A 57,671-nucleotide genomic window follows, 5' to 3' on the forward strand; every position below is an offset into this window, starting at 1 on the left:
AGTTCTTCTTTCTTGATAATGGAGTGATTAAAAAAGGCAAAAAACGCCACAAGGTTTATCAAGATGATGATTGTACTATACTTTTTCATTGGTCGGGGCTTTTTTGATTAGAAATAGATAAAACAGTACAAAGATTACCCCAGATGAAAAAAGGAGAATGGATTTGACCAAGAGGGTCAAATTAAGATCATAGTAATATTGTATGACAAAGTACACCAAGGCCACAATGCCAATACCCAAACCCGTTTTGTGATTCACCCTGAAACTGAGCAGGACAATCAATAGTGCCCCCGAAATTGATGGGGCAAAAAGTGTGGGCAAAAGGGTTAGACAGGTCAGAGTATATATCCAGATTTTTGTGTTTTTGGAATCTACCCCCAAGGTTTTTGTAATAGGCCCCACGAGATACAATATGATTGAAATATGGACAAGGGAAGAAATCCAGTTTAAGTTTTGGGACATTGGGGCAAGACGGTAGTTGCCAACGGCAACAAGACCAAACAATAAAGAAAAAATTAGCCCAATGCGAAGTGGACCGTATATTTTGGACACCTTAAGGCCAGAAGTAAAAAATTGAGGCTCATTAAAAGAACAATACGCCAAGGCCAAGGCGTAAAAGGCGGTGTAAAAATGGAGCAATTCAAATAGATCTTTGGAAAAAATAAACACCAAGAAGCCAGAGGCAATGATCAATATGGATATAAAGGATAAAATATAGTTCTGAACAACAAACAGTGAACACAAGGCTATAGTGATGATCAAAAAGGTTGTGAGATCTTCATGTAGTTCAAAAGAAATTAAACCGAAGGACACCAGCGCAATACCAAGCACATAAATGGAAGCACCGAAGGTATCAACAATGAGCGTATCAAATTTTATATTCAAAAGCAAAGACAGTACAATAAGGATGCTTCCCAAAAGTAACATACCCAATTCAGACTCATAAATGCCCAAAATGGCCAGGAACCCAAAAAAAGCAAATGTGGCAAACAGGATTCCAAAAATAGAAAGCACCTTAATGACTAGATTGGACCTTCTTTTATGTTGTTTGGCATATTCGGCTTTTATCGCATTTTCATCAAAGGAGAAAGCGGACCCTTCAACAGCGCCAATGGTATCCAAAAAGGGTTCTATGTCTTTTATGTTGTCCATTTTCGTTGAAGCTCCATTAAGATTTTGATCAATACAGTGACACTGCCAATAATAAATAGGCCAATTATAAAAAACATTCCAGCTCCATCCGAAGCGCGGAGAAGTAAGGCACAGATAATTAGAATGATGCTAAAGCATATAATGGCCAAATAAAATGTGTTATGGGCTCTTAGTGCAAACCAAATACCAAACCCATAAGTAACCCCTGTTAGGATAAGAAGCGCCCAAAATAAGGGTTCTGGGTCTTCAAAAATACCCATTGAGACACCCAAGGTTCCTAGTACGGAAATTGCCAATGCAAGCAAATGGGTGGACCAGGTCGGAAATCTTCTTTCAGGATTAAACTTGGAAATCAACAAGAAACCAACCAAGAAAAAAAGGTTGATAATAAACAGCAAGTTGATTACAAAGAGTTCGGACCAATCATTTGCAACTTGGTCTGCATAAAGAAAGACCGTGGTATTGATCAGTGCAATATAGATAACCCACAGAGGAGCGAAGCGGGCTATGCAGACCCAGATGGTAACGAACAAGACCCAAGCCAAAAAGAAATCATAAGCATTGGCTCCTGTCTGGTATATCTGCCCAAATACCGCTAACGAAGCTCCAACAAGTACTGCGGCGGCCGTAAGCAGTATTTTTCTGATTAAAGGGTTTGCTCTGAAAAAGACAGCACCCAAAGAAACCAGGAGTACCAAGCCCTCCATTAACCCAAGCTTTACAAATTTGTTGAGATCGGCCCAATTATAGGCGAAGAAAAAAATGATACCTGCAACGGTAAATGAAACCCCAATACCGAGGAAGAGTAGTCTTAAGAATGCCAGCCATGAAGGCTTATTGGCATAAACGGCATCTCCCAGAGTTTTGGACACACCCTTTTCGGACCAATTGCTGCAACGGCTAATGATTTGGATATCTTCCCGATTGATTTTCGACATATCTACAATTGAGACGTTACAAAGTACTAAAAATGAAAAACAAATGAGAAAGGATTCAACAAACTACTGTCCATTTGGAACATATCTTGGTAAAACAGCAATAGTATAAGAATAGAAAGGACAAAGATTACCACTTGAATAAGCAGCCGGATAATTTTCGGAATCTCCTTGTTTTCCAAATTTTCTACCAATCGTGAAATCCCAGGCTTATGGGCAATGTACATGATTTCCACTTCGCCTATGTCGGCTAGGGCTCCCATTTCCTTTTTATGGATGGTCTTTACATCCGTACCTTGAATACCCCGCCCAATAAGGTCCAAGAAAGTATACGTGAACTCTATTTTCGGGTTTTTTTGGATTCGAACACCGGTATCTTTATAGTCTTGAATAATAGCCTTGGCCCCCAAACCACTATAAAGGAGGTCCCAGTTCATCTTTTTTGTGGATTTTTTGGTAAGTAATTCGTTTTGCAATAAGTACCACCTCAAAAAGAGATAAATGATCACAAAAACTAAGCTAAGTTGCCACACGGCGGAAGAAGCAAAGATTCGCTCATATCTTTCAGGAAAAATGTTAATCCTATATATGGTTATGGCCATAAGATAAAAGTATCCAATGACGTAGGCGACCATAAAGAAACAGCAGAATAAAACCAGCACAAAAGATATACGGTGGTTGGTTGGAATAAACAGGATGGGATCATTGGGTCTTTTGGAGGGATCCAGACCAATATGTAGCACGTTTCCCGGAAGGAAGCGGTTCAAATGTGGTTGGCGATCTTTAAGACGAATTGTTCTTTGTATGGGATGACCACAAAAATTTTCAAATACAATCAAGGCCTCTACCCAAACAAACTTTCTCATTCTTAATGTTTTTGTAGAGAGAATGGTTGCTTGCATCACAGGCACTAGATTCTCTTTTAGCGCCGACCAAACCGAAAGTTGGGAGTGAAAACAGGTAGAAAACAACACATACAACCAATAGAACAGGACCAAACTCACGGTGGCCAGAGTAATAACGGTGTAGGTCATGCGGCAAGATTTTAGGGAAAAGTACGGAAAGTAGCGTGGGATTTACCCGCGATCTGATGGTTGTGGCTTTTGGGTTGATGAACGGGATACTTTACTTTGTAAATGAAGAAAGTATTTCCAAGAAACGATCTAATAGGGCCACTTGATCATTAAATGATGTGTTGGCCAAAAAACTTTTGCGGGAAAAAGCCCGTGCGAATAAATCGTATTTTAGCCGGTATACCATTCGCTGCACCTGTACGTCTTCATTTTTTCCTAAAGCCGTGAGTTTTTTAAGATTTTCTTTCCACCAATTGAAGTCGGGCTTATCCGAGCCTTCAAAATCTTTAGAAAACTGACTGCGAAATTCTTTACCCAATCTTTGCTCCATAAGAAGCGCTTTTTTCAGTTTTCTACTCTGTTTCTTGTAAGTTGTTGATTCTTGTAATGCAGCATATCCTTGTCGGAGGCTGTCCACTTGGATTGATTCCCCGTAATCGGTCAACATACGAACATATTGTTCGGCGAGGAGAATGGGCTCATTTTGAGCTTCTATTTTTTTCAGCCATTGGTAGTCCAAAGAATATTGTTTCATGAACAGTGCTGTGTCTTCGGAATTGTTTGCCTTCAATTTTTGAAGATACAGCCAATCAAACGCTCTGGATATGTGGGAAGAATGGGGCCAGCGATGTTCATCATCGAAGGTAATAAGGGTGTTGCTAAAATGAATTTGGTCCAGATAATCACGGTTTTGCATCATTTCACTATAGTTCATATCCCGATAGCCGCAAAGGCCAACATAGGAATACGTCTGTGTAGTGGGCATATGCTCTTTCTGACCTGAAAACCCTGCACCACAACCAATAACCCCAGCAAATTGATTGGTCAAAGAGGCAATGGCACTCGCCAATCGTGAACCTCCTGAAAACCCCGCGGCATAGATACCGTCTTTCTGGATGTTAAAGTTTGAGAAAACATGATTAAAAAGATGATCGGCTATTTTGAAGTTGCGCTCGTATGGGGCATTTCTGGAATTATTGGAACAGACCAAAACAAGACCATGCTTTTCAGAAGCCTCAATAAAAGGTTGAATACCGGCACGTCCCCGGGCCGCAGGATCAAATATGAATACAATTGGGCTCAATACAGCATCTGAATAGGAATCGGGAAGATAGAGGGCAAAAGACTCTCCTTGGGCTCCTGAGACCTGGATGGTATCATGGACAATGCCTTTTTTAAAGGAGGTTTGGGAATATAGGAACAGCTTGGGACAAAGAAAAATTAACCATATAAGGAATATTGTCCGCATGATTTATCGTAAAAGCTCTGTATATTTAGAACGATCTGACAAAAGCACTTTTGCAGCCAAAATGGCATCGTCGTGGCCCAAATAGTAGGTGTAAAGCCCGTCCCTGTAGAAAAACCGCGTGATGATTTCATCTTCCAAATTCTTCTGTATCTCATTCTTATAGGTATCCAGTGCGGAAATTTTACCACGATTTACCGCTAGGAGTAGATCCTTATATTTTTCTTGAACATCTGGCCCCAACAATGATTCATCTGCGTTAATGGATTCTTCCAACAAGGTTTCGGTTTTGGTCTGGAACGAAAAATTCTGCTCTTGCACATATTTTTTAAACGCAACGTAATCTGCTTCAGAAAGAGCAAAATCGTCTACCGAATCAAAGGAATGGTCGTAATAATAGTCGGTGGCAAAATCAAAAACAAGGTTGTTTTGCTCAAGGGCATCAATTAAGGTATTGGTACGCAAAGAGTTGATGACCACATCGGGCATTACCCCGCCTCCATCTTGAACCTTGCGACCGTTTTTGGTGGAAAACTCCTTAAAGTCAGTGTTTCTGACCGCATTTCCTACCTCGTCACGGTGCCAATAATCCAAAGATTGAATACACCTTCCGGAAGGCGTATAATATCGGGATATGGTGACTTTCAATTGTGTGCCATAGGTAAGTTTCAAAGGTCTTTGAACCAGCCCTTTCCCGAAACTTCGTGCCCCCATGATAACGGCCCTGTCCAAATCCTGTAATCCCCCAGAAACAATTTCGCTTGCAGAGGCGCTTCTACCATCAACCAAGACCACTAAAGGAATATCAACATCTTCAGGTTGGTTTCTGGTCCTATATTCTTGGTTGAATTTCTTTACCTTGGATTTTGTGGTAACGATCAATTCGCCCTTGGGAACAAAAAGATTGGTCACATTAATGGCTTCGGACAAAAGCCCTCCCGGGTTTCCCCTTAAATCGAGGACCAGTTGTTCAGCACCTCGGCCCATTAGGTCTTGCATGGCCGATTTGGTCTGACTTGAAGCCTTTCTATTAAAACGGGAAAGGACAATATATCCGGTTTTATCGTCGATCATGTCATAAAAGGGAACAGCGTCTACCTCAACCCCTTCGCGGGTAATTGTGGCAGTTTTGGTTTCTCCTTGCCTTACATAGGTGACATTCACACTTGTGTTTGAAGCTCCTTTTAGAAGCTCTCCGGCATCATCGTCAAAATCGGAAACCTTGGTCTCTCCAATCTGTATGATTTCATCACCGGCCTTAAGGCCGGCCTTATCGGCAGCATAGCCTTTGTAGGGTTCTACAATGAGCAGCTTACTTTCATAGGAACGAACAACCGCCCCGATCCCTGAATATTCTCCAGCGTTGTTGATTTTGTAGGCCTCCACATCCTGTTCGTTCAAAAACTGTGTGTAGGGATCCAATTCTCCCAACATATTTTTAATGGCCGAATCCATGAGTTCTGCGGGATTGGTATCGTCCACATAGTTCATGTTCAACTCCTTGAAGAGCGTGGTAAAGATTTCAATTTGTTTAGCGATTTCAAAAAAATCGCTTTTTACGGCAAAACCACTGGCCCCAACCAAAATGATTACTGCTAAAACCGGAACAAGGAGTTTTTTCTTAGTTGTTGCTTTCATGGGATTCTTTTTTTAGAAAGGCCTCAAAAAGATTTTTCATGGCCACATCTACCTCATTAAAGGTGGGCAGTCTATTGCCAAGGTATAAAAATAAGAACGCAAAGTTTCCCTCAATGTTGTTAAAAATGAGGGGCTTGTTCAAGCGATAAGCCTCTCGCAAGAGCCGTTTGATTCGATTACGGTCTACAGCGTCCTTAAACTTTTTCTTTGGCGCCACGACCCCTACCTTGATGGGTGTTGCATCCTCAAAGTGGACTTTTCTATAAATAAGTTTTATAGGAAACTCATTGATGTTTTTGCCATCAACAAAGAGGTCTTCAAAAACCTTTTTGCTTTTTAGTTTCTCTTTTCTTTGGAAAGTGTGCATCAGTATATCTAGAGTTTTACCTCAAGGGATATGTACAATTTACTCAAATTTGATGTAAATATGTAATGGACTCCCCCACAGATAATACAAGCCAAGAAAATCTAAGGGTTGGATTGATATATGTTATTCTCTGAATTTATATCTGCCATAAGCTGCGATGGGTCTATCACCATTGCCTTGACACTTTCCAAAGGCATATCCAATATAAACTCATAGGTTGGATAAGCCCAGGGCCAATCTTCCAAAGTTGTCCTTTTTAGGGTTTGATAAGGATTTTCCTTTTCACCGTACATCATTCGCAAGGGAATATAATAGGTGGTCTGTGAGCCATCTGCCCCAACGACCAAGATATCCAAAGGCATTGGCATTTCACCAATTCGCTCCAAAGTAACCTTGGTTTTATTGCCCGCTGCTTCAACGCTCTTAATGCCATAGTCGATGGTATTGGTGGTTTGGGTCCAATCAGTAAGGTACCAACCCAATTGCATACCAGAAACTTTTTCTGCAGTTCTGATCACATCATTGGGCACAGGGTGTTTAAACTTGAAATCATCAAAATACTTTCGGATGGTCTCCATCAATTTATCCTGTCCAATAATGTATCCCAATTGCGAAAGAAAAACAGCGCCTTTGCTATAGGCGGAAATGCCATAGGCAAAATTGGTGGTATATCGGTCTGCATGGGTAGATTGAGGCTTTTCCAAACCTGAATTTACCAAGGCATAATATCCTTTGTAAGAACCTTCAAAAGGGTTTTCCTTGTTCTGGTCCATGATTTCGCTCTTGCACAAGCTACTGATAAAGGTAGTGAAGCCTTCATCCATCCATTCGTGTTTGGATTCGTTGTTGGCCAACACGTGTTGAAACCAAGAATGTGCCATTTCGTGGACCATGACACTGACCAAGCTTCCAAAATCCCTGCCCCCTGTAATCAAGGTGCTCATGGCGTATTCCATACCACCATCGCCACCCTGTACCACAGAATATTGTTCGTAGGGATATTGACCTATGTTCTTGCTGAAAAAACGCATGGCGTCTTCGGTTTTAGGTTGTAGTTTTTTCCAGTTTTCAATGATTTCAGGGTCGTTTTTGTAAAAGAAATGAAGCACTGGCCCGTCTTCCATTTTTAGGGTATCATGAAGATATTCTGGATCGGCCGCCCACATAAAATCATGTACGTTTGGTGCCACAAAATGCCAAGTAAGTGTTTTGCCCTTGGTTTTTATCTTGGTTCCGGGTGTCTCGTATCCATGTCCTACTTCATTGGGGTTCTGCAAATAGCCGGAGCCACCTACAGTATAGGTTTTGTCCAAGGTCAGTTTTACGTCAAAATTTCCCCACACCCCATGAAATTCGCGAGCAATGTATGGAGTGGGGTGCCAGCCTTCAAAATCGTATTCTGAAATTTTTGGGTACCACTGGCTCATGGAAAGAGCAACACCTTCCCTGCTATTTCTTCCAGCTCTCCTAATCTGAAGGGGAACCTGACCTTTAAAGGTCATTTCCAAGGTTGTTTTTCCGCCAGAAGCAATCGGAGTGGCCAAATCTACCACCAAAATAGTGCCTTCCTCAACAAAGGAAACCGCTTGCCCATCTTGGGTAAGGCTTTCCACATGCAGATAGCCTATTTCACTTTCAGAGAGGGAAGCGATTCTACTTTTCCCGTTTTCCATCATTCGGTTATCGGGATCTTTTATGCTCTGTAGTCTCATGTCCATCTCGCTTCCGGGCTGGAAGGCGTTATAGTATAGATGGTAAAACACGCGACTTAACTCATCTGGGGAATTATTGGTGTAGACCAATTTTTGTGTTCCTGTATATTGATATGTCTTGACATCCATGGCTACATCCATGGTATAATCCACATGTTGCTGCCAATAGTCTCTGTTCTGGGCGGCTAAACTTAAAACAGAGGTTAAAGTAACCAGAAGTAAAAGGGATAGTTGTTTCATTTTATTTTGAATTGCTTTGCAAGGTCATTTTACCTGTTGAAATATTATCTGCCAAAATAAGGGCATTATAGGCATTGACCATTTTTCCTGATTTTGAAATAGTATTGAATGCATCTGATTTGGTTGTATCGCCAGATAACACGACGGATGCTTTTGAGCGCAGACCAGATTGCATAATGATTTGTTTTACCTGGGTAGCTGAAAGATCAGGGTAATACGACCGAATCAACGCAGCAACACCGGAAACAGCTGGAGCAGCCATAGACGTGCCTCCTTGAAATTCATAATCGTTGTTTGGCATGGTAGAGTAGATGGCATCTCCTGGAGCAAAAACATCCACGTTTTGTGCGCCATAGTTTGAGAAGGAAGCCACCATTTCTGAACCATAGCTACTGGTAAGTGCCCCTACGGTTATTACATTGTCAATAAATTCAGTAGTGCCAAATTTATGATCATTGGGGTAATTTGGGTTTTCGGGATTGTCCAGATTGTGGCCGTCGTTACCAGCAGCGTGAACAATTAAGACGTCTCTTGAGGCAGCGTATTGAATGGCATCGTATACCCATTCTGCCTTTGGAGAAAACGATTTCCCGAAACTACAATTAATGATTTTTGCACCATTATCAACGGCGTACCGGATGGCAAGAGCAATGTCTTTGTCATATTCATCCCCATTGGGAACGGCACGAATGCTCATAATCTCAACATTTTGGGCCACACCGTTGATTCCTTTGCCATTGTTGCGCTCAGCTGCAATGATTCCGGCTACGTGTGTTCCATGACTTTCTGAATCTACTTGATTTTTTGGGTTTCCATTCCCATAGCGAGCATCGTCCATATCGTATGGGTCATCACCAACCGGGGTTCTACCATTAAAATCCTTGTTGAGGTTATAATTCACTTGATCGGTAAAATAGGTGATGCCCTCTTCTAGTTCTTCCAAGACATCGGGAATACTTTCACCATAGGTGAACATTTGGGTTAAAATGGCAACGTTTTGCTGCATTTGCTCACTTTTTGGCTCAATGGCCAACAGCTCTTTTTTGGTATACGTATCTTTACCCAGTGCCTCTTTAACCGAATTGTCGGCATTTTTTACCACTTGGAAAATCTGTTCATATTGCTGTTTGTTCTGTAAGGCCTCGGGATATTCGCTATCTAAAAGAATACGGGCTTTTGCTCTTTCGGAAGCATCACCAACATTCACACGTAGCATCCGAACATATTCCAATTGTTCATTGTAGGAATTCCCCAAAAAATTGTATCCATGAATATCGTCCACATATCCATTGCCATCGTCATCTTTACCATTATTGGGGCGCTCACCTTTGTTGGTCCATAGTACTCCGTTCAGGTCCTCGTGCTCCAAGTCGATTCCGGAGTCCACTACCGCAACAATAACGGTTTTGCCTTTTTTGTTTTTGATGACTTCATTGTAGGCTTTATCAACACTCATTCCAGGAATGGTATCTGCAATCAGGTCGGCATGGCCCCAATGCTTTTTCTCGGTATCCGTGAGTTCAGAGATTTTTAACGGAACGGTATCTATGTTCTCCACAGGTGTGGAAACCAAAGAGGTTGTTGCGCCACAACCCATCAAAAACAATGATGCGGACAGGGAAGCAAAGGAAAGATTAAGATATGTGCGGTTCATATGAATAAAGTGTTATTGTATTTTGAATATTTCGTTGAAAGAAAATATTTCGTCCAATCGAATACCTTTTTCGGTTTGTTTTAAGGAGCACAGCTGGTTGTGGGCATCGTGCTCAAAGAATAAAAGCCAATTGTTTTCCGCAGCAGCAGTTAAAAATTCGGCTTTTTCCTGAAGGGTTAATAATGGGCGGGTATCGTATCCCATTACGTATGGTAATGGAATATGGCCAACGGTTGGGACCAAATCGGCCACAAAGACAATGGTCTTTCCCTTATAATTGATTTGGGGGAGCATTTGTTTTTCGGTATGACCGTCCACAAAGTGGATGCCAAACCCCAATTCCGATTTTTCCTGAAAGGAATGGGCTTCTCCAAGGTACTTAAGCTGACCGCTTTCTTGCATGGGAATCAGGTTTTCCTTTAAAAAGGAAGCTTTTTCCCTTGCGTTGGGTTCGGTGGCCCATTGCCAATGGGCTTTGTTGGTCCAGAAATGGGCATTTTTAAATGCCGGTTCGTAGCCTGTGCGGTCTTTGTTCCACTGAACACTGCCTCCACAATGGTCAAAATGAAGGTGGGTCATAAAAACATCGGTGATATCATCCCTGTGAAACCCTAAATCTTTCAAGGAACCGTCCAAAGAATGATTTCCCCATAGATAGTAATAGCTAAAAAACTTTTCGGATTGTTTGTTGCCAAGGCCTGTATCAATGAGGATAAGTCTATCACCATCTTCAATTAAAAGGCACCGGGCACCAAGGTCGATCATGTTATTGGCATCGGCAGGATTGGTCCTGTTCCAGATAGATTTTGGGACCACACCAAACATGGCGCCGCCGTCCAATTTAAAATTGCCAGTCTCTATGGGATATATCGTCATTCAGAAAACAAATGGCATGCAAAATAAGAAAAGCCCAATGTATATACTTAAAAAATAAGCTTTTATTGGCCCTATTTTAACAAATTTATTTGATTCTTGGAGTGTATGAATGGGGTGCAAAGGCCAAAATTTTTATCCTATTAATCATATGGGATGAATTCTAAAAGAAAAGCAGTAAATTTCAAAAAAACTAAAACCAATGCTTGAACTTGCGGGAATCATCATCCTTGGCATTATAGCACAGTGGGTGGCGTGGCGTTTTAAATTACCGGCAATTTTACCTTTGATACTTATAGGATTACTGGTAGGTCCAGTATCCACATTATATACTGAAGATGGGTCAAAACTGATTGAACCCATATGGAATGGTGAAAAGGGACTTTTTCCGGGCGAAGGGCTCTACTATTTTGTCTCTTTGGCCATCAGTGTGATTCTTTTTGAAGGAGGACTTACCTTAAAACGCGCAGAAATATCCAATGTTGGCCCAGTAATTACCAAACTGATTACCATTGGCACTGTAGTCACCTTTTTTGGGGCTGGAGTGGCCACCCATTATATTTTTGGGCTTACATGGCAGATTTCATTCCTTTTTTCCGCATTGATCATTGTGACGGGTCCAACCGTGATTACCCCAATTCTCAGGAACATACCTTTAAAAAAGGATGTCTCCGCCGTGTTGAAATGGGAAGGCATTCTAATTGATCCCATAGGAGCTTTGGTGGCAGTATTGGTTTTTGAGTTTATAAGCGTTGGTGAAGGGTCTACGTTTACACAAACAGCATTGATCGAGTTTGGAAAAATACTATTGTTCGGAACCACCTTTGGTTTTACGTTTGCGCATGCATTGGCCTTTGCCATAAAAAGGGATTTTATACCACACTATTTGTTGAATGTGGTATCGCTTTCCGCTGTATTGCTCGTTTATGTGGAATCTGATGTTTTTGCCCACGAATCAGGCTTGTTGGCCGTGGTGGTTATGGGAATGGTCATGGGGAACATGAATCTACCCAACCTAAAGGAACTGCTCTACTTTAAGGAATCATTGAGTGTGCTGCTTATATCTATACTTTTTATCCTCTTATCTGCAAATATCAACATTGCCGATTTGGAGTTGATTTTGAATTGGAACACCGTTGCACTTTTTGCCGTGGTGGTTTTCATCATACGACCGCTGGGAGTTTTCTTGAGTGCGCAGGGGTCTAATTTAAAACTGAATGAAAAGCTTTTTATTGGCTGGGTAGGCCCAAGGGGTATTGTTGCCGCAGGTATTGCGTCATTATTTGGTTCAAAGTTGTTGGCCAAAGGAGAACCCGGAGCGGAATACATCACCCCATTGGTATTTATGATTGTTTTGGGAACGGTCTTGCTCAATGCTACCACGGCAAGACTTTTTGCCAAATTGGTGGGAGTGTTCCTAAAAAAATCGGAAGGTATTTTGATTATTGGCGCCTCTAGACTATCAAGGATCATTGGAAATTATTTGCGGAAAAATAATAGACATGTAGTGTTGATAGACAATAACCAAACCAATGTGGACAAGGCCAAAAAACTAGGATTGGAAGCAATTACCGCCAATATTTTTTCTGATACCCTTACCGACAACATTGAGTTGAACGATATGGGATATCTTATGGCACTTACAGGAAACTCGGACATCAATAAGTTTGCCATAGACAAGTTCCAAAAACAGTTTGGTGAAAATGGTGCCTTCCGGTTGGTGAACACAGAAGAAGTGAATAACCCAGATGTGAACCCCAAGGAAGGGTTGTTTTCCCACACCGATGACTTCATCAAACTAATGGATACGGTAAGGAAATACCCAGCCATACATGAAATTGATCTAAAGGATAAAGCACATTACGACAGTCTGATAGACATTACCCAACAGGAGAATGACATCATTCCCGTGTTTACCAAATCGCCCAATGGGAGCATCGAAATCATACCAGCCAACAGCAAAGATTTTGAGCCCAAGGGAGACGGGTACAAACTGGTCTATTTGGGGAAACGTTTTTCCTCGGAAGAAGAGCCGGCCTAAAGCGCCTTTGTTTAGTTAAAAGCAAGGATAACCCCCTGATTTTTACCCATCCGTCAATTCAAAAGGGCCATTCGTCAATCGCAACCCTTAATTAGGCGTTTGTCCAAGTATTTTTATCTCATTGAATAACATAAAATCATATTCTATGAGAAAAATTATTTTATTCCTTACTGCATCATGCTTTTATATTATTGGCTGCTCTAAAGATGACGATGGCCCCGAATGCGACTCATGTACCGTAGCAGGAGAAAAAGTAGAAATGTGTGATAATGAAGACGGGACATATACACTTTCCTATGCTGGAGAAACAGAAAAAGTAACACAAGAAGCGTTGGATCTATTGGAAGTTACCGCCGAAGATTACTTGGACTTAATTTGTGCTTTGGGAGCAGGAAGCTAAACTTCAATGTGACGTTCGACCCTAAAATGAATATGGTTTCTACCATAATGGGTTTTAATGAGTAATGGATAATCATTCTAATCGTTTTTAGAATTTTTTGCCCATCCGTCAATCCAAAAGGGCCATCCGTCAATTCGCGGACATGTTTATGTCCATGATGAATATCTTTCCTTTTGATTATTAAACGTAAAATCAAAAAAATGAAAGTGGTAGTATTTTCTGGGATAATCTTATGGGTTTTTGCGTCCTGCTCTTTTGATGCGGAACGATTTATTGAAGAAAATTCAATTTTGGAAGAAGCCCCGGAAGTAAGTAAAAACCTGGAATGTTTTTCTTGTATGGCCAAAGATGGTATTGAATTGGAAATATGTGACCATTTGGACGGCACGTACACCCTATACCATGGCGATATTGAAAAATCCCTTACCAAGGACGATTTGGAAGGACATTCCGCCAAAGACTTTGTGGGTATCGGATGCCAATTGGAAAACTTGGAATTGTAAAGAACCTCCAGGTTATCAATCTAAGATATTGCCTGAGCTTGCTTTGACTTTAATAGACAGGAAATGAAAATAAACGAAGCTTTAAAGGAGAAGAACAATCTTGTGAAAAAGCTCTTGGAGCTACAAAACAGGATTATTACCTATAATTGTATTATTGAAGGGAATCCCAGGGCCTACGACCCAAAAGAGGTCATGGAAGAGCATAACAAAACCTTGGAAGCGTTGGTGGGCCTTAAAACAGGCATCACCCGGGCAAACCAACCCGTTCAAGATAAAATTTACCGCTTGTCCGAGCTTAAAAGCAAAATACGGTTTCTGAAAACCATTCCCACCACTGAAGGCAAGGCCCCCATGGGCAAAAACTATTATTCCAATTCTGAAATGTATATGTGGGAATCGGCAATCAAAGCAAAAGAGCGGGACCAGGACATTTTGGAATTGGAAAAAGAAACAGAAACGCTCCAAAAAGAACTGGACGCCCATAATTATAACACTACCATATAGTAAAGTGTAGCACAGAAATGTAATTAATTGTATTTATCCCCGAAGATAATCATCTGGAAGAGATAACGATTTACAAGACAACCCTGATTTTGTTTTAAAAGTCAACTTTCAAGAACGTCTTATTCAAGATTCAAAAAATAGGATTTAAAGTTCAAGAGAAGCTTGGTTACTCGGTTTAAAAATAGGATTGATTCAGAGTACGTGCTACATCCTTTTAAGGCATACTCCCCCTTAATCATTCAACTTTAAAACGGCCATAAACGCCTGCTGTGGAATTTCCACATTCCCTACTTGTCGCATACGTTTTTTCCCTTTTTTCTGCTTTTCCAGAAGTTTTCGCTTTCGGGAAATATCTCCACCATAACACTTGGCGGTAACATCTTTTCGCAACGCCTTGATGGTTTCCCGGGAAATGATTTTGGAGCCAATGGCTGCCTGTATCGGAATATCAAACTGCTGCCTTGGGATAAGCTCCTTTAGTTTTTCGCACATTTTCTTGCCAATGGTGTGGGCATTGTCAAAATGCACCAAAGCCGACAGGGCATCAACAGGCTGTGCATTTAATAAAATATCTACCCGTACCAGCTTGGATACGCGCATTCCAATGGGTGAATAATCAAAAGAGGCATACCCTTTTGAAACGGTTTTCAAACGGTCGTAAAAGTCAAAAACGATTTCGGCGAGGGGCATATCAAAAATAAGCTCTACCCGTTCCGTAGTCAAATAGGTCTGGTTAACAATCTGTCCACGCTTTTCGATACAGAGTGACATGACGTTCCCCACAAAATCGGATTTGGTAATGATCGTGGCCTTGATGTAGGGCTCTTCCACACGATCTACTGTGGAAGGGTCGGGCAAGTCAGAGGGATTGTTGACAATTACAGCGGTTTCCCTGTCCTTGGTGGTAAAGGCATGGTAGCTTACGTTGGGTACCGTGGTGATCACGGTCATATCAAACTCACGCTCCAGACGCTCCTGGATGATTTCCATATGCAACATGCCCAAGAACCCACATCGGAAGCCAAAGCCCAAAGCGGCACTGCTTTCCGGGGTAAAGACCAAGGAAGCATCATTAAGCTGCAATTTCTCCATTGAGGAGCGCAGTTCTTCAAAATCTTCGGTGTCCACAGGATAAATCCCGGCAAAAACCATAGGTTTTACATCCTCAAAACCTTCAATGGCATTTTTGGTGGGATTTGCAGAATCTGTAATTGTATCTCCCACTTTTACTTCGCGGGCATCCTTGATACCGGTGATCAAATAGCCTACATCACCCGCAGATATTTTTGGTTTTGGTAACTGCTTTAGCTTCAATGTACCAATCTCATCGGCTTCATAAGATTTTCCAGTGGCCACGAACTTAATTTTCTGACCCTTTCTAATTTCTCCATTGATGACCCTAAAATAGGTCTCAACCCCTCGGAAGGGATTATAAACAGAATCAAAGACCAAGGCCTGCAATGGTTCATCTATATTGCCTTTTGGAGGAGGGATACGTTCAATAATGGCATTTAGAATCTCCTCGATACCTATCCCTGTCTTGGCACTGGCCGGAATTACTTCCTCGGGCCTACAACCCAAAAGATCAACAATATCGTCGGTAACTTCCTCGGGGTTGGCGCTGGGCAAATCCACTTTGTTAAGAACAGGAATGATTTCCAAGTCATTTTCCAAGGCCAAATAAAGGTTGGAAATGGTCTGTGCCTGTATGCTCTGTGCTGCATCGACTACCAAAAGCGCCCCTTCACAGGCTGCAATGGAACGGGAGACCTCGTAGGAGAAATCCACGTGGCCAGGAGTGTCTATCAAATTAAGGACATATGTTTCTCCATTGTGCACATACTCCATTTGTATGGCATGACTTTTAATGGTAATACCACGCTCGCGCTCCAAGTCCATACTGTCCAATAATTGGTCCTGCTTCTCGCGTTCGGTAACAGACCCAGTAAAGTCCAATAAGCGGTCGGCCAAGGTACTCTTACCATGGTCTATATGTGCAATGATGCAAAAATTCCTAATCTTCTCCATATCCATCGGTTGTCAATCCAAAAGCAGATTGATAGCAACTGCAAATATAGCTGTTTTAGCTACCTGCAAATGCTTTTTTACAAATAAGAAAAAGAGCGCTGTATATCGCTCTGAAATTATTTCTTAGATTTGAGGTTCAACCCAATCTGTAAATGAAGCACATCACCTATATTTTGTTATTGGTGTTTTTGGTGTCCAACAATCTCGTTGCGCAGACCTATCAGATAACGGGAAAGGTAGTGGACGAACAGAACCAAATCATTCCCTTTGCCAACATTTTGCTATTACAGGCCACCGATACCACTTTTGTGAAGGGAACTTCAGCAGATGACAATGGTGTTTTTGTCCTTGTTGGGGTTGAACCGGACCTGTATTTGTTGCAAGCCAGTTATGTGGGTAGGGGGTCGGAACCTCGGGCTTTGGACATAGCCAAAGATGTTTCCCTTGGGGCACTCATCATACCCTTGGAGACCAATGCACTTGATGAAGTGGTTGTTACGGCACAACGGCCAAAACTCCAAAAACTCCCAGACAGACTGGTCTTTTCAGTAGAGAATACGGTTATTTCGCAGGGAACCTCTTGGGATATCCTGAAAAGCACTCCAGGAGTCATTGTGAACCAAGATGAGTTATTGATTCGTGGACAAAATGCAACAGTTTACCTGAACGACAGAAAGGTACAATTGTCCGGACAGGAGGTTCAGGATTTGTTACAGGGCCTTTCCGGGACCAATATAAAATCGGTGGAGGTCATTGCCAATCCCCCGGCACGTTACGATGCGGAAGGAGGTCCTATTTTGAACATTGTCACCAACAAGAACATAGTCCCCGGGTACAAGGGGAGCCTCAACGGAACCTACACCCAAGCCATATTCCCAAAATTCAGTTTGGGAACCAGCCATTATTATAAGACGGACAAGCTTCATTTGTTCGCCAACTACAGTATCAATCCGCAGAAAGAAGTACGAAAAACGGATAAGGACATCCATTTTATGGATGCCACCAACACCGTTTTTTCACAATGGGATACCAAATACAACCAGACCAAAAAGACGCAGTCGCATAACGCCAACATTATCTTGGATTATGATTTGGATGACCGCAATAGTTTAAACCTGACCTCCAACTTGGTGTTCAACCCAGACCAAGACCAACAGACCCGATTGGTCAATGATATGCGCAATGGAATGGGACAACTGGATTCCACGTTTACCACGCACAATAATGCTATGTTGGACAACACCAACTTGGCCTTTGACCTGACCTACGTGCATAACCTGAAGAAAGAAGGGGCCCGACTGAGTGCCAATGGCCACTACACCAATTATAATGGGACATATTTTCAAAATCTGGCTTCAGACTATTATGATGCCAGTGGGGGTTTTTTGCGCAGTTTTGGGTTTGATTCCGATTCGCGGCAGGACATAGAAATCTTTACTGGGCAACTGGATTATTCCACACCCATTGGTAATGCCTCGTTGGAGACCGGGGCTAAAATTTCCTCCATTGCGTCCGAGAGCCAAGTGGACTTTTTCAACTTTACGGGGAGCAGCAGTACGGTGGACGCCACCTTGTCCGACCGATATCTGTATGACGAAAATGTATATGCTGCCTATTTGAGCTTTGTGAAGAACTGGGAAAAATGGTCCATGAAACTAGGGTTGCGCGGTGAGCTTACCGAAGCAGAAGGAAGATCCCTGACCTTGAATCAGACCAACACCCAGGATTTCTTTGAGCCGTTTCCGTCCTTGTACGTGTTGTATAGTCCTTCGGTAAACCATAGTTTTTCTTTTGATTATGGTAGAAATGTAAACCGGCCCAAATACAACGACCTAAATCCTTTCCGGTTTTTCTTCAATGAAAATGACTATGAAGAGGGGAACCCAAGGCTCACCCCGAACTTCAGCAACAATTTTAATCTCAACTATACCCTCAACAGCGAATATTTCTTCGACATCTATTATAGGGACAACGGAAGTAATATTGCTGATTTGGTCTTTCAGGACAACGACAACCAGACATTGGTGGAATTAAAGCAAAATGTGTTGGAAAGTACCTCCTACGGATTGGACTTTACGCTGAGCAAGACCATTTTGCCATCGTGGTTCGTCTATGCCTACACCTCTTTTTTTCATGAAGAGGAGACTTTTTTGGCCGTGGAGAGCAACAATGTTGAATACACCAACGAAGTGGACGGCGTTTATGGCTATTTGGCCAACTACCTTACCCTTTCCAAGGATGGAACCTTCACGGGTGAGGTGACTTTTACCTATATCTCACAATTTTTGTTCGGGTCCTATATTTCCGATGAGCAGATGAACTTGACGTTAGGGCTTCGCAAGTCACTTTTCAACAACAGGGCCACCATTTCCATAGCGGCAGAGGATATTTTGGAGCAGTATGTGCCCACCTATCGATCACAGTATCTAAATCAGGACAATTTCTACCGAAGAAGACCCGAAACCCAGTTCATCCGTGTGGGCTTTACCTATAATTTTGGGAACTTCAGGTTAGAGGACAACCAGCGTGGAATCGATAAAAAGGAGCGTGATAGGCTCCAAGCCACGGAATAATACCTTGATTTTCGGGTATTTTGTACTTTTGCAGTCCAAAAAAGATAGGATTTGCCAAAAATTGGAAACATAGAACTACCTGATTTTCCGTTGCTTCTTGCCCCCATGGAAGATGTGAGCGACCCTCCATTTCGTGCTTTATGCAAGGAACAAGGGGCCGATGTGGTGTACACCGAGTTCATTTCATCGGAAGGCTTGATCAGGGATGCCGCCAAAAGTGTCATCAAACTGGACATTTATGAGAAGGAGCGCCCAGTGGGCATCCAGATATTTGGTGCAGAGCTGGATTCCATGTTGCAGGCAGTGGATATTGTTGAAAAATCCAACCCGGATATCATCGATATCAATTTTGGCTGTCCGGTAAAGAAAGTGGTCTGCAAGAATGCAGGGGCCGGCATTCTACGGGATATTCCCCTTATGGTAAAATTGACCGAGGAAATTGTAAAGCGCACAAAACTGCCGGTTACGGTAAAAACACGTTTGGGTTGGGACGCCAATTCCATAAAAATCGTTGAGGTTGCAGAGCGACTTCAGGATGTGGGTACCCAGGCCATATCCATCCATGGGCGTACCCGGGTACAGATGTACAAAGGTGAGGCCGATTGGAAACCCATTGCCGAGGTCAAGAACAACCCCAGAATGCATATTCCCGTTTTTGGAAATGGCGATGTGGATACCCCCGAAGCTGCGGTTAAAATGCGGGATGAATATGGATTGGACGGCGCTATGATCGGTCGTGCCAGCATAGGCTATCCTTGGTTCTTTAAGGAAGTGAAGCACTATTTCAAGACGGGTACCCATCTACCACCCCCTACCATGGAAGAACGTGTGGAAGCCGCCCGTAGACATCTTCAAATGTCCATTGATTGGAAGGGAGAAAAGTTGGGGGTTTTTGAAACCCGCAGGCATTATACCAATTACTTCAAAGGTATTCCCCATTTCAAGGAATATCGGATGAAGATGGTCACCAGTGACGAATCTGCTGATGTGTTTGCCGCTTTTGATGAAGTTTTGGAGAAGTTTGGCGACTTTCAGTTTGCCTAGGCCGTTATCAATTTCTTGGTAATCCGGCTGCTCGCAATTTTTGATGAGACGAACCCCAGAACCACGATCGTGGCCAGTACCAAGATCACATTCATGATGTTGTATTCCACGGGATAGGCCAAGGAAGGGGTGATTTTTAGCCAACTGAAGGCCAATTGCGAGGCAATCAGCAAGGAACCAATCAACACCCCGATAAATCCACCCAAGGAAGTCACCAATAACCCCTGTACAAAGTATATTTTACGGAGTTCCCTTATGGTGGTTCCCAAACTGAATAGTGTCTTGGAGTTTTGCTGTTTATCCAAAATCATCATGATGATGGCCCCTACTACATTGAAAAGGGCAATGATGAGGACCAAGGTAAAAATGAGGTACGTGGCCAGGTTTTCGGTATTGAGCATGCGGTGCAAGGTGCCGTTCTGCTCTTGTCGGGTTAGGATTAGCACGGTATCGCCCAAAACCGTTTTAATGGAGTTCTTCACTTCATCTACTGGAACACTGGCATCCAATTTAAAATTGATTCCTGAGATTTCCGTACTGTCCTTTTCCAATAATTTTTGAACTAGGGGAAGTTGCGCAAAAACGTACTTTTTGTCCAAATGTTCCTCAACGGCATATACCCCACTGAGCACCAAGGAAAGTTGATTGTAGGGTTTGGAGTTGAATCCTTGCTGTGAGAAAGAACCCTTGCCCGGTTTAGGGGCCAATACGGTCATGGGATTTCGGTAATTGTCTATGGGCACCCCAAGCTGATTGTAGATGCCAATGCCCATAACTGTGCTATATTCCATATCGCCCCAAGTGCCAAAATAGAGGGTGCTATCCACGCCTGTCACGGCCCTGTAATTGGCATCGATACCCTTGATGAAAGGAAAGAAACTTTTCTCCTTATATGTGATATAGACCTTTTCCTCCAATTCTTTGGAATAATTGACAACCCCTGGGAGCTTTGCCAAATCATTTTCTTGATCAGGGGTAAGGGAAAAATGTTTTCCAATAGCGGCTGTGGCCTTTAGATCGGGATCGAATGTATTGGAAAAAGAAAGACTGAAGGTTTTGAGTCCTGCAAATGCCGAAAGCACCACAAAAAGCGCGGCAGAACCAATAACAATCACCAAAAATGTGATGAAATTGATGATGTTTACCGCATTTTGGCTGCTTTTAGATCGTAAGTAACGCTTTGCGATATAGAGGGGAAAGTTCAAAATCAGGATTTCTTTCGTTTGTCGAGCAAGTCCCGATTTTCAATGGGATTTTCTTCGCCTTTGAGCGATTTTTCAATGTTATCGATGTACTCCAAGGAATCATCAAGATAAAAATTAAGCTCTGGGACCTTCCTCAATTGGTTTTTGGTCCGTTGGGCCAGTTCGTAGCGGATGGCCACTTGGCTGGCCTTGATACCCTCCAATAGTTTTTGGGCATCCTTGTTGGGAAAAATGCTCACATATGCCTTTGCGATGGACAGGTCAGTGGTTACAGACACCTTGGAAACAGAGATCAAGGTTCCCTTTAAGCCACCATCAGTGGCCGCTCTTTGCAGGATATCGGCCAAGTCTTTTTGGATAATTCCCGCTATTTTCTTTTGCCTTTGTGTTTCCTCCATGGTGCAAAAATAAACGAATTAATGACCAACAGCACGAAACGATAGGATAACAGTATGTATTTTTGGAAATTAGGACTGTTTTTTAACCAAAAAGAGGAACTTATGGACAAGATTGAGCACATCGGCATTGTGGTAAAAAACTTGGAAGCTTCCAACGCTTTGTTCGAGAAACTTCTGGGTGTTTCACATTACAAAATTGAGGAAGTGGCCTCTGAAGGGGTAAAAACGTCTTTTTTTAAATCGGGACCCAACAAAGTGGAGTTGTTGGAAGCTATAACAACTGACAGCCCCATTGCTAAGTTTTTGGAAAAGAGAGGAGAAGGTATTCACCATATTGCTTTTGCTGTTGACGATATTATTGCCGAAATAGAACGATTAAAAAACGAAGGGTTCGTAATTATAAACGAAACCCCGAAGAAAGGTGCTGATAATAAACTGGTTGCATTTTTGCATCCAAAGGGGACCAATGGAGTGTTGGTAGAGCTGTGCCAAGAAATAAAACAAGGGTAGGGGCGTTAAAACCTTGCGGTAAAGCAAAATAAACACTAATATTGCATCCGCAAAATGCGGGTCCTATAGCTCAGTTGGTTAGAGCACCTGACTCATAATCAGGTGGTCCCTGGTTCGAGCCCAGGTGGGACCACGGAAAACCCTTCTAAACGATTGATTTAGAAGGGTTTTTAAATTTATAGGGGGCATAATAGGGGGCAAAATTTTATCGTTACCATAGTCGTCCTTAACTTTTCCTAGTTCAAAGGACTTCCCAGATTAAAAATGAATTATCAATGCCATTGATTTAAAAATCATTGTTGTTATTTGCCCTATTAACGTTTATTTCTCACGTAGTTTACCGTATAAGAGAATAATGTTACTAATAGCGATATTGTAGATAATCCAGATAGAATAACCCCAAACCAAAATAACGTCTTAAGGCAATAGTACTCGGCAGTACCTAAAGTCAGTAAGGACACAACCAAAGCCCAGAGATTTTGATTTAAGTTGATTTTAAATTGGTCGGCACTCATTTCTTGATACGGTAATTAAGATATTAGCTTATCAAATATTTCTTTCCATTTATCCTCCATCTCCTTAGGGATGTTTTCCATTAACTTATCAAAGCGGTTTAGGTACATTCTTGCTACGTCAACTTTCCATCCATCCTCCAACTGTACCCCGTTCTTTTTCGCCCATGCCTCTATCTGGTCTACAATGGGCTCATCTTTGGTATAGAAATCTTCAAAATACTCGTCTGGTCTATATTGCCTGTCAATAATCTCGATTATTGCGTCAGCAGGCAGCAAGTCCTCAATTTCATATTCTTTGTCTCCTAAATAGTCTGCAACCTCTAAAACTCTTTCTTTCTCATCTAGATACCTGCCAGTTAAAAGTGATTTTTTGTAGCCCTTTCCAACATTATCGGAGTCCAGTAGCACATAAGGTAATTGGTCATCTCTAGAGGTAACAAGTTTAGTAACTGGCCCCATCCCTTTGACACCTCCAGTAGGTATAAAGACAATTTCCTTTGAGTAGTTCAAAAATCCTTTACCGATAAGGTATCTTTTAATCACGCTCAAATATATCTGATCACTTACTCCCTCAACCAATACAGGTAAACACCCTAATAATAGAGTATCTGATACGGTCAGTCCTAAAGCTGCATGAACTGGGAAAATAGACTTTTCAGCATCGACCTCATTGTACCTAAGGTTAGAGGATACCCTAGTCCTGCCATTATCGGAGTCTATATAGACGGCCTTAACGTTTGCCAGATTATCCATATCAACCAAAAACGGAGAATGAGAAGTATAAATAAGTTGATTGTCCTCTGACAGTTTACGGAAAAATTTAGCTAAATCGTACTGGGCAATGGGATGCAATGACAGCCCAGGCTCGTCTAACAGGAGTATTGTATTTGTATGTCCCTCTTTTGTTTCGACAAGAAAAACAAGAAAGAAACTAAAAAACCATTGTAGCCCTCTACTGCGACCCTCTAGTTCAATTGGCTCAGGGCGTAAAGAGTCAGATACATTTATTCTAAAATGCCTACCGTCTGCTTGAAAGTCAAAAATATAATCCCCTTGCAGCCACCACTTTCTAAATCTTTGAGTTAGTTGAGTTGCGGCTGACCTTAACAAGATACCTCTTTCCCTTTTCTTGTCTGCCCAGTCCCTTATTTCTTCCTCCGACAACTCCTTTTCCTCAGTACTTACTACAGCCCCTTGATGATTGAGCTTTTTTATGATGGTCTTACTCTCGTTACCTAGCTCATAAATCTCTTTTGGGGACAAGTTCACGTATTTAAACAAAACATCTAATGTTCTGGCTTTTGCCCTTGCGGACTCTGACAAGTCCTCTCTACCAAAATCCTCTATTACCCTAGGCAAATAAATTTCACTATCCAGATTACCGTAATCAGAGTAATAAACAAATTTTGGTATTTCCTCCAAAATCATTTTATCTACCTCCTCGGTACTTTGGACTGGCTTACCATCAAAAGCATCTTTCATTTTAATAAGATGCTTTAATAGGTTTCTGGAAAAGAAATTTGGTAAATTCTGTTTCTTACCAAAATTCTTCTCTGCAAAGGCTATTGCTTCATCCTTAAGAGATACTACTAAATCTTTTGAAAATGTATCGGATGGAAACTTATTTACCTGTTCACTTAAAAAAGAGGTTATTTTATCTTGGAGCTCCTTAGGTTCTTTAGTGAAAACCTCATTACCTGTTAAGTCGGTTTGGAACTTTGAATATAAGTCCTGCAATACGCTTACGGGATATTCGTCTATCTGGGAATATGGAAAAGATATGACGTGCTCCCCCTTATATTTTCTTTCTACAAGTACACACTTTACTTGCTCTTGGTCGCATTTCAATCTTTTGGCTATTTCTTCGCTAAAGCTATCCTCTAAAATAAAGTCAGCAGAGATAAAAATATCCTCCTTATGATTGCCTGCTTTGTACTCACTATATAAATGCCTTGGAAAGTCATCTAAGGGGACAATAGGCTCTTTATTTGCAGGATTAAGCTTCCATAGGGCTATTAACAGATTTGTTTTACCTGCCTCATTTGTCCCTACAAGACAAGAATTATCAGCTGTTTCTATCCAATCACTTTCCTCAATAGACCTGAAATTGTATACTTTAAATCTGCTCAGTTTTGTAGCCATAAAACAAAAGGATAATTTTCCTACAAGAAACGATAATCCTCGAAAATTACCTAATCTTTAATATGATAACTGCTTGTTTTGTTAGTAGTTATCATTTTCATTTTAAGTATCCTTTTCATAAAGTTGATTTTAGGGACACCCCGCTTTTTTTCAGTGTTTTGTTCCCATTCTCTCTTTGAACCAAATAAGGGTTTCCTCACTAAAATCAATGAAAATAGGTCTTTTACAATGAACTAACTCTTTGGTGCTATTGGGTTTTTAAATTGGTTTTTGTAACGGAACCACATTGAGTTTAACATTCTTCCATTCATTGCCCCGCTTGAACAAAGGCTCTACTATCTACCATAAATTCCCTTGAACGTTGCAGCAGTATATCCGCTTTGATTTCGTCTATTTCCACATCCCTATTTTGATAGCGCATTTTAGAGCTTGCATTTCTCAATAATTGGAACAGGTCCTTGTCAAGTTCTGTATGCATAGGGAAATAGTCATGGATTTTGGGATAAAGATGACCGCACAACTTTATCAAGTGGGATAGTGAATGGTTTCTGGGCCTGTATTTCAAAACACCATAGATCAACCCAAGGCAAGCCTGTTCAACTGCCAAGGAGACAAAATGAACGGCCATCAATGAATCCCCCATTGGGGATTCGGCCACCACCAAATAGTTTCTAGCCCTTCTGTACCTACTGCTGATCGTCTTCCTTGTCTTTTTGGTTCCCATTTTAGGTAAATCATCGTTGGTCCTCAAATCCATGGCACCCTCACCTTGAAACAAAAGCTTGCCACTCCTAACGACCTTCTTGTAAAAGGGATTCCCGTTATTTAGCTTTTTGGAGAATACTTTTGGTGCATCAGAACATATACAGAGGCTGACTTGTTGGAATTTTTGTTGGATGGTATCAACTACTGAATGGATTGGATCAATGTTCGTCTTATCTGAAACAATGAACAACCAATAATGGACAGGACAGGTTTGAACATCCAAAGCTCTAAGAAAGTGGACTTTATCTTGTGTTTGAAGTGTCCTTTTTTGCATAAGATAGATATGTGTGGGATTTAGTTTCTTTTTGATCAACGAAACCGTTTCTTGTAAAACTATGTCAACCGGTTCATCCATGATGGTTACCTGCTCTTCAATATGGGTTTCAACCTCATTGAAAATTTGGGCAGGTTTATCGTCATCATCCCCGTGAATTCTTTGTCTGCAATCTTCCAGATGTCTATTGAAGATGGTTTCTACTTGTTCGGCAAAGGATTGGAATTCAGATTGAATCAATTGGACCTGACCTTTGTTGATCTCATATTCATTTCCGTACCGTGCGGCACTATATGCATGTTCCAATAGGAGCAACAGTTCATTGTTGTCCATTTCAGCTGTTTTTGGAAACGGACGTAACGTTGGAAAGTAATCTTTGCAAAAGTTGATATGGCTGATGATGCTATGGGTTACTTTGCTATGGCCGATAAACATCTGTTCCATGAAACGGAATGCAAGTTCAAAGGCTTGGTGCAGGTTGAAAGCGGCAATGGCATGATCACCTTCCTTTAGCAATATTTCCGCAGTATTTACAAATGCCTTGATTTTTTTCATCTCCAAATCGAAATAACGTTCAGCTCTTTTAAGGATGTTCCCCATGGCCAGTTCAGGGTAATCCAAAAGGTTCGTCCCCTCTGGGTGCGCATAGACCATTTCCCCAAGGCAGCAATGCTCCAAGAAGTAGAGCGACCCGCGTAAGATTCCAATCTCGGATTGCTCCTCTGTATAGATTTTGATTCGGAAATCAGGGTGGTCCTTTGCTGTTTTTGTCCCAAAACCCAATATTTCATTGGGAATGGGGTTGTTGTTGACATCGGCAAAGAATGTGAGGATATGATAAGGGGATTCTCCCTCCCTTTGTTCCATGGATAGAAATATGGCATCAATGGTGATTACGTTCAGGATGTTGTCGATAAGATTGGAGAGTTCCTCCTTCTTATCAAAGTTTTTGGGTATGTTTAAGTAATGTTCCATAGGTTTGTATTTTAAAGGGTCCGAGAATCACTAGCCATATTAAGGTCGCATTCCCAAGTACCCCACTATAGCCACTTGTATTTTATTGAACCTGTTTTGTATATTACAATCGGATTATTGTGGGAAACACCCTATATTTGAGATATGCAGACAAAGACCAAGAACAACCATATAGGCAGAAAGATTAGTAGGATCAGGGAACTCCGTGGAATGAAACAGGAGACGTTGGCCGAAGAACTGGGCATTAGCCAGCAGGCCGTTTCCAATATTGAGAATAGCGAGAAAGTAGATGATGCAAAACTGGAAGAGGTTGCCAAAGCTCTTGGTGTGACCAAGGAAGGAATCCAACAATTCAACGAAGAGTCTATCTTCAATTATTTCAATAGTTTTCATGATAGTAGTGCCTTTAATACACACTGCACGTTTAATCCATTGGATAAATTAATGGATGCTCATGAAGAGAACAAGAAACTTTATGAGCGTCTTGTCCAAGCTGAAAAAGATAAGGTGGCTTATCTGGAGCAGCTTCTGAAGAAGAAATAAATTATTTTTATTTCTTTATTCTCCTTAGGCTGTAGATACCAGAAAAGATTATGCTGAAGAGGCCATTCTACTTTTTTAAATAAGCAATGTACTTATTTAATAGGGTCTCACTCATTGTTATAACTTTGACATTTTTGACCCAAAAATCCTTGTCATCAGTAACAAGAAAATAGTCTTTCTTTTTACAAAGATTATAATAGTAATAATCATTAAAATCTAGGCTTGTAGGCGGATTGCTTAAAACATGTTTGAATTTAAATGACGAACCAAATTCGTCATTTATCAAATCAATTGAGACATTATAACTTTTTAAGTCATCACATATCATGTTGTAGGCAACACTATAGTCTAGTGAAGGCCTATATACATTTTTGTAATAAGATGAATCTGGGCTAAAGTCTGGCTGAGCCTTTCTTATCTTATTTATATGCTTTTGGTAATGGACTTCTCTAATTATCCGGTTGACGACTTCTGAAACCACAAGTGCAGGTACAACAATGCGAACTTTTGTGTTTTTGATTATTTTATCAAAAAGTTCTAGATAAGCCTTTTCTTTAAAGGATGGATTATTCTTAGGCGATAAAACCTTTAGCCAAATATTCGCATCTAAAAAATAATTCTCCTTGTCTTTAACTTGATGGGTATTTGCCTTAAAATAGGAATAAGACATATTTACATTGACAGAAGTGCGTTGTCAACAAGGCTATCGTAATCTTCGCCTAGTAGAGCGTTTTCAATTACGTCATCTATTTTGTGGGCGAATATTTCTTTTCCTTCCGGATATTCAAATTGAAGTTCTTGAATTGTTTTACTATTCATAGCCGCATAACGACCTATACTTTCATTTAAAAACAGTGTTGAGATAAGTTTAACACCCACAAACGAAATAGTAATTTCAGAAGGTTTTTTTGCTTTAATAACCTCAAATAGAGCAACACCATCCTCAAGATTAGTGGCTAAATTTGATTTTACAATATCTAAAACATTGATAATCATAGGTTAATAAAATTAACGTTCTCCAAATAAGGATTTGCAAATATACCTCATTAACGCTTGAAAAACAAGTTTAATATAGACCCGGCGTAGGGATTTGGAAAACTAAATTTTTTCAATACCGTATTTTCCATGTCTAAACTCCAAAAAGTATCTCCAGTTATGATTTGGAAATTACCTTTAGTTCTGTTAAAGTATGCATTTAAGTCAAATAAACCTAATCCGCCTGGGGCTCCTTGTCTAGTTGTATTTCTTTTTTCCAAGGCCCACTTTATCGCATCATAGCTATTATCAATTTCCCCTTTTGTTTTATTTTCAATGGCAGGGAGAAAGCCAACTCCCAAATCTACCATTGAAAAAGCTAAAATTCCTTGTTTTGGGAAGTACTGCCCACAAACATAAAAAGGCTCTATTGATTTTGAATGCTCCTGTATATTACAATATACTTCTACTAGCGAGGACATTATGTTATCCTTTTCTTCAATCTTGAGACTAGGCATCCCACGATGGGCCAATAGCTCATTTTCGACATAATCAATGAAACCTCCTTTATCGTTAAGGTCAAAGCTTCTAAATGAAACTGTTGATTCTTGCAGATCATTGTTAGTTCCTTCTGACCTTAGAAATCCATTTCTAAACAAAACATTGAAATGTTCCTCTAAAAACTTTAAGTCTGTTGAAAAATTTAGGTTGTTCTCCTTCTTTAATTTTGCTAAAATACTACCAAACAGAGCACTTAAATTTGCATCAAACCAATCTAAGTGGTAAAAGTCAATATAGATGGTTTCATTATAGTATTGCGATGCTTCTTTATGAAAGTCAAATAGCTTCTTAATACCTGAAAAATTGGTGCTAACATTGTGCTTAATACTTAATACTATTTTATCGTCCATTATAATTCCTCCAAGGATAATCCTATTTAGTAATTCTTGTATCTAATCGTCTAATTATCCACTCCATTAATAAAGGTCTTGATAAAGTCCATAATTTTTGTAGTTACCCGATTGCTGATGGATTCACGCTGCAATACACTCGGTTGTATCTTCAATGTTTCTATCACTTCGTCCTCAGTGGCCATTCTACCTGTAAACAGATAGTCATTAATGATATCTTCCACTTTATCTTTTTGGAGGGCCTCAGTGTTGCTTAAATCCTCCAACGCCCTCTTGGTTTCTTCGGCCCAATATGATTTAAAAACATTCTCTACATCCTCGGCCTCGTTTATTTTTGGCAAATTATTTTGGATAAATTTTTCAATCAATTCCCGTTTACTTCTTAGTTCGGCTTCTCCTGCAATCAGATCAATAATCTGTTTTTTCTGTTTGGCCTGGTCCTGTGGTTTTGCTTCCTTTAATTTGGCCAATAGCCTCATGATATAGGCTACGTTTATTTCATCCCTATGGATGAGTTCCAATTCAAAATCGATTTCATTTAAGATAGAAACGGATTCTTTAAGATTGTCAGTTTTGATTTTATCGTACAGGTCCAAATATTTACTAGAATAGTCTGCAAATTCCTGCTCCTGCATATATGTGTCGTCAAAAGTAAATTCCGTGAACGTAGAAAGTATATTTTTAAGGCGCATGATTTCCCTGAAGGCCTTTGCAAAAGCAAGTTCATCCTCTTCTGTCTCTAAATCGTTGACACTGTCAACCGTGGGTGTGATTGCCATTAACTGTTTATAGGCCTTATTGAACTTTTTTACTTGTTCTTCATAGGGATCTATGGTAATAGTTTCTTTTGCATTCTTATCCGAGAATAGGGCAATGGCATCATCCGTGTTTTGTTTAAGGTTACGGAAGGCCAAGATATTTCCCTGGGATTTCTTTTCGTTCAATATTCTATTGGTACGTGAATAGGCCTGAATCAAACCATGATAGTTAAGGTTTTTATCTATATAAAGCGTATTCAGGGACTTGCTATCAAAACCAGTCAAAAACATATTTACAACCAAAAGAATATCTATCTGCTTGTTTTTTACCCGTTTGGAAATATCTTTCTTGTAATTCAAAAAGGTGTTTCCATCTTTTGCCGAGTGTTTTGTGCCATATTGTTGGTTATAATCTTCAATACATTCATCCAATTTATCTTTATGTGGAATGTTACCATAATGAGCCGATGGTTCGGCGGCCATCATCATATCCGGGAAATCTTCTTCGGGAATTTCCCCGTTGGCCAGTTTATCCTCTTGATTTGGGGCATAGGAAAATATAGTGGCAATATTCAAACTGTGGTTGCCAGTTCTCTTTTTCGACCTGAAAAGGTCATAATACTTTATCAAAATGTCAACGCTGCTGACACATAAGATAGCGGTAAAGGTTCTATTGTGAGTCTTACGGTTATGGTTCGCAATAATATAATCAACAATCGATTCTATGTAATCATCACTTTCATAAACCTCGGTTTTATCTATGTCCTCCACTTTAATGTCTTCTATCCCTATTTTAGATTTGAAAACGTTATAATACTCTATGGAGAATTTCAAAACATTCTCGTCCCTTATGGCATCTGTAATTACGTATTGGTGCAAACAATCATCGAACAGATTTGCAGTGGTCTGCTTTACACTTTTCTTACTTATGGCGTTTTTTACAAATATGGGAGTACCGGTAAAACCAAATAGCTGATGATTGGTAAAGAAATTTACAATACGCCTATGAGTGTCGCCAAACTGAGAACGATGGCATTCATCAAATATGAATACAATTTTTTCATCCTTTAGCTCCTCTATCTGCCTTCTAAACTTTGCTTTAGAAATAGCGCTGTTGAGTTTTTGGATGGTTGTTACAATTAATGGTCTGTTTGGGTCTAAAAATTGATTGACCAACATTTTGGTGTTTTCCGTCCCATCAATACTGTCTTTATCAAAAGCACGGAATTCTCGGACGGTTTGGTCATCTAGGTCCTGCCTGTCAACTACAAAAACAACTTTTTTAATCTTAGGATTGTTGGTGATAATCTGGCTTGCCTTAAAAGAGGTAAGTGTTTTTCCTGATCCCGTGGTATGCCAGATGTAGCCATTCTTTGAACTATTCTTTACCCTGTCGATGATTGCCTCTACCGCATGATATTGATAGGGCCGTAATACCATTAATATCTTATCGCTTTCATGTAACACGATATATTTGGCAATCATCTTTGCAATATGGCACGGTTCTAGAAAAATACCCGCAAACTTATCCAGTTGGGTAATTTTGGTGTTGTTCTCTTTGCTCCAATAACTGGTGAACTTGAAGCTCTGCTTTTGATTATTGGCGTAATATTTGGTATCTACTCCATTGCTAATGACAAAAATCTGCACATAATTGAACAGGGCGTTGTTGGACAGAAAGGACTCCTTTTGATAGCGTTGAATTTGATTGAAAGCCTCCTTAAGCTCAATGCCTCTGCGTTTTAGCTCTATCTGTACCAATGGAAAGCCATTTACTAGCAATGTGACATCGTAGCGATTTTCCCGTTTCCCATTTATGGTAATTTGATTAGTGACCTGAAATTGGTTTTGACACCAAAAGTCTTGATTGAGGAATTCGATATACTTTTTATCGCCATTGTCCTTTATCAATACAAATTTGTCCCGAAGCGTTTTAGCCTTATCAAAAATACTTCCCTTGGTTAGATGCATTAATATCCTATCGAATTCGCTGTCGGTAAATGTTGTTTTGTTATGTTTTTCCAGTTGTATCTTTAGATTTCGTAATAAGTCATCCTCGGTTTTTATCACAACCGATTTGTGGCCCAATCCGACCAGCTGGTTGACTAAATTAGTTTCTAATACTTGCTCTGGTTGTGTGGTCATCTAGGTATTTCTTTCAAATAGCAAAAGTTCTAGTTCCGCAAGACTTGTACAATTGTGTTTTTTTAAACTCTTCTTTGCGCTTTCAATTATGCTCCGATAGTCAAGGTCGTCGGTCATTTTTGTCCAAGGAATTACTGTTAAATTCAGCTTTCTTTGAATGATGCTATCCACTGGGAAATGAGGCGGTTCGGGTATCCAACCAGCACACCAATGATATTTTAAATAAAGGTTCAACAATTTTTGACTGACTCCAAAAATCAGTTTGCCATTTTTTAAAATTTCTCTATTGACCTCTGTATGATGACTAATTCTTTTGATGTTCCCAATGTGCTCCTCTTCGCCAACAGGGTTTTGATATATGGTATTAATCATGTTGTCCAAATATTCTTTAAGCATTTTTCTAAAATAAACTTTTTCTATTTCCAGAATACTTGGGCGGTAAAGATTGGCACGCTGAAAAGCACCCATGACGCTTAGCATCCAGAACTCATTAATTAGAAAAACATCTTTGCTCATCTTTATACAAACATTTGCTGCAACAACCCTTTTTTATAGACGGTAGTTTTTTCTATTTGGTAATCTACTTGTATAATTCTTTCATCTAAGGCAGAAAGAAAATTGGTGATCTTCGATTGTTCTTGGATACAGGGGATTTTTACAGAAATATTTTCAATAGTTTTTTTTGATAAACTTGGAACTCCAGATGCTTCATTATATCTATACCAATTAATTGTATTGAAAATGTAGTAGATAAATTTGGGTAACACCTTTCGAAACGAATGGGTAAAGAACAATGTATCAACAGTCCAGAATTTGCCTGTCAAAAAAATTGGTTTATCGATGGTTCCTTTTCTGCCAATCCCAACACTTTCTCCATCATAAATAAATTCATTCACCTTAGTCATTATTCCGCCTGAGCCAAATACTGGAATTGCACCATCACCAAGATGCTTGTAATCTCTACCACTGCCTATTTTCAAAACTTCTCCTAGGTGTTTTGATTGCCATTCCGGATAATCCTTCCCGTCATCATCTTTAAATCTTATTTCCTGACTAAAAAACTGCTGCATCACCCCCTTTTTATATTGTTCCACCAATGCCTTCTTTTTGATGAGTTGAGTTATTTTGTCATCTACTGCGGATAGAAAGGAGGCGATTTTTTGTTGCTCTGGAAGTTTTGGGCAGGCAAATTTTAAGGTTTTGATATCTTTTGCCGTGAAGCCTTGGATAGATGTACCTTGACTTAATCTTCTAAACCGATTTGATCTTGCTTTAAAATAATAAGCAATAAAATAAGAATTTTCGGTACAATCAAGATTTGTAAAATCTTGACTGGTGCACAAATCTTCATCAGCTACTGCGAATTTGCCTATTCCCACTCTTGAAACAATTAAAACACTTCCTTTGGGAATAATTTTTGTGGCGGATTCCTTAATAGCTTTCTCAGAGATGAATCGAGTTTTTTTTATTAAATGAATTGATTCTTCAAGAATATCTGAACTAGAAATCCAAGGTACTTCTCCATTCCAGAAATCCTTATTATTAGTAATTGGAGTTCCTCCACCGAGAAATACTCCTAAAGAATTTATTTTTCTTTGTTCCCAATTATTTTGAAACTCAGGAAATCTTAATTTAGGTTTTAGCAGTTTTCCCATATTAAAAAGGTGTTTCAATATTCAACTCATTACAAAAATCGGCTATCTCAGTATCGGTCTGTTGTATATAAGTGTCCAAGAGCTGTAGCTCCTTTGCCACGGCGGTAATGTCAATGGGGTCTTCCACCTCAAAGGTGTCCACATAACGAGGTATGTTCAAATTGTAATCATTATTGGCAATCTCTTGTAATGTAGCTCTATAACTATATTTTTCTATGACCTCTCGGTTGGTATATGTATCGACAATATTATCGATATGTGCCGGTAAAAGTTTATTGTCCTTGCCTTGTTTTTCAAATTCATTACTGGCATCGATAAATAATACGTCCTCATTTTCTTCCCTACATTTTTTAATTACCAAAATGCAAGTAGGGATACTTGTACCAAAAAATATATTTGCCGGTAGCCCAATAACCGCATCGATGTAATTTCTGTCCTCAATCAAGTACCTGCGTATATGGGCTTCAGCGCCCCCCCTAAACAGAACACCATGAGGTAGAACCGTTGCCATGATGCCGTTCTCATCCAGATGATGAATCATGTGTTGCACAAAGGCAAAGTCAGCTTTGCTTTTGGGGGCTAGCCTTCCGTACTGGCTGAAGCGATCGTCGGTATTAAAGATGTTTTTGGCACTCCATTTGGCCGAAAAAGGTGGGTTGGCAACAATGGCTTCGGCACTTAACTCCATATCCATATGCTGCGGCTCTTCCAAAGTATCTTCCTGTTTAATATCGAACTTTGAATAATGCACATCGTGCAAAATCATGTTCATACGTGCTAGATTATAGGTTGTACGGTTTAATTCCTGTCCGTAAAAAAAACCCACATCATCTACTTCCCGTGCAACCCGCAACAGTAAGGAACCGCTACCACAAGTGGGGTCGTAAACCGACTTTATACGCTTTTTTCTAGTGGTGACAATGCGGGCCAAAATAGTGGATACTTCTTGAGGGGTATAAAATTCCCCAGCCTTTTTACCCGCCCTTGAAGCGAATTCCCCAATAAGATATTCATAGGCATCCCCCAACACATCACTTTCCGTATCTTCCAGATGAAAATCGATTGCATCCAACTTGGTGAGAATCTTCGCAATAACCTCGTTCTTGGCTTTTAATGAGTTTCCCAGTTTGGAAGATGTTAGGTCCAAATCTTCAAAAAGACTTATAAAATCATCTTCCGATTCCGTTCCCATGGTACTCTGTTCAATATTGATTAGAATACGTTCTAGGTCTTCAATAATGAAATATTGTGTGGCCTCATCATTGTCATTCGTTTCTACATTGGTAAGGTTGCTTCCTTTTTTGGCAATAGAAGTGAATAATTCTGACGGTTTAAGAAAGTAGCCCAATTCTTTGACACACGATTTCTGGACGGCTTCAAGGTATTTCTTCCCTTCTTCCGTCTCTTCATCGATTTCGACAAAATTATAGGGATCATTTTCCAGAATTCGGTTGGCATAAATATGTAGTTTTTCAGACAGGTATTTAAAAAAGATGAACCCCAAGATGTAGTTTCTATAGTCATCTGCATCCATTTTGCCCCTTAGAAGGTTGGCTATGGCCCATAATTGTTTTTGAAGCTGTTTTTTCTGTTCTTCCGACATTCGTAGTTCTATACTTTTGAGATTAGTTGGTCTTTGATGATTTCGTAAGCGTTTCTTTGATCGTATTCAATGCCAGGTCTTAACAGCGCATAGATGTCCCCGCCGAAATCAGAATCTTCTACTTTTTCATCCATATTCAACAAGAACTGTTTTTGTGTTGGTGATTGCCCTCTTGAGAAATCCATATAGTGTTTGTATATAAATATTAATTTATCTGTGTCAACATCCAGTAGGCTTGTAGCATGGTACAAGTCAAACAGATCCCGTCCTTTTCTACGTTGATACAATGCCCGCAGTTTCGTGGCCAACAACTCCTCAATAGAAAAGGAATTCATGGCACAATTTCCGGAAAACCATCCGTTCTCCATACTATGTTCCAACTCGGTATAGCCCATGACTGTAAAATGTTCACGAGTGTTGATTTCAATCTTCAACCGCATGTTGACAACTGGGGGGATTTCAGATTCAAAGCGATAGGTTGCCGTATTCATGTTGACATTCTGCTTAATGTTTCTTTTGGTTCCCAAAAAGTCAAGCTGCTTTCCAATAGCTTGTAAAATTGGCTTAATTGGGCCGTCTTTTATCTGTACTAAATCAATATCCTCGGAATAACGGGCCTGGGGTTTCAAATAGATTTTATGTAAGGCCGTACCACCACGAAACGCTACATGCTCCTTTAAAAAAGGGTCCGAAAACAAAGCTACCAAAGCGCGTTCTATGACTAAGTCCTGTTCCACTTGTGCATCTGTTGGCCATGGGGCATTTGCTTTCCATTCCGTAATATATCTCCTTGGTATCATGAAAAATCCATTTCAGTATTAATGATCAAGTTCCATTTATCATCCGTAAAACCACTTTTGTTCTTGTGGGATAATGATAATGGAGCCGTATTGGTTTTATTTGCCCTCAAAAAAGTGGACAGATTATCTACAAGTTTAGTTTCTGACAACTGCTCCAATAGATAGCCCAATCGCTGTATGGTGGGTAGGGATGATTCCTTGGCAATAGCTAAAATTCTTGACGACTTAAAATTCTCGCTTAGTTCTTCTAGAACCGGAATCACTCTGTTTAACCCTCCTATTTGCTTATGATAATGCACTAAATCAACAGCAGTCAATTCAGGGGTTGAGACTAAGACGTATCCGGCATCGGTTTTCTTTTGCTCCAACCAATCACTCTTCCAAGAACCTTTGGTAAAAAATTCTAGATGTTGATTTTTGGCTTTTATGTCCCTTAGGGCGGGTTTTTTAATTATAATCTGCGATTGCATCGGCTGTTGGTGTCCTGCGCCATGAAGTGCAGCAGCGGAGTATAAACCAAGATAGTATTCCCTATTTAGGAAATTCATCATATCATCCAAATAATAAGTAGTGGGCAATATTCCCTGATGGGAATATTGAGGAGGGACGATTACATAAAATTCTTTACGAATCTGGGCAAGTTCGTTCTCCTTTTTTAAACGATGTAGTTTTTGGGCAATCGCCTTTTCGTTGGGACCAAAGCGTTCCCTAAGTTCTTGCAGACTAACAGCATACCTGCCTTGAGCTTGGATTTCATATAAATAGTCTGAAATATCGTGGCCTATCACCTCAAATCTGTTTGCGTAAATTTATGATAAATGTAGTTAATTGCAAACAAATATATGCTAAGTCTATTCAGAATTAGAGTTTCAGCTTAGATAAAACCCAAATCTTACCTCCAACTTCAGCGCATGGATCCTGTCCTATTTTTGTAGCGTTCGGGAAGAAAAGCGTTTATCAAAAATAGGATAGGGCGCTGTCCTACTTTTTGCCTTTTTCTTCCAACCATTTTTGGTAGAGTTCCTTTGCCTGTGGGCTCCCATCAAGGAATGCATTATAATGTCCCAGCGCACTGTCCCGCCCTTTGATATATGCAGCCTCTTCTTTCTTTGATATCCTTGATACCTGATAGATTGAAAACCCTAGCACCAAAAGGATACACACCAACAAACCCCAGGACAGTTTTATGGCCCAACTTGGCAATTGAATTGATTTCTCCACCTTGTGAAGGATCCTTTGCATCAGTCTTTGCTGTTCCTCAATGGTCTTCTTTTGATCGTTACTGTATTCTTTTAGAAGTGCGCTGATCTCAGTGGTGTCAGGCCTTAACGGAAGGTTCTGTAAATTTTCACGTACCCTTTCCAAACGGCCGATGCTCTTCTCAAACCCGTTGATCTCCTCGGTCAACAGTTCCGCTATTTCATCCAGTTTTGCCATGATGTTCTGTTTAGATTCCTATTCCAGTGTCCCTGACCACTTTTATGGCCAGCTTGATGGTTTTCTTTATGATGGTCTTGGTGAAACTCATTGGGACATTCACTGTCCTACCCAAAAGTTCCATGCTCTTGTCCTTGGCAATTCTTTGTGCCCTTTCTTTCTCAAAGTTCATTTGGCCCGCTATCCTTCCCATGGACATGGAACGGTGGACCTCACTTCCCTTGAGGTTGGTTCCCTTGTACTCAAAACGGAAGCCCTGCAATTGGTTCTGTCTGTTGATGCTCGGGATGACCTTTACGCGGTTCTGTTCCATGGATTTGATGTACTGGTCAAAATCCCTTGGCCGTTCCTGGGCCATGACCTTTTCATGGATCCGCTGTATTTCAGATCGGAGCTCCTGCATCCGGTACAGTTTTTCCTGCTGTGCCTCCCTTACCGTGGTAAGTTCCATCTGTCTGGCCACCCGCTCGGCTATCTGTTGGCTTCGCTTTCCGATGAAACTGTCATTGTAGGCCTTTCCCTCAAAGCTTATACGGTTCGCATACAGGTGGACGTGCACATGTTCCTTGTCCCTATGGACAAATGCCACGGCCTGATGCTCCCTCAGCCTCATTTCCTTAAGGAACCGTTCGGTCATTTCCTTAAGTTGCTCTTTTTCCAATTTTTTGCCGTCCTCAATGGTAGGGCTCAGCACAAAACTGAGTGTATTCTTCCTGCACAGTTCGTTCTGCTCTTGGATGATCCTGAACTCCTCGGTAATCTCCCTTGGGGTCTCCCCGGCTAGATATTGGCTGTGGATGATTTCGGCTTCTTTCTCCTGGTTCATCCCATAGCTCATGGAGGCTGCCGTATGCGATATGGATTTTCCCATGCCTATCATTTCTTGAAGTTTAAAAGGTGTTGTCGTATTTCTTTGGCCAATTGGGCCGTTTCCTCTGCCAACTTGGGGTTCCGCTTACGGAACATGTTGGTAATCAGTCTGAAGTTCCGTTGGTATTTGACCAAAAGCTTATAGGCCTCTATCTGTTCGTCCGTCATCCGCTCCACGATACGGTCTTCGAAGGCCGCACGTCGGCAGTACTCACTGATGGAAAGTCCGCTCTTCCGGGCCTTGACCCTCAGCAGTTTTTTCTCGTAGACCGAGCACCGGAACTGGACGAACTCTTTCTTCATTTTCACATCATCTTTTGCGACCTTCGGGAGCAAAAGCAAGATTTGTCATGACAATGACACATCTTGAATTCGTTGCCGAATTTCATCCTTAGCGCTTTTTACCATCCATTCGTTCATATCCTTGAAACCTTCATAGAGGAAGGACAAATCCCTACTGTTCGTACACTTTTCCAATAAAAGTTCTGTCATCCCAAGTCCCGTTTTGTCCCTATCAAGAAACAGCTCCACACTATCATATCCCCCTATTTCAGTGATCATCCTTTTTACAAAGGCCGTGGTGTTCAATATCAAAAGGTCATGGCTGTTTCTGATTTCTGGCCTCAGTTCCATTAGGGTAAGCATATCGAACATCCCCTCGACCAAAGCCAACTTTTTGGAAGCATTCTGCATAAATGAAACATCCTTTGGCGAAGTGGAGCCTTTCCAATATCTGTTCCGCAGTTCCCAGCCCCCGGACCTGTTTTGGAGCCCGATGGCAAAATATTTCCGACCACTTATTTTATAGTGGATTTCCTTGCAGAATTTCTTTACAGTTCCGGCCGATATCTTTCTGGACCGCAGATAGTTTTGCAGCGCCCTGTGTTCGATCTCCATTTCCTGGATGATTTGAATCGGGTTGCCTCTATGTTCCGTTTCGGTTGGATTCGGCTGCTGATGAAAAGAATAATGGTCCATAGGACCCGATAATCTTTCCAATGCCTCCTTTACGGAACAGTTCTCCATTTTCATGACCAGGTCTATGGTGCTGCCCCCCTCGAAGGTCCCGAAGTCTATCCAGTAATTCTTCTTCAACGACACCTTGAAAGAGGCTTGGGTCTCGATCCGGAACGGGCTGAGGAACCAAGCTTCTTTTTCCGTTTTCCGGACTGGAAAGTGCCCCGACTTGGCCAGCGTGGAAACGAGGTCAATGTTGCGGGCTTTTTCGCAGTCCAATCTCTTTTCTTTCATGGTTCAGTTTTTAATCGATTTTTGATGATTTGATGACAGACCTTTGGAAGGTCCTATAAATACTGGTGGTTGCCCCGTCATCATCTTGTCATCGTTTCATCACTTTTGTTTTTTTCTTCAATGTCCCTGTCATCATTTTTTATTTTGATGACAGAATGATGACAAAGTGATGACAGCCTGAACCCTTATAAACACTGGGCTTCTATCAATCTGTCATCAAATCATCAAAATTTTTGACCAAAAAATTCTTTTTTATGGTAAAGTACCTGCCCTTGGCGTCCTCGGTGTTGATCTCACCGTTGTTCCAGATGGTAATCTTTTGGTACTTGTTGGAATTGGGCTGGTTCTCCAGTTTCCAATCGTTTTTCAGCAACCGCCTCAGTTGGGTCAGGTCGGTCTTGACCCGTGTTCGGTTGAGCATGTGAAGCGCATCGATGGGACAAAGGTCCACCGAGTCCATCTCGAACTTTTCCATGGCGCTGAGCAGTAGACTGGCCAGTTCCTTCTCCACCCGGTTCCGGTTGTTGTTCACCAACTTCTTTAATGCAGGTGTGTAAACCTGTTTAGCTGTGAACCACATTCGAGTTCTTTGATTTGAATTGTATTCCTTTTTTGAAAGGAAATGCAAAAAAGCGGGCACTTCCTGGGCCAACTGGTCCAAGAAATCGGTGTCCTCTTTTTTAAGGGATGGGATTTTCCGCACCCAGAACCTGGTCTCATGGGCATCGATCTTGATAAAACTGTCCTCGTTGTTACTACAAAGGATGAACTTGCCGAAAAACTCCACTTCCCGTTTGTCCTTGCCCTTTGCCTCCAGTTTGTTCCGGTTGGTGGTACTCAGATATTTGATGCGCTCAGTGAGCTCCTCCTTGTTGAACAGTACCTCGTCAATGCATATCAGCAGTTTGTTGGCCCAGTCTGCATTGAACTGGCTTGCAAAGCTGTCATTGGTCAGGTAGGTCAGGTTGTTTCCGAAGATTTCCTTGAGCCATTTGAGAAATGTGCTTTTCCCAGTGTTCCTTTCGGTGGAAACCAGACAAAGGATGGGGAGCACCTGCACTGGTCTTTGGTAAAGAAGCTTCAAATAGTCCAGTCCCAATTCCAGCTGGTTTCCGAAGATATGCTTCAAAAAGGTCTGTGTCCTTTTAATACTTCCCTCTTTCGGTTTGTGCGTTAAAGGGGAATAGGTATTGTAGAAACCATGGTGCTCCTTTTTGAAGTCAACATGACAGGGAATACAGGCGAACCCGTCATATTTTGAGACCTTTCCCAAATAGTCCTTGCCATGGTCCTGCTTGATGATGTGCTCGTTCCATGGCACCAACTGCTCGTTGAAATGTCCGGATATGGTGGGATACTTCACGATTTTATAGAAAGACGTGCCAATGCGGACATATGGAATATTTTTCGACATATCACTCTCATTTTGTTGATACACGACGGAACTTTCCATTTTTTCTCGCGCATTCCAATAGTTCCTTTTTGGAATAGAAAATTGAATTCCCAATTTGGTAATAGGGAATCAAATTCTTTTTCTTCCATTTGATAAGGCACTGTTCAGATCGCCCCAAGAATTTAGCAGCTTCCTTTTGGGTTAGACGGTCCTCCTCTGAATGGATCACCGATTCATTGGCGAGGTTTGTTCTTTGGAGCCTTTTGATTACCAATTCGATGGTGTTTTCAAGGTCTTTTTTTGTAAAGCCGTATAGAATGGGATTTGACATAGTTTAGAAGATTTTAATGAAACAATCAATTCATCGGCTAAACTAGGTGTAACATTAGGCTAAATCAGATTGCCTGATGAACTGGGTAAGCGGTTTTTGTGTATTGAAAATCAGCCATATAAGTTTTGATTTACGTTTGTAGGGGAGAGTGGGGACTATTGATGGAAGAGTTGACCACTATTTGAACATTTTTGGGTAATGTTCTTTTAAATTGACGCCCTACCGTAAAAATTACCTCCTGGTTTCCTGAGAAAATCCATTAGCTTCGGTGAAAATTTCCAAATATTCTTGTCAATTTGGACTGAACCATACTGTGGAGATTTTGACGGTCATTTTCATCATGATACATTGATTATTTGAAGGGCTAGGGAGCTTTAATTGGCATAACGCAACAAAATTATTTTATACCTTAATTGATTGATAGACAAATGGAAGTTCCAAGGGTGGAAAAAATACTGAATCAAATACTGGCCGAGGCAGATATAGCTATAAACAAGGGAGATTTGGAAACCTACTTGTTTAATATACGCTTACTTTTTAAGAAAATATCTTGTGACTGTTTTATAGAAGGACACCAGGAAACTCTAGAAAAACATCTAAAAATAATTAATTCTCTATTTTTTGACGGGAATAGTTTCGAATACAATCTTGCTTGTGGATTTTTAAAATTGTATTCGGACATATATGAACCTGCTCCAAAGATTGTTTTGTTTAGAGCGAACGAGGATAAAACTTCAGCTATTTATCATTTAAAAAAGGCAATAGATTTAAAGGATAATGATGATTTGTGTTATTCTTTAGCATCTAAAGCAGAGTTCAAAAGCAAATCTAAATTGAACAAGCACTCTTGTTTAGAGTACGCTCATAAGGCAGTGAATATGAACCCAAGCGCTAATAATTATTTTGCTTTGGGGCAAGCACAAGGCAATTGCAATAAATTTAATGAGGCAATTCATAGCTTTTTAGCAGCAATTGATTTAAACAATAATTTTCCCCATGCCTATAGGTACATTTATAGAACATATTTATGGACCAGGGAGTATGAACGAGCAAAAGAATATGCCCAACTTGCGATTTCAAGATTTAATGATAAGTGGTCATATTATTATTATTCTAAAATACTGATAGGTCTCCAGGATTATAAAGCAGCCTTAAAATACTCAAAAAAAGGGTTAAATCTCTTTCCTTCAGAAAGGTTGTTTAATCTTTTGATAGCTGAAATCCTAGAGCATATGGGAGAAATTAAAGAATCGATACACATGTATGAAATTGTTTCTTCTTCTAAGATTGAGGAGTCAGAATATGCCAGAAATCAAATAAAAAGAATAAATAAAATAGAAATAGCGAGAAAACTCCAAAAGGCCAGCGATTTTTATGATTTAAAGGATTATAAAAAATCAATAGAATGGTATGAACAAGTGATTTCTGAAATTGAGAAATCTCATATCAGAAAATACCTGTCTGCTAAAGTTAAATTAAAGCATGGAGAAATTCAGATTGACACAATACATCCTATTTATAAGAGATTAGAGGAGCTTATGGAATTGGCGTCATCTACTAAATACGACCCTAAACTTTCTTTTTACACCCAAGAATATAGAAGTGTAAAAAATATTAAAGAGTACTATGAAGATGATTTAATAAAATTCGGGAAATATAAAGGAGAAATATTAGAGGAAATAATATACAAGGATGCTGAATATATCCTCTGGTGTATTATCAATTTGGACCATTTTTTCCTGTATAATAAAACCTTGATACGATTGTTTGCAAGCATTAATGAAAACAATCCTTTACTCGAAGAAGCAGTTTTGAACAATTTATTAAAGTCCCAGTTTTACTATAATCGGAAACCTGATAATTATTGGGAGGAACACAATGTTGACCATGACGGTGATTTTAACATTAACAACACAAGTGATTTCTACAATGATTCTTTAGACATGGATCAACAATCACCAGAATTTTGGGACAGAGTCTAGTTTTATTAAGAGGTGGGGGTTGACCGTTTTATCAAGCATCAGGCGTTGAATGATGCTGAAATTAAAACTGAAAACATCACACAAGTTTTTATTTAACTTTTTAAGGGAGGGAGGAGCCTATTGATGGAAGAGTTGACCTCAATTTGCACATTTTTGGGCAATGTTCTTTTAAATTGATACTCTTCCGAAAAGTTCTTTCTCCATGTTTGCCGGGAAAATCCATTACTTTCAGTGAATATTTCCAAGATTCTAGTCAATTTGTGGTGTGAATTCTCTGTTGTAGAACTTATGATAACGCCTTTGATAATCAAGTACCTTAGTAAGGCAATGAAGGTTAAAACTTCATCTTGGGACAATTCGGTATAGTAAGGATGAAAGATATTCCTCAAATTATATTTGTCAGGGGCGTAATCTGAAAATCCAGTGTAACAGGCCGTAAATTTTTTGGCGTTTAAATTTAGTAAGTATCTTTTACAATAAGAATCAAGAACAAGGGCAAACTGCTTTTGGGTGATTCTACCGTTCAGGATAATCCTATTTTCCAGATTAACAGAAGTGACATTTTGATTTATATCGATTAACATTGCCTTCAAACCTTTGGCATCCAAGATTACACCATTGCTGCCAATATTGATGTTTATTGCCAACGCTTTGTGTATCTCATTCATGGAATTTAGAACCGAAGCATCGCTCGCATTCTCCATCGTTATGGCCAATGCTCTTTCCACGGCAATCTTATAACTGAAAAATGAACGGATCCATTGTGATTTATTTTTTTGATTTTTGATTTCACTGTTTAGTCTTTCAAAAGTGAGTTCCGATAACAACCGGATTTTGAACTTTTTGGAGGAAAGATTTTGGATGAGTGTTCTTGTGATTTTTGGGTAAGTTTCAAATGCGCACATATAGCTATCAAAGCCCATATCGTTCTCCCTTATGGATTTGATCAGGTATTTGTGAAACATCCTTTTTTCTGTTTCGTCCAAAGCTTGATAAAGGGACATTGAACAATTGGAGTATTTGACGACATTAAAATCTTTTGGAGCTTTAAGGATACCGCTGAAATAAATAAAAAGAACCCAACCAAAGCTTATGAAAAGGAAGGCCACTATGAATTTTTCCAGATTGGCCCCGGGGAAAGTTACCAATTCCCAGAGTGAAATGCCCAAATAGAGCAATAGGGCTATAAAAACTATCGGCAGGGTCAAGAACAAGGTATACTTGTTCTTGGCAAGTATTTTATGGGCAATATAGTCATAGGAAGATGTCATATCATTTAATGTTTTCTTATTGCACAAGATTCCAGGTGTTGTCCATTTCCTTCTGTTTAAAGTCTTCGGCTATATCGACATAGCGTTTAAAGGAAGCTTCATCCTTGTGTCCAGTAATGTTTCTGACCACCATTTCCTTCATGCCAAGGACCAAACTATTGGTAACAAATGTCTTTCTGGCCGTGTGGCTGGTAATCAGGTCATGTTTGGCCATGGTTTTATCGATTCGTTTCTGCCCTATGTATCTAGTAATAGTGATTTGGGTATTTATTTTGGCTTTTGAACAACACTCTTTTATATACTCATTGAATTTCTGATTTGAAATAGTGGGAAGAGGCTCATATATTGTTCCCTTGTAGCGTTCCAAAATTTCTAAGGCATATTTGTTCAAGGGGATTTTTTGGTCAATGGTCTTCGTTTTTACAATAGTGATTTTCAAATGATCTGAAAAGACATTTGAAGATTTAAGGTTCATGATGTCACTAAAGCGTAAGCCTGTAAAGCACCCAAAGCAATATATGTCCCTTATCTGGGAATATCTTTTGGATTTAAAATCGAATCGGTACAAAGCCATCAATTCATCCATCGTCAGATAGATTACCTCAATGTTGTCCTCAGTTCTTCGGAATTTTTTAAATTCCAGATTATCGTGATATCCTCGCTCATATGCCCAGTTCATAAAGGTTTTAAGTATAGACACCAGTTTTCCGAAGTAATTGTTCAAGGTTTTACGATCCTTGAAACAATAGTCCCTGAATTTCTCATAGAAGTCCATATTTATATTATCGAAGCGTAATTGGTAGGAAACTTCGTTTTGAAAATCCTTTAAGAATCCTGTCACGGTGTTGTATTTTTTTATGGTGCCATGAGCTTTTATGGTTCGGCTGGTTTCAATGAACTCATCGAAGCTTTCAAAAAATTTTGGAGCCAGTGAATTTGACCCGAATGACCCATCATCCAGTTTCTCTTCTACCAATTCGGCACTAAAAGGGATATTGTTCAAATGGAGGTACCGAAATACGGTAAACACTTTTTCCCTAAACTCATCGAGTTTTTGGTTGAATTCGATATGGTTGTTATAGTCTTCTTTTTGTGTATTGGATTTTATCCGTTGGTTTTTCCAATGTCTAGGCAATACTTTTACTCCTGCAATATTTTTTCTGATTCTTATCCCTTTAAAGGTGATTGTTGCCCTGACGGGTAAGGTTCCATCTTTGTTTCGCTTATCGTTTCGTGTGGAGAAGGTTAATTGCATTTAATGGAGATTAGTGTTGTTTGTATTTGCATGGATTAAATTGATTAAAAAGGGGGGCAAAACAGGGGGCAAACAAGCACAAATAAAATGCTAAATTTGATTCACCTTCATTCTTCTCAGCCCTTATATAGCATAAGATACGGAATGTTAGGCGATTATAAAACGGGGAAGAAAAAAAATACTCCAGGTGGGACCACATAAAAACCCTTTCAGGTCATTGATTTGGAAGGGTTTTTTAATAGGCATGTTTTTGAATATAGTCATCCAAATTTGAATGTTCGGGACCGCGATAATGGAAAGCTTCGGCATATTCGCAATTAAATTGACTGCCCAATTCTTTGTCCGAAGGGGTTCCCCTCAGTCGTTTGGAGTCAATATCCAGCACAAAATGTTTGATGTAGTTTCGGTTGGCTGTTTCCGCATCATTTCCAAGAATATCCAGCTTCTTTCCTTCCTTGAGAAGGCGCTCCCTTAATCTTGAACCGTTTTCCCCGGCGGGCCCTTGTGTAATGTTTACCCTATTGGCGTCCACCTTGGTATCTATATGATCGGAAATATCCACAATCCGGTTTACGAGTTGGGGACCGCGGGCAAAATAATAGAGTTCCTTGACCAAATGCGGTTGGATTCCCGCATCCAAGTGTTCGGGATAATCCCTTCCCCCTCCTGCCATCCACCTCGCGGCCTCGACAGCCCTGGCCGTAACATAATGGTCCGGGTTTTCTTCATAGTGGCCCCATGGGTCATAGGTGATGATGGTATCAATTTTCAACATTCTGATCAAAAAAACCAACCTTGCCCTGAGTTCAACGGGGCTAATATTATCCATTCTATGGTTGCGATAATGAAGATCATACGTTTTTTTCAGGCCCAAAGCCTTGGCAACGGCCTCATTATCGCGTTCATTATTGCCAATAAGCTCGCCAAAAGTATCTCCCTTTCCCGCATGATCATCATTTGTGGTTCGGATGAGATAACCCGTATAGCCTTCATTGATGAGTTTTGCCACTGTGCCTCCGGCAAACAAAGGAACGTCATCGGAATGGGGTTGGATTGCGGCCAGTACCTTGCCCTCATGGGGGCGTCCTTTTTGGGACTTTTCAATGACCATGGTCTCTTCGTCCACAAAAGTCCTACCGCCTAAGCCCACATGAAGAAAGGGTAAGGCCATGCTACTGTTAAGAAAAGATCTTCGTTTCATAATTTTGGTTTGGTTATTACCTAAAAATAAGGAAATAACCAGTTCAGGCCAATACACGCCTCACGCAATTTGTAACGTTATTGGCTTTGCTGGAAACAAAGAAATTATAACCAACCTTTTCTAAGTCATAGGCTTTTTAAACCTATGGGAGAATATTTGAATTCCATGGGATGATTTCCTTTTTATGTAAAGCATCCAATCCCATTTGGACGCATATGGCTGCTTTGGCTCCACTGATTACATTTGATTTTGGTATTGTGTTGTCCAAAATATTGTTTTTGAAATCCAACAATGCCTGTTTGCTGGGGTCCAAATGTTCCACTTCAATGGGAATGCCCTTGCTTTGATCCCATTTGATAGTGGCCCCGGAAACCCCATCAACTTCCCCAACTTCTCGGTATTGCTCCTTTTTTTCAGGATAAAACCAAGCTTTGGTGTAGTCAATGGTGATGGTGCCTTTATCACCCATTACTTTGATGAGGTAATCGTCCTTGGAGTTGCTGGTAAGGCATGTATACTTGGCCCGGACTCCATTGGGGTAGGTGTAGATCATATGGACATTGTCATAAGTCTCACGACCATCTTTCCAGTAGTCTATACCCCCATCTCCCATAACCTTTATGGGTTCGGCCTCGAGTAACCAGTTGGCAAAATCGAGTTGATGGGAACACAATTCGGCCAATAATCCTCCAGAGAACTCTTGGTACATGCGCCAATTTATGGCTCTTTCGTACTCAGGTCTTGGCACGGGTCTTCGCCAATTGCCATTTCGATTCCATTGGCATTCAATGGCGGCAATTTTCCCAATTTTCCCGTTTTTTATCAAGTCCACCACATGGGTATATAGCCGGGAGCTGTGGTATTGGTGACCGGTCTGAAAAACCGTCCTTGATTCCGATGCTTTTTTGACCACATTTTGTATGGCGGTATATCCTTTTACCATGGTCTTTTCACAATACACGTGTTTTCCTGCATCAAGTGCATCAATGGCAATATGGGCATGTTCACTCAAGGGGGTAGCGATCAAGACGGCATCAATGGCAGAATTGTCCAAAAGGGCCCTGTAGTCGGAATATGGGGTTGCTTTGCCTTCAACTTTGGCCAATCCCTTTTCCAGTCTAAAGGGCAACACATCGCAACACGCCGCCACTTCAAGGCCTTGAATACTGTTGATATGGGGAATAAGGCCTCCACCCCTAGAGCCCGTTCCAATAACACCAATACGGACCACATCATTTTTTGAAGTATATAAGGGAGACGCTTGTATTGCGGATATTCCCGCTACGGCCATTCCCGTCTTTGCAACAAAATCTCTTCGTTTCATAGGTTACAATTTAGGTTCCCATCCTTTTGCGTATTCCCGTTTCCAGCTTTTCTCCATAATAGCATTGTCATTGAGCACTTTTCCGGTTTTGATGTCGACCTCCAAGGTATGCCCTGCATCTTGCGCCATATTGCCTAAATGGCAAAGCATCGTGGAGACACTGGCATCATTGATGTCAGAGTTCAATGATTCATCTTTTCTGATGGCATTGAAAAAATTGGCCACATGATCTACATCCAATCCCCCAATCCCCTGAGTATTGGTGGTGGCACTTTGTGAACGCTCGTACTCAAGTTTTACGGGATTTCCTGCCAAATCGAACAGCTTATAGAAATTTCTGTCGAGTTGGATGGTTCCCTTGCTTCCATAAATGGTGGCGCCTCTCCCCGGGCGTTCCGGTTTCATAATGCCTCGACTGTGTCCTGTCCAAGTGATGAACTTATCTCCGGGAAATGCATAGGTCACTTGTTGGTTGTCCACAAACTCCCAATCATCATCATAGGTATATTTTCCTCCAAAAGAGGTTACGGTCGAGGGTAGATCCACTCCCAAAGCCCAGCGGCAAATATCAATTTCATGGGTGCCATTGTTGTGTATTTCACCCGTTCCCCAAGTCCTGAACCAGTGCCAATTGTATGGATGTACATTGTCCCGGTAGTCCTCTTTTGGGGCTGGCCCCTGCCACAGTCCCCAATCCAACGTATTGGGAACGCTTATTTTGTTTCCTTTTCCAATGGAACCCCTATTGTTGGAATAATAGGCTTCTCCTTTATAGACCTCTCCAATGACCCCATTGCGGATATCGGTAATTGCTGATGCCGAAGTTTTGGCAGAACGCTGCTGGTTGCCCATCTGCACTTTCTTCCCGTACTTTTTCTGGGCAGCCACCAAAAGGTCGTTTTCGTAAGGATTGTGGCTACAGGGTTTTTCCACATAAACGTGTTTTCCAGCTTGTAGGGCCATGATGGCCATAGGGGCATGCCAGTGTTCCGGCGTGGCAATGAACACGGCATCCACATCCTTGTCCTCCAATATTTTTCTGAAATCCTTTTCCACTTTGGGGATATAGCCGATATTCTTCTGGCACCACGCATTGTGCTCCTCGATAATAGTGTCGTCCACATCACAGTTGTACAGAATCCTTGCATTGGCATCTTGGTGGATGGCAATGACATGGGCCTTGGCTCTACTGCGAACCCCGATTACAGCTACGCCCAAGCGATCATTCGCGCCTAGAATACTGGAAAATCCCATGTTGGGCATCAAAACCCCTGCAAAGGCCAAACCTGTTGTGCCTGCTGTTGTTTTTTTGATAAAATTTCTTCTCGTTCCCATACTGTTATGTTTAGAGTTGTTTGATTTTTATGTTTCTGAACGAGACCCGGTCCCCATGGTCTTGCAGTAAGATATTTCCTTTGTCTGCCTCCCCAAATTGAGGCCAAGTAACATATTTGCTTTCCGAGACCAATTTTCTATAGGCATCGCTTTTGCGCTCATACTCCAAAACCTTCATTCCGTTGAGCCAATGCTCCACATGGTTGTTATTGGATTTGATATGCGCCGTGTTCCACTCCCCAATGGGTTTTACATATTTGTTGGGGTCGGCTTGGATCAGATCATATAGTGAGGCCAAGGTTCTGCTGCCTTCGTGGTTTCCAAGTTTGGCATCGGGATGGCGGGCATCGTCCAAAATTTGGAATTCCAATCCAATGGAGGAACCTTCTCCCTTGTTCAAGTCCGTGTTCACATAATATTTGATGCCGCTATTGGCTCCTTCAGTTATCTTGAATTCCAGTTTTAGCTCAAAATTGTCATACTGTTTATCTGTGACGATGTCCCCACCGGCTTCGGATTCACCACCGCCTGTGGAAAGCACGGTCAACTCACCGTTTTCAATGACCCATCCCTTCTCGGGAAAATGATCCAATTTGGCTCCACGCCATCCATTCGTGGTCTCTCCGTCCCAAAGCATTTCCCAATTGCTTTTCTTGTCCTCTGCAATAAGTTGATTTTTGGTAGTGATGGGCGGTATGGGCGATTCCGTTGCGTATTTTTCAGGGTTTTCGGTTACGATCCGGATGTTTTTCCATTGAATCTCCGTGCCCGCTTTTTGGTTTTCACCAATACTGTGTACTTGAAGGGCAATAAATCCTGTAGCGGTGGCATCATCAACAAGATGGGCTGCAGGAACCCCATTGATCCATGTTTTTATGGTATCACCTATGGCTTCAATACGATAGTGGTTCCATTCATTCTGTTTGAAAGCTTTCTGTGCAGCCTCGTTTTCCGTAAGGGGGTTTAACCATCCTCTTCGGCCCTCATCATAGATGCCTGCGCTCCAAGCTCGGTCCGAAGGATCAATCTCAATTTGATAGCCATGGACACGTCCGTTCTGATACTCTGGAATGCTGTTACTGCGTATCTGGATGCCAGAGTTCATGGTAGAATCCACCAAATAGTCCAACTCCAAGATAAAGTCACCATATAAGGCATCCGTGGTGAGGAAGGTGTTTGGTGTGTTGTGTTTGGTCGTGCCCACAACGGCACCATTTTCCACCGAATACTCGGCAGTTCCTCCCTTTACGGTCCACCCTTCGAGGTTTTCTCCATCAAACAGGGGTACCCAAGGGGTATCATCCTTGGGTTTTTGGTCGCAACTGGCTATTAAAGCCAAGGTCAGCAGTACGGTTATCCTACTCAGGATTTTTTGGTTATTCTTCACTTTTCTAGAGTTTAAATGATTCATTTTTTCTTTTTTATACATCGAATAGGCTAGGTAACCACAAAGTCAGTTGAGAGACATAGGTAATCAACAACAATGCAGCGATCATGGCCAAAAACAAGGGTAAAAGGGGCTTTATGACTTTTTGTATCGAGGTTTTGGCCACACCTACGCCCACAAAGAGGACGGAACCTACGGGCGGAGTGCACAGACCAATACATAGATTGAATATCATGATGATACCAAAATGGATGGGATCAATGCCCAATTTGGTGACAACAGGCAAGAAGATAGGGGTGAAAATGAGGACGGCCGGGGTAATATCCATAAAGATGCCCACAAACAATAAAATGGCATTGATGATCAGCAGGACCACGATCACATTGTCACTGATTCCCAAGAGGACATCACTAGTGGCCTGGGGGATATTTTCATAGGAAATGGCCCATGACATGCCAATGGAAGCCGCTATCAACAACAACACCATAGCCGTGGTCACGGATGAATCCAATAAAATATTGGGTAGGGTTTTAAAGGAGATTTCCTTGTAAACAAACCCTAGAATCAAAGAGTAGAGCACCGCAATGGCTGACGCTTCCGTAGCGGTGAATATGCCTGCCACAATACCTCCGATAACGATGACCAATAACAATAGACTTGGGAAAGCGTCCACAAAGGTCTTTACGATTGCCAGAATACCAGAATCGCCTTTTTTGGCGTGTCCGGTATATCCTTTCTTTTTGGCCCATATCATGGCCACGATCATCAAAAACACTCCGGCGAGAATGCCGGGGATATAGCCTGCCAAAAACAAGGCAGCAATGGAAACGCCTCCACTGGCCAGGGAATACACAATCAGGATATTACTGGGGGGGATGATCAGGCCCGTAGTGGCCGAAGTAATGTTCACTGCGGCTCCAAATTCCTTGGAGTAGCCCTCTTTTTCCATCTCAGGACCCAAAATACTGCCCATGGCAGAGGCTGATGCCATGGCCGAACCTGCTATGGCTCCCATAAGCATGGCGGCCGTTATATTGATCAAGGCAAGTCCGCCGGGAAGCGCACCCACCAAGGTCTTGGCAAAAGCAATCAAACGATGGGCCATACCCCCTTTGTTCATTAAGTTTCCGGCAAGGATAAAGAAAGGAATGGCCAAAAGGGCAAAACTATCCAAGCCCACGCCCATACGTTGGGCCAAGGTGGTCGTTGCCGGTAAAAAAGGAATGCTGACCAACATAGTCAATAAAGCGGAAATGGAAATGCTCCAAGCCACAGGAACGCCTATGGCCAAAAGACCAATAAAGCTAATCAGCAACACCAAAACGGGGAAATATTCCATTATTCGCTTTTATTTAAAATGTCCGTAATTTTATAGTAGACGATGAGTAGTCCGCTTATGGGGATGACCAAATACACATAGGCCAATGGTATTTGAAGGGCGGGCGACAACTGTTCCAATACAAAAGTTATGTAGACCAAACGGATACCTCCAATGACCATAACCGATATCGCAAAAAGGATTACTGCAATTTTAACTGCGGCCGATAGTCTTTTTTGGGTGGCTTTATTGAACCTTTGGGGCAGTACGTCAATGGCAACATGCATATCTTTCCCAGCCACATAGGCCGCTCCCAATATTCCGGCCCAGATCATGAGGTATCGGGCCAATTCATCCGTAAACGAGCTTGGGGTTCCCATCACAAAACGGGTAAAAACTTGCCAAAGCACATTGAGGACCATGGCAGACATGATGATGACCAATGCACCGCCCAATACGTTATCTATGGTCTTTTTGGAACCCATATCATTCAACTGCTTTTATTTGTTGTATCAATTTAGATAGTGTTTCGTCTGCCTTATATTTTTCATATACCCTTTCTGTCTCCTTTGAAAAGAGGGACTTGTCTGGTCTACTGATTTTTACCCCTGCCTTTTGAACAGCTTCCAAGGATTCTGCTTCTGCCTTGGCCCATAGTTGTCTTTGATATACTACGGATGCATCCACAGCCTGTTGCAGCCAGCTTTGTTCCTCTTCCGAAAGCTTATCCCAGAAATGGGTGGCCACCAAAATGATATCTGGGGAAAAGGTGTGTTCATTCAAGGAGTAGTATTTGCATATTTCGTAGTGCTTGGAGAGGTAAAAACTAGGCGGATTGTTTTCCGCTCCGTCTACAACGCCCTGCTGCAAGGAGGTGTACAATTCTCCCCAAGAAATAGGAGTGGGCGAGCCCCCAAATCCACGGACCATCTCCATGGCAGTGACACTGGGCATTACCCTGATTTTTTGCCCTTTTAGGTCACCGGGACTTTCAATTGCTTTTTCCTTGGTGTAGAAACTACGACTGCCTGCATCGTAAAACCCAAGGCCCTTTAACCAGTATTTTTTGCCATCGTTCAGTAATTCCTCGCCAATGGGGCCGTCAAACACTTTAAAAGAATGCTCCCGATCTCTAAAGAGATAGGGTAGTCCCAAAACCCGGGTCTTTGGAGCAAAGTTTTCTAGCGTGGCGGCAGAGACCTTGGTCATATCCAAACTTCCAATCTGCAATAATTCAACAATTTGACGCTCCGTGCCCAATTGCTGGTTGGGATAGATTTCAACCGTCATTTTACCCTTGGAAATCTCTTCAAGGTCCTCTCCCATCTTTACCAAGGCTTTGTGAACGGAATGGTTGACATCCAAGCCATGGGCGAGCTTTATGGTCTTGACCTCATTGTCTGCCTGACACCCCATCAGAAAGAGTATAAGACCAGCCCAAAGTACTATGGAAGTATACGATTTCATTATTTTTTCAATCCTTTTATATGGTATCAAAGTTGAAATAGTCCTTGGCGTTGTTATAACAGATATCCTGCACGATACTGCCCAAATGTGGTAGGTCTGCAGGCAATAATCCTTTTTGGATGTCATTCCCCAAAATATTGCAGAGCAACCGCCTAAAATATTCATGTCTTGGGAAGGACAGCAAGCTTCGCGAATCGGTGAGCATACCTATAAAGGTACTGAGGACCCCTAAATTGGATAGGGTGTTGATTTGTTTTTCCATCCCATCCAATTGGTCCAAATACCACCAACCTGAACCGTACTGAATCTTTCCCTTGATTCCACCCCTGTTGAAGTTTCCAGCCATGGTGGCAAAAACCTCATTCTGTGATGGATTTAAGTTATATAAAATAGTCTTTGCCAGTTGATCTGTGCTCTCCAAAAGGTTCAAAAACTTACCTAAGGGATACGCCTGTTCCTTATCGCCAATGGAATCAAAGCCCGTGTCCGGGCCCAATTTGTCCAGCATGCTTTGGTTGACATTGCGCAAAGGGCCCAAATGAAACTGTTGTGCCCAGCCCAGGGACTGATATTCCCTACACAGAAAAACCAAAGTTTGAAACTTATAATAATGGATTTCTCCTGTTTCCAAGCGTTGCCCTGAATCCATTTTTTTGAAAATGGCCTCAATATCATACGTTCCTTCCTCAAAGAAATACAACTGCTCCAAACCATGGTCTGCCAATCGGCATCCGTTTTCATGGAAGTAGTCAATCCGATTTTTTAGGGCCTCCAGCACATCGGAATAAGAAGATATGGTAATGCCGGAAGCATCTGATAGTTGCTCCAAATAGCTTTTATACGCGGTAAGGTTCTCAATGGCATAAGCCTTATCCGGACGAAAGGCTGGCAACATTTTTGGGTGATGACCTGCTTTTCTGGATTTTTGGTGAAATCGCAAATCATCTATGGGGTCATCGGTGGTACAGACCACCTCAACATTCATTTGTTGTAGCATTCCCAATGCTGAACACGTCTTCTCCTGTAGCTTGGCAGAAGTGGCTTGATAGATTTCAAGGGCGTTGTCCTTGGACAGTAGATCTGTGATTCCAAAAAAGCGTTGCAGCTCCAAATGGGTCCAATGGTAGAGAGGGTTCCGAACCAAATAGGGTACGGCCTCGGCCCATTTTAAAAACTTGTCTTGATCGGATGCATTGCCGGTGATGTATTTCTCATCGATTCCCAAGGCACGCATGGCTCGCCATTTGTAATGATCTCCGTCCAACCACGCCCGGGCCATATTATTATAGTGTCCATCATTGGCCAACAACTCCGGGGTCAGATGGTTGTGATAATCAATAATGGGCATGTTTTTGGCATAGCCGTGATACAGCTCTTCGGCATATGGGGTCTGTAGCAGAAAGTTTTCTTGGATAAAACTCATATTCCCGATTTTTCAATGCCCAACATTAACCCCCGTAATTCTGCCAATCCCCGTAAACGACCTATGGCAGAATACCCAGGATTGGTTTTTTTGCCCAAATCGTCCAACATCTGGTGCCCATGATCGGGCCGCATGGGCATACGCCGGTCGGGTCGGTTGGTCTGTGTTCTTTTGCCCTGTTCCGACAAGAGTTCCTTAAGCACACCGTACATGTCCACGTCACCATCCAAATGGTCTGCTTCGTAAAAATTGCCTTGGTCATCCCGTTTGGTGCTTCTTAGGTGGATAAAGTTGATTCGATCAGCCAATTGGTTGGCCATATCAACCAAATCATTGTCTTCACGAACCCCGAACGAACCCGTGCAGAAGCAAATCCCATTGTGCGGACTGTTGTGGGCGTTGATGAGGTCCTTGGCATCTTGTAAAGTACTCATGACCCTTGGCAGTCCCAAAATCGGGAAAGGAGGATCATCGGGATGAATGGTCAAGAATACCCCGGCCTCTTCAGCAGTTGGGGCTATGGCTTTGACAAAAGCGTGCAGGTTTTCCCGTAATTGTTTTGGTCCGATGTCCTTGTAGGCGTCCAACACATTTTGAAATTGCTCCAATGTATAGCCCTCTTCCGCACCGGGCAGTCCGGCAATGATATTACGGATGAGTTTCTCCTTGGAGGCTCCGTCCATTTTTCTGTAGGCTTCTTGTGCCAGTTTAATTTCCTCTTGGGTATAGTCTTCTTCGGCACCTGGTCTTTTAAGCAGAAATAGTTCAAATGCGGCAAAAGCAGCTTTGTCAAACCGAAGGGCCAATGATCCATCAGGCATTTCATGGGCCAGGTCGGTACGGGTCCAGTCCAGTACGGGCATAAAATTGTAACAAACGGTGTCCACTCCACATTGCCCCAGATTTTTGATGCTCTCTTTATAATTTTCAATGTAGTGTTCAAAGTTTCCGGTGTGCTTTTTAATATCCTCGTGTACAGGGATGCTTTCCACCACGGACCACGTAAACCCATGCGCTTGGAGCTGCTTCTTGCGTTCCTCTATTTCTGAAACGGGCCACACCTCCCCATTGGGAATATGGTGCAATGCCGTGACAATTCCTGTGGCACCTGCCATTTTTATATCTGCGAGGGCAACCGGGTCATTGGGCCCGTACCACCTCCATGTCTGTTCCAATCCCATATCTTATACGCCGCTATATGCACTGAAGCCCCCATCAATAGGTACTACAATTCCTGTTACAAATTTTGATCCATTGCCCATCAACCAAAGTACGGTTCCCACAAGATCGTCGGGTTCCCCAAACCGGTTCATGGGAGTATGTTCCAAGATGGTGTTTCCACGAGGGGTAAGCGACCCATCTTTTTGGGTCAGTAAACTCCTATTTTGATCGGTTAAAAAGAAACCGGGGGCTATGGCGTTTACCCGCACTCCAACGGGAGCCAAATGCACGGCCAACCACTGGGTGAAATTGCTGACGGCGGCTTTGGCCGCACTGTAGGCCGGTATCTTGGTCAAGGGCCTAAAGGCATTCATGGAAGAGATGTTCAAAACCACTGTGTCTTCTTTTCCAACCATATCCTCTGCGAACACCTGAGTAGGCAAAAGGGTCCCAATAAAGTTAAGGTCAAATACAAACTGGATGCCTTTGGGATCCAAGGTAAAGAAGGTGGTCAAATCTTCAGGTGGATTTAGATCCTCCTCGAAAAATTGGGTTTTTGTGGTAGTGCCCTTGGGGTGGTTGCCACCTGCACCATTAATGAGGATATCACAACTCCCCCATTGCTCTTTTATGATGTTCCTTGCTTTGATGAGGGATTCCTTTTCGAGCACATTGGCACCAACACCGATTGCCGAACCGCCATTGGCGTTTATTTTTTTTGCGATTTCCTGAGCAGCCTCTTCCTTTAGGTCAAGGATGGCCACCTTGGTTCCCTGATTTGCAATGGATAGGGCCAAAGCACTGCCGAGGACACCTCCTCCTCCAGTGATGACCACCACTTTGTCTTTTAATTCGTTATAATGAGGTTGATTCATAGGCCTTTTCTGTATTTTTAGGGCTTGATTGAAAGATACGATTTTTCTGTGTCCCTGATACACAGTTACGAAGTTAAATTTTTTTCTGGAATAAAAAAATGAAAAGGGATTTACCTAAAAACCAACCCAATAGTCTAAACGATTATCAAGTTAAAGAAGATTCCTATGAGTGTTCCATTACCACAGACATTGCAGTTTTTGGTTATGTGGACAACCAATTGAAAATTTTGTTG

52 protein-coding genes and 1 tRNA gene (2 of these 53 running past the window's edge) are annotated in these 57,671 nt (G+C 41.3%); 11 read left to right on the forward strand and 42 right to left on the reverse strand.

Annotated features, from left to right (window positions below):
* From EZV76_RS02810 to EZV76_RS02855, 10 genes are all read right to left on the reverse strand, one after another.
* Positions 1–89: the 5' end (the start) of a GDYXXLXY domain-containing protein gene (locus EZV76_RS02810; protein WP_136565057.1), read on the reverse strand. Its footprint begins 400 nt before the window's first position; only the first 89 of its 489 coding nucleotides appear in the window; the start codon lies at positions 87–89; its stop codon lies beyond the left edge, outside the window.
* The gene (locus tag EZV76_RS02815) at positions 76–1,152 is read right to left on the reverse strand and encodes a DUF4401 domain-containing protein (RefSeq protein WP_136565058.1); all 1,077 of its coding nucleotides are present in this window, start codon (positions 1,150–1,152) and stop codon (positions 76–78) included. Before EZV76_RS02815 ends, EZV76_RS02810 begins: the two co-directional genes overlap by 14 nt.
* Positions 1,140–2,090 carry a DUF2157 domain-containing protein gene (locus tag EZV76_RS02820; protein WP_136565060.1) on the reverse strand — a complete coding sequence of 317 codons (951 nt, stop codon included), beginning with the start codon at positions 2,088–2,090 and terminating at the stop codon, positions 1,140–1,142. Before EZV76_RS02820 ends, EZV76_RS02815 begins: the two co-directional genes overlap by 13 nt.
* Before the next feature lie 26 nt (positions 2,091–2,116).
* Complete coding sequence (locus tag EZV76_RS02825) at positions 2,117–3,121, reverse strand: hypothetical protein (protein WP_136565061.1); 1,005 nt, start codon at positions 3,119–3,121, stop codon at positions 2,117–2,119.
* 91 nt (positions 3,122–3,212) lie between these two features.
* On the reverse strand, positions 3,213–4,409 hold the full coding sequence (locus tag EZV76_RS02830) for an alpha/beta hydrolase family protein (RefSeq protein WP_136565062.1): 1,197 nt from the start codon (positions 4,407–4,409) through the stop codon (positions 3,213–3,215).
* A 3-nt stretch (positions 4,410–4,412) separates the two neighbouring features.
* Positions 4,413–6,044, reverse strand: coding sequence for a S41 family peptidase (locus tag EZV76_RS02835; RefSeq protein WP_136565063.1), 1,632 nt, complete (start codon positions 6,042–6,044; stop codon positions 4,413–4,415).
* On the reverse strand, positions 6,028–6,411 hold the full coding sequence (rnpA, locus tag EZV76_RS02840; RefSeq protein ID WP_136565064.1) for a ribonuclease P protein component: 384 nt from the start codon (positions 6,409–6,411) through the stop codon (positions 6,028–6,030). The genes EZV76_RS02835 and rnpA overlap by 17 nt, the downstream gene beginning before the upstream one ends.
* A 101-nt stretch (positions 6,412–6,512) precedes the next feature.
* Positions 6,513–8,363 carry a M1 family metallopeptidase gene (locus EZV76_RS02845; protein WP_136565065.1) on the reverse strand — a complete coding sequence of 617 codons (1,851 nt, stop codon included), beginning with the start codon at positions 8,361–8,363 and terminating at the stop codon, positions 6,513–6,515.
* 1 nt (position 8,364) lies between these two features.
* Positions 8,365–10,017, reverse strand: a complete 1,653-nt coding sequence (locus tag EZV76_RS02850; RefSeq protein WP_136565066.1) for a S8 family peptidase — start codon at positions 10,015–10,017, stop codon at positions 8,365–8,367.
* A 12-nt stretch (positions 10,018–10,029) separates the two neighbouring features.
* Positions 10,030–10,893 (reverse strand): MBL fold metallo-hydrolase, encoded by an 864-nt coding sequence (locus tag EZV76_RS02855; protein WP_136565067.1) that lies wholly within the window; start codon positions 10,891–10,893, stop codon positions 10,030–10,032.
* Between the two features lie 199 nt (positions 10,894–11,092).
* Here EZV76_RS02855 and EZV76_RS02860 point away from each other — a divergent pair, with 199 nt between their 5' ends.
* The 4 genes from EZV76_RS02860 to EZV76_RS02875 all read left to right on the forward strand — a co-directional run bounded on the left by EZV76_RS02860 (position 11,093) and on the right by EZV76_RS02875 (position 14,338).
* A complete protein-coding gene (locus EZV76_RS02860) occupies positions 11,093–12,931 on the forward strand; it encodes a cation:proton antiporter (protein ID WP_136565068.1) in 1,839 nt (612 codons plus the stop codon).
* 145 nt (positions 12,932–13,076) lie between these two features.
* Positions 13,077–13,331: a hypothetical protein gene (locus EZV76_RS02865; RefSeq protein WP_136565069.1), complete on the forward strand. Its 255-nt coding sequence runs from the start codon at positions 13,077–13,079 to the stop codon at positions 13,329–13,331.
* 200 nt (positions 13,332–13,531) lie between these two features.
* Positions 13,532–13,834, forward strand: coding sequence for a hypothetical protein (locus EZV76_RS02870; protein WP_136565070.1), 303 nt, complete (start codon positions 13,532–13,534; stop codon positions 13,832–13,834).
* A 63-nt stretch (positions 13,835–13,897) separates the two neighbouring features.
* Positions 13,898–14,338 carry a DIP1984 family protein gene (locus EZV76_RS02875; RefSeq protein ID WP_136565071.1) on the forward strand — a complete coding sequence of 147 codons (441 nt, stop codon included), beginning with the start codon at positions 13,898–13,900 and terminating at the stop codon, positions 14,336–14,338.
* Between the two features lie 231 nt (positions 14,339–14,569).
* Here EZV76_RS02875 and lepA read toward each other — a convergent pair whose 3' ends face one another.
* Positions 14,570–16,366 (reverse strand): translation elongation factor 4, encoded by a 1,797-nt coding sequence (gene lepA, locus EZV76_RS02880; protein ID WP_136565072.1) that lies wholly within the window; start codon positions 16,364–16,366, stop codon positions 14,570–14,572.
* 152 nt (positions 16,367–16,518) lie between these two features.
* On the opposite strand from lepA, the gene EZV76_RS02885 reads away from it, so the two are divergent.
* Together EZV76_RS02885 and dusB are read left to right on the forward strand one after the other, a co-directional pair.
* Complete coding sequence (locus tag EZV76_RS02885; RefSeq protein ID WP_136565073.1) at positions 16,519–18,939, forward strand: outer membrane beta-barrel family protein; 2,421 nt, start codon at positions 16,519–16,521, stop codon at positions 18,937–18,939.
* A gap of 51 nt (positions 18,940–18,990) precedes the next feature.
* Complete coding sequence (dusB, locus tag EZV76_RS02890; protein WP_116216634.1) at positions 18,991–19,983, forward strand: tRNA dihydrouridine synthase DusB; 993 nt, start codon at positions 18,991–18,993, stop codon at positions 19,981–19,983.
* Here dusB and EZV76_RS02895 read toward each other — a convergent pair.
* Positions 19,980–21,188: an ABC transporter permease gene (locus EZV76_RS02895; RefSeq protein WP_136565074.1), complete on the reverse strand. Its 1,209-nt coding sequence runs from the start codon at positions 21,186–21,188 to the stop codon at positions 19,980–19,982. The two genes, dusB and EZV76_RS02895, sit on opposite strands and share 4 nt — an antisense overlap.
* A 2-nt stretch (positions 21,189–21,190) precedes the next feature.
* On the reverse strand, positions 21,191–21,586 hold the full coding sequence (rbfA, locus tag EZV76_RS02900; RefSeq protein ID WP_136565075.1) for a 30S ribosome-binding factor RbfA: 396 nt from the start codon (positions 21,584–21,586) through the stop codon (positions 21,191–21,193).
* A gap of 102 nt (positions 21,587–21,688) precedes the next feature.
* Here rbfA and mce point away from each other — a divergent pair, with 102 nt between their 5' ends.
* Positions 21,689–22,096 carry a methylmalonyl-CoA epimerase gene (mce, locus tag EZV76_RS02905; protein WP_136565076.1) on the forward strand — a complete coding sequence of 136 codons (408 nt, stop codon included), beginning with the start codon at positions 21,689–21,691 and terminating at the stop codon, positions 22,094–22,096.
* Between the two features lie 59 nt (positions 22,097–22,155).
* Positions 22,156–22,229, forward strand: a tRNA-Ile gene (locus tag EZV76_RS02910).
* Between the two features lie 397 nt (positions 22,230–22,626).
* Here the strand turns inward: EZV76_RS02910 and EZV76_RS02915 are convergent.
* Entirely contained in the window at positions 22,627–24,753 is a 2,127-nt protein-coding gene (locus EZV76_RS02915; protein ID WP_136565077.1) for an AAA family ATPase, read from the reverse strand.
* A 307-nt stretch (positions 24,754–25,060) separates the two neighbouring features.
* On the reverse strand, positions 25,061–26,767 hold the full coding sequence (locus EZV76_RS02920) for a HEPN domain-containing protein (RefSeq protein ID WP_136565078.1): 1,707 nt from the start codon (positions 26,765–26,767) through the stop codon (positions 25,061–25,063).
* A 144-nt stretch (positions 26,768–26,911) separates the two neighbouring features.
* Between EZV76_RS02920 and EZV76_RS02925 the strand changes: the two genes are divergently transcribed.
* A complete protein-coding gene (locus EZV76_RS02925) occupies positions 26,912–27,310 on the forward strand; it encodes a helix-turn-helix domain-containing protein (protein WP_136565079.1) in 399 nt (132 codons plus the stop codon).
* A gap of 67 nt (positions 27,311–27,377) precedes the next feature.
* On the opposite strand, the gene EZV76_RS02930 is transcribed toward EZV76_RS02925, so the two are convergent.
* The 15 genes from EZV76_RS02930 to EZV76_RS03000 form a co-directional block, all read right to left on the reverse strand.
* Positions 27,378–27,980, reverse strand: a complete 603-nt coding sequence (locus EZV76_RS02930; protein WP_136565080.1) for a PIN domain-containing protein — start codon at positions 27,978–27,980, stop codon at positions 27,378–27,380.
* Between the two features lie 2 nt (positions 27,981–27,982).
* Complete coding sequence (locus EZV76_RS02935) at positions 27,983–28,306, reverse strand: STAS-like domain-containing protein (RefSeq protein ID WP_136565081.1); 324 nt, start codon at positions 28,304–28,306, stop codon at positions 27,983–27,985.
* Positions 28,307–28,356: 50 nt separating this feature from the next.
* Positions 28,357–29,196, reverse strand: coding sequence for a hypothetical protein (locus EZV76_RS02940; protein WP_136565082.1), 840 nt, complete (start codon positions 29,194–29,196; stop codon positions 28,357–28,359).
* Between the two features lie 50 nt (positions 29,197–29,246).
* The gene (locus EZV76_RS02945; RefSeq protein WP_136565083.1) at positions 29,247–32,099 is read right to left on the reverse strand and encodes a type I restriction endonuclease subunit R; all 2,853 of its coding nucleotides are present in this window, start codon (positions 32,097–32,099) and stop codon (positions 29,247–29,249) included.
* Positions 32,100–32,615 (reverse strand): hypothetical protein, encoded by a 516-nt coding sequence (locus EZV76_RS02950; RefSeq protein WP_136565084.1) that lies wholly within the window; start codon positions 32,613–32,615, stop codon positions 32,100–32,102.
* Positions 32,616–32,617: 2 nt separating this feature from the next.
* Positions 32,618–33,754, reverse strand: a complete 1,137-nt coding sequence (locus EZV76_RS02955) for a restriction endonuclease subunit S (RefSeq protein ID WP_136565085.1) — start codon at positions 33,752–33,754, stop codon at positions 32,618–32,620.
* A gap of 1 nt (position 33,755) precedes the next feature.
* Positions 33,756–35,357, reverse strand: coding sequence for a type I restriction-modification system subunit M (locus EZV76_RS02960; RefSeq protein WP_136565086.1), 1,602 nt, complete (start codon positions 35,355–35,357; stop codon positions 33,756–33,758).
* An 8-nt stretch (positions 35,358–35,365) separates the two neighbouring features.
* Positions 35,366–36,157, reverse strand: coding sequence for a nucleotidyl transferase AbiEii/AbiGii toxin family protein (locus EZV76_RS02965; RefSeq protein ID WP_136565087.1), 792 nt, complete (start codon positions 36,155–36,157; stop codon positions 35,366–35,368).
* Positions 36,154–36,945, reverse strand: a complete 792-nt coding sequence (locus EZV76_RS02970) for a type IV toxin-antitoxin system AbiEi family antitoxin domain-containing protein (protein WP_136565088.1) — start codon at positions 36,943–36,945, stop codon at positions 36,154–36,156. The genes EZV76_RS02965 and EZV76_RS02970 overlap by 4 nt, the downstream gene beginning before the upstream one ends.
* A 193-nt stretch (positions 36,946–37,138) precedes the next feature.
* Positions 37,139–37,594 carry a DUF6730 family protein gene (locus EZV76_RS02975; protein WP_136565089.1) on the reverse strand — a complete coding sequence of 152 codons (456 nt, stop codon included), beginning with the start codon at positions 37,592–37,594 and terminating at the stop codon, positions 37,139–37,141.
* A gap of 10 nt (positions 37,595–37,604) precedes the next feature.
* Positions 37,605–38,465 carry a relaxase/mobilization nuclease domain-containing protein gene (locus EZV76_RS02980; protein WP_236640844.1) on the reverse strand — a complete coding sequence of 287 codons (861 nt, stop codon included), beginning with the start codon at positions 38,463–38,465 and terminating at the stop codon, positions 37,605–37,607.
* Positions 38,466–38,470: 5 nt separating this feature from the next.
* A complete protein-coding gene (gene mbpA, locus EZV76_RS02985) occupies positions 38,471–38,767 on the reverse strand; it encodes a mobilization protein MbpA (RefSeq protein WP_136565091.1) in 297 nt (98 codons plus the stop codon).
* Positions 38,768–38,812: 45 nt separating this feature from the next.
* Entirely contained in the window at positions 38,813–39,715 is a 903-nt protein-coding gene (locus EZV76_RS02990; protein ID WP_136565092.1) for a DUF8464 domain-containing protein, read from the reverse strand.
* Between the two features lie 205 nt (positions 39,716–39,920).
* A complete protein-coding gene (locus EZV76_RS02995) occupies positions 39,921–41,129 on the reverse strand; it encodes a primase-helicase family protein (protein ID WP_136565093.1) in 1,209 nt (402 codons plus the stop codon).
* 7 nt (positions 41,130–41,136) lie between these two features.
* On the reverse strand, positions 41,137–41,439 hold the full coding sequence (locus tag EZV76_RS03000; protein WP_119647448.1) for a helix-turn-helix domain-containing protein: 303 nt from the start codon (positions 41,437–41,439) through the stop codon (positions 41,137–41,139).
* A gap of 428 nt (positions 41,440–41,867) precedes the next feature.
* On the opposite strand from EZV76_RS03000, the gene EZV76_RS03005 reads away from it, so the two are divergent.
* Positions 41,868–43,421 carry an exodeoxyribonuclease X C-terminal domain-containing protein gene (locus EZV76_RS03005; RefSeq protein WP_136565094.1) on the forward strand — a complete coding sequence of 518 codons (1,554 nt, stop codon included), beginning with the start codon at positions 41,868–41,870 and terminating at the stop codon, positions 43,419–43,421.
* Positions 43,422–43,513: 92 nt separating this feature from the next.
* On the opposite strand, the gene EZV76_RS03010 is transcribed toward EZV76_RS03005, so the two are convergent.
* The 12 genes from EZV76_RS03010 to EZV76_RS03065 all read right to left on the reverse strand — a co-directional run bounded on the left by EZV76_RS03010 (position 43,514) and on the right by EZV76_RS03065 (position 57,438).
* Positions 43,514–44,692 (reverse strand): eukaryotic translation initiation factor eIF-2-beta/eIF-5 family protein, encoded by a 1,179-nt coding sequence (locus EZV76_RS03010; protein WP_136565095.1) that lies wholly within the window; start codon positions 44,690–44,692, stop codon positions 43,514–43,516.
* Between the two features lie 16 nt (positions 44,693–44,708).
* On the reverse strand, positions 44,709–45,947 hold the full coding sequence (locus tag EZV76_RS03015) for a site-specific integrase (protein WP_136565096.1): 1,239 nt from the start codon (positions 45,945–45,947) through the stop codon (positions 44,709–44,711).
* Between the two features lie 235 nt (positions 45,948–46,182).
* On the reverse strand, positions 46,183–47,148 hold the full coding sequence (locus tag EZV76_RS03020; RefSeq protein ID WP_136565097.1) for a PIG-L deacetylase family protein: 966 nt from the start codon (positions 47,146–47,148) through the stop codon (positions 46,183–46,185).
* 142 nt (positions 47,149–47,290) lie between these two features.
* Positions 47,291–48,472: a Gfo/Idh/MocA family protein gene (locus EZV76_RS03025; protein WP_136565098.1), complete on the reverse strand. Its 1,182-nt coding sequence runs from the start codon at positions 48,470–48,472 to the stop codon at positions 47,291–47,293.
* A gap of 3 nt (positions 48,473–48,475) precedes the next feature.
* Complete coding sequence (locus EZV76_RS03030; RefSeq protein ID WP_136565099.1) at positions 48,476–49,807, reverse strand: Gfo/Idh/MocA family protein; 1,332 nt, start codon at positions 49,805–49,807, stop codon at positions 48,476–48,478.
* Positions 49,808–49,817: 10 nt separating this feature from the next.
* On the reverse strand, positions 49,818–51,218 hold the full coding sequence (locus tag EZV76_RS03035; protein WP_136565100.1) for a 3-keto-disaccharide hydrolase: 1,401 nt from the start codon (positions 51,216–51,218) through the stop codon (positions 49,818–49,820).
* A 10-nt stretch (positions 51,219–51,228) separates the two neighbouring features.
* The gene (locus EZV76_RS03040; RefSeq protein WP_136565101.1) at positions 51,229–52,533 is read right to left on the reverse strand and encodes a TRAP transporter large permease; all 1,305 of its coding nucleotides are present in this window, start codon (positions 52,531–52,533) and stop codon (positions 51,229–51,231) included.
* Complete coding sequence (locus tag EZV76_RS03045; RefSeq protein ID WP_136565102.1) at positions 52,533–52,997, reverse strand: TRAP transporter small permease; 465 nt, start codon at positions 52,995–52,997, stop codon at positions 52,533–52,535. The genes EZV76_RS03040 and EZV76_RS03045 overlap by 1 nt, the downstream gene beginning before the upstream one ends.
* A gap of 1 nt (position 52,998) precedes the next feature.
* On the reverse strand, positions 52,999–53,979 hold the full coding sequence (locus tag EZV76_RS03050) for a TRAP transporter substrate-binding protein (RefSeq protein ID WP_136565103.1): 981 nt from the start codon (positions 53,977–53,979) through the stop codon (positions 52,999–53,001).
* 16 nt (positions 53,980–53,995) lie between these two features.
* Positions 53,996–55,402, reverse strand: a complete 1,407-nt coding sequence (gene uxaC / locus EZV76_RS03055) for a glucuronate isomerase (RefSeq protein ID WP_136565104.1) — start codon at positions 55,400–55,402, stop codon at positions 53,996–53,998.
* Positions 55,399–56,583, reverse strand: coding sequence for a mannonate dehydratase (gene uxuA / locus EZV76_RS03060; RefSeq protein ID WP_136565105.1), 1,185 nt, complete (start codon positions 56,581–56,583; stop codon positions 55,399–55,401). Before uxuA ends, uxaC begins: the two co-directional genes overlap by 4 nt.
* 3 nt (positions 56,584–56,586) lie before the next feature.
* On the reverse strand, positions 56,587–57,438 hold the full coding sequence (locus EZV76_RS03065) for an SDR family oxidoreductase (RefSeq protein ID WP_136565106.1): 852 nt from the start codon (positions 57,436–57,438) through the stop codon (positions 56,587–56,589).
* A gap of 98 nt (positions 57,439–57,536) precedes the next feature.
* Here EZV76_RS03065 and EZV76_RS03070 point away from each other — a divergent pair, with 98 nt between their 5' ends.
* A protein-coding gene (locus EZV76_RS03070; protein WP_136565107.1) for an NUDIX hydrolase crosses the window boundary here: on the forward strand, positions 57,537–57,671 show its start. The gene runs 561 nt beyond the window's last position; only the first 135 of its 696 coding nucleotides appear in the window; it begins with the start codon at positions 57,537–57,539; the stop codon falls past the right edge of the window.

The organism is Flagellimonas alvinocaridis (assembly GCF_004916895.1).
Lineage (GTDB): Bacteria > Bacteroidota > Bacteroidia > Flavobacteriales > Flavobacteriaceae > Flagellimonas > Flagellimonas alvinocaridis.

What these genes read in the sequence shown, in the direction of transcription:
- EZV76_RS02815 (WP_136565058.1), bottom strand. Translation starts at nt 1,152, where the DNA reads ATGGACAACATAAAAGACATAGAACCCTTTTTGGATACCATTGGCGCT.
- EZV76_RS02820 (WP_136565060.1), bottom strand. Translation starts at nt 2,090, where the DNA reads ATGTCGAAAATCAATCGGGAAGATATCCAAATCATTAGCCGTTGCAGC.
- EZV76_RS02825 (WP_136565061.1), bottom strand. Translation starts at nt 3,121, where the DNA reads ATGACCTACACCGTTATTACTCTGGCCACCGTGAGTTTGGTCCTGTTC.
- EZV76_RS02830 (WP_136565062.1), bottom strand. Translation starts at nt 4,409, where the DNA reads ATGCGGACAATATTCCTTATATGGTTAATTTTTCTTTGTCCCAAGCTG.
- EZV76_RS02835 (WP_136565063.1), bottom strand. Translation starts at nt 6,044, where the DNA reads ATGAAAGCAACAACTAAGAAAAAACTCCTTGTTCCGGTTTTAGCAGTA.
- rnpA (WP_136565064.1), bottom strand. Translation starts at nt 6,411, where the DNA reads ATGCACACTTTCCAAAGAAAAGAGAAACTAAAAAGCAAAAAGGTTTTT.
- EZV76_RS02845 (WP_136565065.1), bottom strand. Translation starts at nt 8,363, where the DNA reads ATGAAACAACTATCCCTTTTACTTCTGGTTACTTTAACCTCTGTTTTA.
- EZV76_RS02850 (WP_136565066.1), bottom strand. Translation starts at nt 10,017, where the DNA reads ATGAACCGCACATATCTTAATCTTTCCTTTGCTTCCCTGTCCGCATCA.
- EZV76_RS02855 (WP_136565067.1), bottom strand. Translation starts at nt 10,893, where the DNA reads ATGACGATATATCCCATAGAGACTGGCAATTTTAAATTGGACGGCGGC.
- EZV76_RS02860 (WP_136565068.1), top strand. Translation starts at nt 11,093, where the DNA reads ATGCTTGAACTTGCGGGAATCATCATCCTTGGCATTATAGCACAGTGG.
- EZV76_RS02865 (WP_136565069.1), top strand. Translation starts at nt 13,077, where the DNA reads ATGAGAAAAATTATTTTATTCCTTACTGCATCATGCTTTTATATTATT.
- EZV76_RS02870 (WP_136565070.1), top strand. Translation starts at nt 13,532, where the DNA reads ATGAAAGTGGTAGTATTTTCTGGGATAATCTTATGGGTTTTTGCGTCC.
- EZV76_RS02875 (WP_136565071.1), top strand. Translation starts at nt 13,898, where the DNA reads ATGAAAATAAACGAAGCTTTAAAGGAGAAGAACAATCTTGTGAAAAAG.
- lepA (WP_136565072.1), bottom strand. Translation starts at nt 16,366, where the DNA reads ATGGAGAAGATTAGGAATTTTTGCATCATTGCACATATAGACCATGGT.
- EZV76_RS02885 (WP_136565073.1), top strand. Translation starts at nt 16,519, where the DNA reads ATGAAGCACATCACCTATATTTTGTTATTGGTGTTTTTGGTGTCCAAC.
- rbfA (WP_136565075.1), bottom strand. Translation starts at nt 21,586, where the DNA reads ATGGAGGAAACACAAAGGCAAAAGAAAATAGCGGGAATTATCCAAAAA.
- mce (WP_136565076.1), top strand. Translation starts at nt 21,689, where the DNA reads ATGGACAAGATTGAGCACATCGGCATTGTGGTAAAAAACTTGGAAGCT.
- EZV76_RS02915 (WP_136565077.1), bottom strand. Translation starts at nt 24,753, where the DNA reads ATGGCTACAAAACTGAGCAGATTTAAAGTATACAATTTCAGGTCTATT.
- EZV76_RS02920 (WP_136565078.1), bottom strand. Translation starts at nt 26,767, where the DNA reads ATGGAACATTACTTAAACATACCCAAAAACTTTGATAAGAAGGAGGAA.
- EZV76_RS02925 (WP_136565079.1), top strand. Translation starts at nt 26,912, where the DNA reads ATGCAGACAAAGACCAAGAACAACCATATAGGCAGAAAGATTAGTAGG.
- EZV76_RS02930 (WP_136565080.1), bottom strand. Translation starts at nt 27,980, where the DNA reads ATGTCTTATTCCTATTTTAAGGCAAATACCCATCAAGTTAAAGACAAG.
- EZV76_RS02935 (WP_136565081.1), bottom strand. Translation starts at nt 28,306, where the DNA reads ATGATTATCAATGTTTTAGATATTGTAAAATCAAATTTAGCCACTAAT.
- EZV76_RS02940 (WP_136565082.1), bottom strand. Translation starts at nt 29,196, where the DNA reads ATGGACGATAAAATAGTATTAAGTATTAAGCACAATGTTAGCACCAAT.
- EZV76_RS02945 (WP_136565083.1), bottom strand. Translation starts at nt 32,099, where the DNA reads ATGACCACACAACCAGAGCAAGTATTAGAAACTAATTTAGTCAACCAG.
- EZV76_RS02950 (WP_136565084.1), bottom strand. Translation starts at nt 32,615, where the DNA reads ATGAGCAAAGATGTTTTTCTAATTAATGAGTTCTGGATGCTAAGCGTC.
- EZV76_RS02955 (WP_136565085.1), bottom strand. Translation starts at nt 33,754, where the DNA reads ATGGGAAAACTGCTAAAACCTAAATTAAGATTTCCTGAGTTTCAAAAT.
- EZV76_RS02960 (WP_136565086.1), bottom strand. Translation starts at nt 35,357, where the DNA reads ATGTCGGAAGAACAGAAAAAACAGCTTCAAAAACAATTATGGGCCATA.
- EZV76_RS02965 (WP_136565087.1), bottom strand. Translation starts at nt 36,157, where the DNA reads ATGATACCAAGGAGATATATTACGGAATGGAAAGCAAATGCCCCATGG.
- EZV76_RS02975 (WP_136565089.1), bottom strand. Translation starts at nt 37,594, where the DNA reads ATGGCAAAACTGGATGAAATAGCGGAACTGTTGACCGAGGAGATCAAC.
- EZV76_RS02980 (WP_236640844.1), bottom strand. Translation starts at nt 38,465, where the DNA reads ATGGGAAAATCCATATCGCATACGGCAGCCTCCATGAGCTATGGGATG.
- mbpA (WP_136565091.1), bottom strand. Translation starts at nt 38,767, where the DNA reads ATGAAGAAAGAGTTCGTCCAGTTCCGGTGCTCGGTCTACGAGAAAAAA.
- EZV76_RS02990 (WP_136565092.1), bottom strand. Translation starts at nt 39,715, where the DNA reads ATGAAAGAAAAGAGATTGGACTGCGAAAAAGCCCGCAACATTGACCTC.
- EZV76_RS02995 (WP_136565093.1), bottom strand. Translation starts at nt 41,129, where the DNA reads ATGTCGAAAAATATTCCATATGTCCGCATTGGCACGTCTTTCTATAAA.
- EZV76_RS03000 (WP_119647448.1), bottom strand. Translation starts at nt 41,439, where the DNA reads ATGTCAAATCCCATTCTATACGGCTTTACAAAAAAAGACCTTGAAAAC.
- EZV76_RS03005 (WP_136565094.1), top strand. Translation starts at nt 41,868, where the DNA reads ATGGAAGTTCCAAGGGTGGAAAAAATACTGAATCAAATACTGGCCGAG.
- EZV76_RS03010 (WP_136565095.1), bottom strand. Translation starts at nt 44,692, where the DNA reads ATGACATCTTCCTATGACTATATTGCCCATAAAATACTTGCCAAGAAC.
- EZV76_RS03015 (WP_136565096.1), bottom strand. Translation starts at nt 45,947, where the DNA reads ATGCAATTAACCTTCTCCACACGAAACGATAAGCGAAACAAAGATGGA.
- EZV76_RS03020 (WP_136565097.1), bottom strand. Translation starts at nt 47,148, where the DNA reads ATGAAACGAAGATCTTTTCTTAACAGTAGCATGGCCTTACCCTTTCTT.
- EZV76_RS03025 (WP_136565098.1), bottom strand. Translation starts at nt 48,472, where the DNA reads ATGAAACGAAGAGATTTTGTTGCAAAGACGGGAATGGCCGTAGCGGGA.
- EZV76_RS03030 (WP_136565099.1), bottom strand. Translation starts at nt 49,807, where the DNA reads ATGGGAACGAGAAGAAATTTTATCAAAAAAACAACAGCAGGCACAACA.
- EZV76_RS03035 (WP_136565100.1), bottom strand. Translation starts at nt 51,218, where the DNA reads ATGAATCATTTAAACTCTAGAAAAGTGAAGAATAACCAAAAAATCCTG.
- EZV76_RS03040 (WP_136565101.1), bottom strand. Translation starts at nt 52,533, where the DNA reads ATGGAATATTTCCCCGTTTTGGTGTTGCTGATTAGCTTTATTGGTCTT.
- EZV76_RS03045 (WP_136565102.1), bottom strand. Translation starts at nt 52,997, where the DNA reads ATGGGTTCCAAAAAGACCATAGATAACGTATTGGGCGGTGCATTGGTC.
- EZV76_RS03050 (WP_136565103.1), bottom strand. Translation starts at nt 53,979, where the DNA reads ATGAAATCGTATACTTCCATAGTACTTTGGGCTGGTCTTATACTCTTT.
- uxaC (WP_136565104.1), bottom strand. Translation starts at nt 55,402, where the DNA reads ATGAGTTTTATCCAAGAAAACTTTCTGCTACAGACCCCATATGCCGAA.
- uxuA (WP_136565105.1), bottom strand. Translation starts at nt 56,583, where the DNA reads ATGGGATTGGAACAGACATGGAGGTGGTACGGGCCCAATGACCCGGTT.
- EZV76_RS03065 (WP_136565106.1), bottom strand. Translation starts at nt 57,438, where the DNA reads ATGAATCAACCTCATTATAACGAATTAAAAGACAAAGTGGTGGTCATC.